Origin of the sequence: Burkholderia sp. AcTa6-5, assembly GCF_017815075.1 — a bacterium.
GTDB classification, from domain to species: domain Bacteria; phylum Pseudomonadota; class Gammaproteobacteria; order Burkholderiales; family Burkholderiaceae; genus Burkholderia; species Burkholderia sola.
The window spans coordinates 112,839-170,509 of record NZ_JAGIQE010000007.1 but is presented as its reverse complement, the minus strand read 5'-3'; the positions used below and the strand labels follow the sequence as shown (position 1 = coordinate 170,509).

Genomic DNA, 57,671 nt, shown 5'->3' with positions numbered 1-57,671 from the left:
CAATACATGTACGCGGTGTTCCGGCGCGAACTCGGCTGCACGCCGCGCGAATATCAGGACCGCGCGGCCGCCACGAACTGACGCCCGCCGCCCATTCGACATCCACTCATGCACATCGATACCGATTCCTCACCTCTGACACCCGGCGTGGCACGCGTGCTGGCCGAGCCGTGGGGCACGTTGCCCGACGGCGAACCCGTGCGGCGCTACACGCTGCGCAACGCGCACGGGATGCGCGTCGTCGTCAGCGATCTCGGCGCGACCGTCGTGTCGTGGCTCGCGCCCGACCGCACGGGGCGCCTGGCCGATATCGTGCTCGCGCACGACACGCCGGCCGAGTACCTCGAATCCGGCGCCTATCTCGGCGCGACGGTCGGCCGCTGGGCGAACCGGATCGCCGGCGCGCGCTTCACGCTCGACGGCGTCGACTACCTGCTCGACCGCAACGAGAACGGCAACCTGCTGCACGGCGGCGCGAACGGCTTTCATCGCGCGCGGTGGGACGTGGTCGACGATAGCGGCGGGCTGACGCTGCGGCTCGATTCGCCGGAAGGCGATGCGGGATTCCCCGGCAACGTGAGCGTGCAGGTACGCTACACGCTCGACGACGACGGCACGCTGACGATCGACTATTCGGGGTGGACCGATGCGCCGACGCCGCTGAACCTGACGAACCACAGCTACTTCAACCTGAACGGGCGCGCGGGCAGCGACGTGCGCGGCCATCTGCTGCACATCGACGCCGACGCGTTCCTCGAAGTGGACGATGCGCTGATCCCGACCGGCACGGCCGACGTGACGGGCACGGCGTTCGATTTCCGGCACAGCGCGCCGATCGGCGCACGCCTCGACTGGCCGCATGCGCAACTGGCGCGGGCGCGCGGTTTCGATCACTGCTACGTCGTCGGCAACGGCGCGCGCGAGGTCCGGCCCGTCGCACGGATCTACGATCCGGAAAGCGGCCGCGAGTTGATGGTGTCGACCGATCAGCGCGGGCTGCAGCTCTATACGGGCAACTATCTCGACGGCCTGCGCGTGAGCGGCGGCACGCGCTGCGTGCAGCACGCGGCGCTGTGCGTCGAGGCGGGCGGGTTTCCGGACCAGGTCAACATGGACGGCCTGCGCGACGACGTGATCGTTCGTCCGGGCGACGTCTATCGGCAGACCACGCGGTATCGGGTCGCGGTTCACGCATAGCGTGCGGGCGTGAGGCATCGCCGGCAAGCGAGCCGCGCCGGCGTCGCCCGTAAGCGGAACATCGGCTGACGCGAATTACCGCTGCCTGTCAACCGAGGCCGCCCTCGACCCGCATTCCCGCCGCAGTGATTCAGATCAAGGGGGCGCGCGGCAATCGTCGGATATAAGTGAACCCGAAGCGGCGTCGCCACGAGCGCGGCGCCATCCCGTGTTCGTGTAGCCGATGAGGAACCCCATGCGCGCCGTCGCGCTTCCGCCGCTGTTTCAGCCTGCCGCCGCGCGGCGCGTTCGTCTCGTTGCGCTGGCAGCCTGTGCGGGCCTGCTGTCGGGATGCCTGTCGCTCGCGCCACCCGACGAACGTCCCGCCGCGCCGATCCCCGCCGCGTTCCCCGATCCTGCCGCCCGCAGCGCCGCCATTGCGCAGGCGCCGCCCGCCTGGCAAGACTACTTCGTCGACGGACGTCTGCGTGCGTTGATCGAGCAGGCGCTCGCCGACAACCGGGATCTGCGCGCAGCGGTTGCACGCGTCGAACAGGCGCGCGCCGTCTATGGCATCCGCAGCGCGGATCAGTGGCCGACGATCGGCGCCGGCGCGGCCTACGCGCGGTTTCGCACAGCGGGCGGCTTCCTGACGCCGACGCCGGTCATCGGCCAGGTCTACGAGATCCAGCTGGCGGAGACGCAATGGGAGATCGATTTCTGGGGCCGCGTGCGCAACCTGAAAGCGTCGGCGCTGCAGCGCTATCTCGCGAGCGATGCGGCCCGGCAAGCGGTGACGCTGAGCGTGATCACCGGCGTGGCGGACGCCTATCTGACCCTGTGCGAGATCGATGAACGGATCGCGCTGACGCGCGCGACGATCGACACGCGACGCGAATCGCTGCGGATTTTCCGGCTGCGTCACGCGGCCGGCGCGATCTCGCGGCTGGACCTGACGCAATCGGAAATCCTGCTGCAGCAGGCCGAGTCGCTTGGCGTCCAGTTGCAGCAGGCGCGGGCATCGGCGGCCGATGCGCTGGCATTGCTCGTCGGTGCGACGCCGGCGCTGGCCGACGCGCCGCTGACGCTCGACGATGGCGCCGTGATGCCGTCGCTCGCGCCGGGCCTGCCGTCGTCGCTGCTCGCCCGGCGTCCGGACGTAATCGCGGCGGAGCACGAATTGCAGGCCACGCGCGCGAACATCGGCGCGGCGCGCGCGGCGTTTTTCCCGCGTATCGCATTGACGAGCGCGATCGGTTCGGGGAGCACCGCACTGCGCGACCTGCTGTCGTCCGGAACGGGCGTGTGGTCGGTGATTCCGAACGTCACGCTGCCGCTCGTCGACGGCGGCCGCAATCGGTCGAATCTCGCCCTCGCGCACGCCCAGCGCGACGAGGCGCTCGCCCAGTACGAGAAGACCGTGCAGCGCGCGTTTCGCGACGTGTCCGATGCACTCGCCGCACGCTACTGGCTCGCCGACCAGGTCGCGATCGAACGGGCGACGCTCGCGTCCCAGGCCGAGCGCGCACGTCTGGCGAAACTGCGCTACGACAGCGGCGCCACCCGCTTCCTGGAAGTACTCGATGCGCAACGGGACCTGATGAACGCCGAGCAGCAATGGGTGATGACGCGTCGTGCGCTGCTATCGAGCCGCGTCGCGCTGTACGGCGCGCTCGGCGGCGGGACCACCGATACCGACAGCGCCGCCGCGGCATCGAACCACCTTTCCATCGATTCGGGTTCCAGACCATGAAGACCATCAAGCGCCCTCTTCTGATCGGTGCCGGTGCGGCCGTGCTCGCGATCGGCCTCCTTTACTACGGCTGGACGCGCTGGCGCGACGCACAGACGGACGCCGGGCTCGTCAGCGGCAACGGCCGCATCGAGGCGACCGAGATCGACGTCGCGACCAAGCTGCCGGGGCGCGTCACCGCCATGCTCGTCGACGAAGGCGATTTCGTGAGTGCCGGTCAGCCGCTCGCCCGCATGGACGTCGTCGTCCTGCGGGCGCAGCTCGACGAGGCGCAGGCCCGGGAACAACAGGCGGTGAACACCGCGGCGAGCATCGACGCGCAGGTGGCCCAGCGTCGCAGCGACAAGGCCGCGGCGGCCGCGCTCGTCGTGCAGCGGGAAAGCGAGCTCGACGCGGCCACGCGCCGGCTGGCACGCTCCGAAACGCTGTCGCGGGACGGCGCGTCGTCGCTGCAGGAACTCGACGACGATCGCGCGCGCGCCGGCAGCCTGCGGGCGACCGTCAACGCCGCGCGCGCCCAGGTCGAAGCCGCGCAGGCCGGGATCGACGCCACCCGCGCCCAGCTCGTCGCCGCCCGCTCGGCGGTGACGGCCGCGCAAGCGACCGTCGCGCGCGTGCAGGCCGATATCTCGGACAGCGAGCTGACGTCGCCGCGCGACGGGCGGGTCCAGTATCGCATCGCCGAATCGGGCGAAGTCCTGCCGGCAGGCGGCAAGGTGCTCAATGTCGTCGATCTGTCCGACGTCTACATGACGTTCTTCCTGCCCGAAACGGTTGTCGGCAGAGTCCCGCTCGGCGCCGACGTGCGGATCGTGCTCGATGCGGCGCCGGAATACGTGATTCCGGCACGCGTGTCCTACGTGTCGAGCACGGCGCAATTCACGCCGAAAACGGTCGAGACGGCCACCGAACGGCAGAAACTGATGTTTCGGGTCAAGGCGCGCATCGACCGCGATCTGCTGCAGCGCCATCTGAAGCTCGTCAAGACCGGCCTGCCGGGTGTCGCGTGGCTGAAGACCGATCCGAACGCGGGCTGGCCGGCGCGCCTCGCGATCAAGGTGCCGCAATGAACGCGACGTTGCCCGTCGCTAGCGGTGCCGGTGCGGGCGAAGGTCCGCCCGCATCCGTTGAATCGGGCGTGGTCGCCCGGCTGTCGGGCGTCTCGTTGCGCTACGGCGATACCTGCGCGCTCGACGACGTGACGCTCGATATCCCGGCCGGCCGCATGGTCGGGCTGATCGGACCGGACGGCGTCGGCAAGTCGAGCCTGCTCGCGCTCGTGTCCGGCGCACGGGCGATCCAGCAGGGCCGCGTATGGGCCCTCGGCGGCGACCTGTCGTCGCGCGGCCACCGCGCACGCGTATGCCGGCGCATCGCCTATATGCCGCAAGGGTTGGGTCGGAACCTGTACGCGACGCTGTCGGTCGAGGAAAACCTGCAGTTCTTCGCCCGACTGTTCGGCCACGATGCGGCCGAGCGACGCCGCCGCATCGACGCGCTCACGCACAGCACCGGGCTGCATGCGTTTCTCGACCGCCCCGCCGGCAAACTGTCCGGCGGGATGAAGCAGAAACTCGGCCTGTGCTGCGCATTGATCCACGATCCCGACCTGCTGATCCTGGACGAACCGACGACCGGCGTGGATCCGCTGTCGCGCGCCCAGTTCTGGGAACTGATCGACCGTATTCGCACCGCGCGTCCGGCGATGAGCGTGCTCGTTGCGACCGCGTACATGGACGAGGCCCGGCGTTTCGACTGGCTGATCGCGATGGACGCCGGCCGCGTGCTCGCGACGGGCAGCCCCGGCGACCTGCTCGCCCGCACCGGCTGCGACACGCTGGAAGCCGCGTTCATCGCGTTGCTGCCGGAAGCGCGCCGGCACGGGCACCAGCCGATCCGGATCGCGCCGTTCCAGCCCGACGCGACCGACGGCTACGCGATCGAGGCCGACGGCCTGACGATGCGGTTCGGCGATTTCATCGCGGTCGACCACGTGAGCCTGAAGATTCGCCGCGGCGAAATCTTCGGCTTTCTCGGCTCCAACGGCTGCGGCAAATCGACGACCATGAAGATGCTCACGGGCCTGCTCGCCGCGTCCGAAGGCACGGCGACGCTGTTCGGCCGGCCGGTCGCCGCGAACGACATCGATACGCGCAGGCGCGTCGGCTACATGTCGCAAGGGTTTTCGCTGTACGGCGAACTGACCGTCCGGCAGAACCTCGTGCTGCATGCGCGCCTGTTCGGCGTGCCGGAAGCGGACCTGCCCGCGCGCATCGACGAAATGGTCGGGCGCTTCGGTCTCGCGGACGTACTCGATGCGCTGCCCGAACGCCTGCCGCTCGGCATGCGGCAGCGGCTGTCCCTTGCCGTCGCGATGGTGCACAAGCCCGAACTGCTGATCCTCGACGAACCGACGTCGGGCGTGGACCCGGTTGCGCGCGACGACTTCTGGCGATTGATGATCGAGCTCGCGCGCAACGACCGCGTCACGATTTTCATTTCGACGCACTTCATGAACGAGGCCGCCCGCTGCGACCGCATCTCGCTGATGCATGCGGGCCGCGTGCTGGCGAGCGCCGCGCCGGACGAACTGGTTCGCCTGCGCGGCGCCGCCACGCTCGAGGACGCGTTCATCGGCTACCTGACCGACGCGCAACGCGGCGACAGCGCACCGACGGACACGTCACCGGGCGCCGACTGGCTCGCCGCGTCGCCCGACGCGAGCGACGCCGGCCGCGGCGCCGCCTGGTTCAGCCCGGCGCGCGCCGGCAGCTACCTGTGGCGCGAAGTGCTGGAGCTGCGCCGCGACCCGCTGCGCGCGACGCTGGCGCTGTTCGGTTCGCTCGTGTTGATGTGCGTGATCAGCATCGGCATCAGTCTGGACGTGGACAACCTGACGTTCGCCGTGCTCGATCGCGATCAATCGATGCTGAGCCAGGACTACGCGCAGCATCTCGCGGGCTCCCGCTACTTCGTGCCGCGCGCCCAGCTTGCCGATGACCGCGATATCGATCGCCGCATGCGCAACGGCCAGCTGTCGCTCGCGATCGAGATCCCGCCCGGCTTCGCACGCGACGTCGCCCGCGGCCGGCACGTGGAAATCGGCGCGTGGGTCGACGGCGCGATGCCGATGCGCGCGGAAACGATTCGCGGCTACGTGGCCGGCATGCACGAGAACTGGCTGCGCGATCAGGCGAAGCGCCGGCTCGGCGTGTCGCTCGTCCCGGCAGTCGACGTCGCGATCCGCTATCGGTACAACCCGGACGTCAAGAGCCTGCCCGCGATGATTCCCGCGATCATGCCGATGCTGCTGCTGATGCTGCCCGCGATGCTGACGGCGCTCGCCGTCGTCCGGGAACGCGAGCTCGGATCGATCGTCAACCTGTACGTGACGCCCGTGACCCGCGCCGAATTCCTGCTCGGCAAGCAGGCGCCGTACGTGATGCTGGCCATGCTGAATTTCCTGCTGATGGTCGTGCTGGCCGACGTCGTGTTCGGCGTGCGGATCAAGGGCAGCTTCGCGACGCTGGCCGCCGCGGTGCTGATCTTCAATGTCGTCGCCACCGGCATCGGGTTGTTTGCGTCGACGTTCACGCGCAGCCAGATCGCCGCGATCTTCATGACGATCGTCGGCACGCTGATCCCCGTCGTGCAGTTCTCGGGCCTGCTCACGCCGCTGTCGTCGCTCGAAGGCAGCGGCAAGTGGATCGGTACGATCTATCCGGCCACCTACATGCTCGCGATCAGCCGCGGCGTCTACAACAAGGCGCTCGGGCTCGCCGACCTGTCGTCCCAGTTCTGGCCGCTGCTCGCCGCCGTGCCGGTCATCATGGTGACGACCGGCGTCCTGCTGCGCAAACAGGAGCGCTGACCATGTCGCGCGTGCTCGCCATCTACCGGCTCGGGATCAAGGAACTGTGGAGCCTCGCCCGCGACCCGATCCTGCTCGCGCTCATCGTGTATACGTTCAGCGCGTCGATCTACGTCGCCGCGACCGCACGCCCCGAAACGCTGCACAAGGTGCCGATCGCGCTCGTCGACGAAGACGCGTCGCCGCTGTCGGCACGGATCGCGGCGGCGTTCTTTCCGCCGCAGTTCGCGCCGCCCCCGGTCGTCGACGCCGGCGCGGCCGATCGCGGGCTCGACAACGGCGACTACACGTTCTCGCTCGACATTCCGCCGAGCTTCCAGCGCGACGTGCTGGCCGGCCGTCATGCGACGATCCAGCTCAACGTCGATGCGACACGCATGACGCAAGCCTTCACCGGCAGCACCTACATCCAGCAGATCGTGTCGGGCGAGATCGACGCGTTCGTGCGGCGCTATCGCGGCACGCCGCCACCGCCGGTCGATCTCGCGCTGCGGATGCGCTTCAACCCGAATCTCGACGAAGTCTGGTTCGGCGCGCTGATGGAACTGATCAACAACGTGACGATGCTGTCGATGATCCTCACCGGCGCCGCGCTGATTCGCGAGCGCGAACACGGCACGATCGAGCATCTGCTCGTGATGCCGGTGACCGCAGCGGAGATCATGCTCGCGAAGGTCTGGTCGATGGGGCTCGTCGTCACGGTGGCGGCCGTCGCGTCGCTGACGTGCGTCGTGGGCGGCGCGCTGCACGTGCCGATTCCCGGCTCCATCCCGCTGTTCGTGGCCGGGATGGCGTTGCACCTGTTCGCCACGACGTCGATGGGGATCTTTCTCGCGACGCTCGTGCGCAGCATGCCGCAGTTCGGCATGTTGCTCGTGCTCGTGCTGCTGCCGCTGCAACTGCTGTCGGGCGGACTGACGCCGCGCGAAAGCATGCCGCCGGCCGTGCGGGACATCATGCTGGCCGCGCCGACGACTCATTTCGTCGAACTCGCGCAACGCATCCTGTACCGGGGCGCCGGCTTCGATGCGGTGTGGCCGCAGTTCGCGGCGCTGTTCGCGATCGGGGGCGCGCTGTTCCTGCTGTCGCTGATGCGATTCCGCAAGACCATTGGTCAGATGACTTGATCGCCCCACGGCCTGATTGCCCGATTGCGCGCGAGGCCGGGATTCGCCGGTTGATACAGATCAACCGCGCCGGAAGCCGGTACGCGATCATGACGCCATAGCTTGCGAAATCGCAAACTGCCGCTGCGTGCCAACGCGGACGAACACCGGCCGCTCCACGGGAGAACGTCATGATTCGCCATTCGTACCGGACCACGCTCGCCACGCTGGGCGTGTTCGTCGCGCTCGCGTCGCTACTGGGCGTCGTGCACGCGATGCTGGTCGACGCGCACGTGCTGCCGTACGCGATCGTCGCGCTGGTGTCGGGCGGCGTCGCGTTCGTCGCGCAGCTCGATCCCGCGCCGCGCGAGCGCTAGCGAAACCGCCGGACGCGCCGCATTCGACATCATGCTTGATGCGGGAATCGCTGATTTCCGTCAATCGCCGCGCGCCGCTTCGCGATGTAATCGACGCACCGAACCCCTCGACTTCCAGTGAGACGAGCGATGAAACTGACTTTTCTCGGTGCCACCGAAACCGTGACCGGCTCGAAGTATCTGGTCGAGCAAGGCGGCCGGCGCGTGCTGATCGATTGCGGCCTGTTCCAGGGCACGAAAAACCTGCGCTTGCGCAACTGGAGCCCGCTGCCGCTCGCACCCGACTCGCTCGACGCGGTCGTGCTCACGCATGCGCATCTCGACCATACCGGCTATCTGTCGGTGCTGGCGCGCGAAGGCTATCGCGGCCCGGTGTACTGCACGGCGGCCACGGCCGAACTCTGCGACATCATGCTGCGCGACAGCGCACGGCTGCAGGAGGAAGAAGCCGACTTCGCGAACCGGCACGGCTACTCGAAGCATCATCCGGCGCAACCGCTCTATACGCTCGACGATGCGCAGCGCGCGCTGCGGCTGCTGAAGCCCGTCGCCTTCGACGAATGCACGGCGCTCGGCGATGGCCTCGCGTTCCGCCTGCTGCCGGCCGGGCACATCCTCGGCGCGGCGAGCGTCGTGATGCACTGGGATCACAAGGTGCTCGCGTTCTCGGGCGACCTCGGCCGCTATCACGACCCGATCATGCAGCCGCCGCGGCCGCCGGCGCATGCCGACTATCTCGTCGTCGAATCGACCTACGGCGACCGGCTGCATCCGGATTCCGATCCCGAGAACGAGTTGGCCACGTTGTTCGACACGACGTTCGCGCGCGGCGGAGTGGTCGTGATGCCCTGCTTCACCGTCGGCCGCGCGCAGGAGATCCTGCACTACATCGCGCGGCTGAAGGCGTCCGGCCGCATGGCGCGCGTCCCCGTGTTCGTCGACAGCCCGATGGCGACCGACGTGACCGACATCTATCGCCACCACATCCTCGAACATCGGCTGACGCTTTCCGAAGCGAACGCGCTCGGCCACGCGGCGACGATGATCCGGACGGTCGAGCAGTCGAAGGCGATTGCGGAACACCACGGCCCGATGGTCATCATCGCCGGCAGCGGCATGGCCACGGGTGGCCGCGTGCTCCATCACCTGAGCCGCTACGCGCCCGACGTGCGCAACACGATCGCGCTGGTCGGCTATCAGGCGGCCGGTACACGCGGCGCGGCGCTGGCCGCGCACGAACCGACGGTCAAGATTCACGGCGAATACGTGCGCGTGCGCGCGCAGGTCGAGTCGATCGCCGCGCTGTCCGCGCATGCCGACTACGAGGAGATTCTCCGGTGGCTCGGCACGATGCAGCCCGCGCCCGCACGGACCTTCATCACGCATGGCGAACCCGCATCGGCGGACGCACTGCGGCGGCGCATTTCGGAGCGATTGCACTGGCCGTGCGAAGTCCCGACCTACGCGCAGACCGTCGATCTCGACGCAGTCGAATCGGACGATGCGCGCGAGCCGGCCGGCGTTTCGTCCTGACTACGGCGCCGGCGAAACGCCGGTAGACACCGGTCGGGCGCGGCAAGAACCGGGCGACGTTGCGTACCGGCCTCCGTCACGCGCCACCGGCCCGTCAGCCGACTTCGATGATGACCTTCAGCGCATGGGTCTGCGCCGCGCGACCGAACGTGTCGTACGCACGCTCGACGTCGTCGAGCGAAAACCGGTGCGTGATCAGGCGTGTCGGATCGAGACGCCCGGCGCGCACGGTCTTCAGCAGCATCGGCGTGCTGACCGTGTCGACGAGCCGCGTCGTGATCGAGATGTTGCGATCCCACAGCTTCTCGAGGTGCAGGTCGGCCTTCACGCCATGCACGCCGACGTTCGCGACGACACCGCCCGGCGCCACGAGCGCCGTGCACATCTCGAACGTCGCCGGAATGCCGACCGCCTCGATCGCGCAATCGACGCCGATGCCGTCGGTCAGCTTCATCACTTCCGCGACCGGATCGCCGGTGCGGCCGTCGATGCTATCGGTCGCGCCGAAGTGCCGCGCGATCTCGAGCCGGTTGCTGTCCGGGTCGATCATGATGATCTGCGCGGGCGAGTAGAACTGCGCGGTCAGCAACGCGGCCAACCCGATCGGCCCCGCGCCGACGATCGCGACCGAGCACCCGGGCTGCACCTTGCCGTTCAATACCCCGCATTCGAACCCGGTCGGCAGGATATCGGACAGCATCACGAGCGCGTCCTCGTCGGCGCCGCCCGGAATCCGGTACAGGCTGGTCGCCGCATGCGGGATACGCACGTACTCGGCCTGCGTGCCGTCGATCCGGTTGCCGAGAATCCAGCCGCCGGTCGTGCAATGCGAATACAGGCCGCGGCGGCAGTATTCGCAGCGGCCGCACGACGAGATGCACGAAATGAGCACGCGATCGCCCGGCTTCAGCGAATCGACCGCGGCGCCGACCTGCTCGACGACGCCGACGCCCTCGTGGCCGAGAATGCGGCCCGGTTCGCAGGTCGGTACGTCGCCCTTGAGGATATGCAGATCGGTGCCGCAGATCGTCGTGCGCGTCACGCGGACGATCGCGTCGGTGGGCGACTGCAGTTCCGGCCTGGGCCGTTCCTCGAGCGCCTTGCGCCCCGGCCCGTGGTAGACGAGTGCTTTCATTGTGGTTTCTCCATTCATGTTTCGAGTACGTAGGCGCCGGGCGCCGCCGCGAAGCCGGCGGGCGGCGTACGGGCCGGCACGTCGCCCGACGAGCGCGCGTGCAACCAGTCGCGCCAGCCTGTCCACCACGATCCGTCGACCGCCGGCGTATCGCGCACGAAGTCGTGCGGGCTGCGGTAAGCCACGCCCGGTTCGCGCGTCGCGCACCGATAGTGGCGTCCCGGATGGCCCGGTTCGGACACGATGCCCGCGTTGTGCCCGCCCGACGTCAGCACGAAGGTCAGCGCATGGTGCGTGAGCAGATGGAGCTTGTAGACGGACCGCCAGGGCGACACGTGATCGCGCTCGGTGCCGACCACGAACGTCGGCACGTCGATATCCGACAGCGCGACAGGCCGCTCGTCGACGCAGTAGCGGCCGGCCGCCAGATCGTTGTCGAGAAAAAGCCGCGTCAGGTATTCCGAATGCATGCGGTACGGCATGCGCGTGGTATCCGCATTCCACGACATCAGGTCGTTGGGCTTCGTGCGCGTGCCGAGCAGGTATTCGCTCATCATCCGCGACCAGATCAGGTCGCGCGCGTTCAGCAGTTCGAACGCGGCGGACATTTGCGCACCGTCCAGGTAGCCTTGCCGCCACATCAGCGCGTCGAGCGCGGACAGCTCGCTCGCATCGATGAACAGGCCGAGTTCGCCGGGTTCGCTGAAATCGGTCTGGGCCGCGAGCAACGTGACCGAGCGCAGCGCGTCGTACTGCTTGCCGTCGCGCGCCAGCGCCGCCGCGGCGATCGCCAGCAGCGTGCCGCCCAGACAATAGCCGACCGCGTGGACCGCTTCGCCGCCGATCGACCGCGCGGCGTCGAGCGCCGCGATGCAGCCGTCGCGCAGATAGTCGTCGAGCCCGAGGTCGCGCGATTCCGCGCCGGGGTTGCGCCACGACACGGCGAACACCGTATAGCCCGCGTCGACCAGGAAGCGGATCAGCGAATTGTGCGGCTGCAGATCGAGGATGTAGTACTTCATGATCCACGACGGCACGATCAGGATCGGCTCGCGCGCCACGCGGGCCGTCGTCGGCGCGTATTGCAGCAGCTCGCACAACGCGTTGCGCCAGACGACGCGACCCGGCGTGATCGCCACGTCGCGACCCGGCAGATACGCGCGCGCATCGTGGGCCTGCGTGCCGCTCGCACGCTCGACGAACGCGTTCGCGTCGTCCAGCCAATGCCGCAAGCCCGCCGCGAGGTTCGCGCCGCCGCTGCGCATCGTCGCGTCGAACACGACCGGATTGGTCGCCAGGAAATTGCCCGGCGAACAGGCGTCGAGCCACTGGCGGGCGGCGAATCCGACCAGTTCCTCATGATGGCGTTCGACGCCCGGCACACCGCGGGTCGCGTCGTGCCACCAGCGCTGGATCGACAGGAAGCCGTCTCGATACGCGCGAAACGGCCAGCCGCCCCATGCGGGCGCGGCGAAGCGCGGATCGGCGCCCCCGGCGTGCACGGCCAGGCCGCTCGACTCCGCATCGTCGGCCTCGCCGTCGCGCCCGCTTGCCGTCGGCGCCACGGCGCCCAGCCACGCCTGTGCGGCGAGCTCGAAGCCTTTGCCCGGCGCCACCGCCAGATGCGCGCCCCAGTCGAGCATCGCCAGCGCCAGCGACACCGGCGACAGCCCGAACGTCAGCGCGGCCACGTTCGCGTGCGCGGCACGGTTCCACTGTTCGGCAGCGCTCATCGGGGAAGGCGCGCATCGCGTCGCCGCCGGCGCATGCCCGTCGTCGCCCGGCGTCGGCAGCGATGCCGGCGCGAGCGCCGCGCGCAGCACGGACGCGTTCATCGCAGGTACATTCCGCCGTTGACGTCGAATTCCGCGCCGGTGGCGAACGCACCGGCGTCGGAGCACAGGAGCGCGACGAACGCGGCGATCTCGTCGGGGTCGCCGAGCCGCCCGGCCGGAATCTGCGGCAGGATCTTCGCGTCGAGCACCGCCTTCGGCACCGACTCGAGCATCGCGGTCGCCAGATAGCCGGGCGACACCGTGTTGACCGTCACGCCATGCCGCGCGAGTTCGAGCGCGAGCGTTTTCGTGAAGCCGTGGATGCCGGCCTTCGCGGCCGCGTAGTTGGCTTGCCCGTACGCGCCTCTCGAACCGTTGACGGAGCCGATGTTCACGATCCGCCCGAAACCGGCGTCGATCATGCCCGGCACGAACGGCTTCGTCATGTTGAACATGCTGTCGAGATTAGTGCGCAGCACCGCGTCCCACATGCTCTTCGTCATCTTCACGAAGGTGGCGTCGTGCGTGATGCCGGCGTTGTTCACGAGCACGTCGACGCGCCCGAATTCGGCGAGCACGCGTGCCGCGCAGTGCTGGCACGAATCGTAGTCGGCCACGTCCACTTCGAACGCATGAAACGTGCGGCCCGCGTCGCGCTCGTGCGCGAGCCACGTCGCGACGTGGTCGTTGTGTTCCGTGTACGACACCGCCACCGTCATGCCGGCGTCGTGCAGGCGACGGCCGATCGCGGCGCCGAGCCCGCCCATCCCGCCGGTGACGAACGCGACGCGCTTAGCGGACATGATCGTGCTCCCGTTCGCCTGCGATGCCGTTCAGGCGGCGCGCCGCAAGCGCCCCGTTCGTCGCGCCGCCCGCTTCCTCGATCCCGCGCTCCAGCGCGGCCATCCAGTCGGCCCACGGCATGCTGGCTTCGTTGACCACCGCGAGTCGCTCGAGGTCAGGCAACCAGTCGGTCTGATAACGCGTCAGCGCGCCCGAGCCGTATTCGCGCAACCAGGTACGCCACGCACTGGCATGCTCGAATTGCGCACGCATGCACAGCTCGGCGGCGTCCTGCCAGATCTCGACGCTCGCGATCGCGTAGTCGCTCGTCACCTGCCGGCCGGCCTCGGCGAAGGCCGTCCACTCGTTCGTTTCCGCCAGCGCCTGCTGCAGGCGCCGCACCGCGGTGCGGTCGCGCTCGATGCGCCGCCCTGCCAGCGCATGCCATTCGTGTTGCCAGTCGCGGTTCAGCGCGACCATGCGCAACGCGAGATCGCAGCTCGCGCGCCAAGCGCCGTTCGGTGTCGTCAAAGCATCGCTACTCATCGGCTTCCCCTTTCGATCGGATCAATGGGTTCGCATCCGCGTCGCGCCGCCTGCCCGGCCTCGGCGTCTCGACCGCTTCACTGTGCGGGTATCGCGCACGGCCCCCGTTGATCTGAGTCAAGCGCGTGGAAACCCTGCTTCGTAGACTGGATTGCACTGGCGGATCACCCGTCGATGGAGCGATTCCGATGAGCTACAAAAGCATGGTCGTGCACCTCGATACGAGCGCCCGCGCGCATTCGCGTCTCGAGTTCGCGTTGCGTCTCGCCCGGCGCTTCGGTGCGCATCTCACCGGGCTGTTCGCGATCTACACGCCCGAGCCGCATTCGTTCTACGTGATGGCCGGTTCCGCCGACTATTTCCGCGCGCACCGCGAACGGCGCGACGAACGGATGGCCGCGCTGGAGCGTCTGTTCCATGCGGAAACGGCGCGCGCCAAGGTGCCGGCAACCTGGATTCGCACCGACGAGCGCGCGAACGTGGCCGTCCCGCGCGCCGCCCGTCTCGCCGATCTGGTGATTGCCGGCCAGAGCGACCCGAACGATCCCGAGACCTATATCGACGACCAGTTTCCGGAAAATCTCGTGTTGACCGCCGGCCGCCCGGTGCTGTTCTGGCCGTACACCGGAGAATTCCCGTCGGTCGGCGAACGGGTCTTCGTCGCATGGGACGGCAGCCGCGAAGCGTCCCGCGCCGCGCACGACGCGCTGCCCTTTCTCGAACACGCGAAACGCACGACGGTCGTCGCCGTGGTCGACGGCAAGTCGGAGGCCGCGGCCACGCGGATTCCGGCCGCCGATGCCGCGCTGATGCTGGCGCGCCATGCGCACGACGTGAACGTGCTCGACATCGACGCCGGCGCCGGCTCGTCCGTCGGCGACACGCTGCTGTCGCGCACGTATGACACGGGTTCCGACCTGCTCGTCATGGGCGCGTACGGCCATCCGCGCTGGCGCGAGCTGTTGATGGGCGGGGCCACGCGCACGGTGCTCGCGTCGATGACGCTGCCGGTGCTGATGTCGCACTGAGCCGCCCGACGCGCATCGACCAACGACGCGTGAATCGCACCGCGGCGGGCGGGCTGCGCGGCAACCGGGACGCTTGATCCAGATCAGCGCCATCGGCGTGCACGCGCCGATGATGGTTTCATCCACATCCGTTCAAGGGAAATGCCATGTACTCGAACATTCTGGTGGCACTCGACGGCAGCGACACGTCGTCCCGTGCACTCGACGCCGCGCTGGCGCTCGCGGCGGAAACGGGTGCGCGGCTGACACCCGTCTACGTCGTCGATTTCCTGGCGCCGGCCTACGACATGGTCGGATACGATCCGTCGATCCTGGTCGATTCGTTCCGTGAAGAAGGATTGCGCGTGACCGAGGACGCCGCGCGACGCATGAAGGCGCGCGACGTGGCCGGCACGCCGCAGATCTCCAACGTCGCGCCGGCAGGCGAAGACATCCCGCAACGGATCGTCGGCGTCGCGGGCGAGATCGACGCCGATCTGATCGTGATGGGCACGCATGGCCGGCGCGGCTTTCGGCGCCTGTTCCTCGGCAGCGTGGCCGAACGCGTGCTGCGCCTGGCCAGATGCCCGGTCCTGATGATTCCGGCGAGCTGCGCAGCGAAGGCATCCGCCGACGTCACGGCCGCTTCCACCGAAAAGGAACCGTCATGAGCTACAAGACCCTGCTTGTTCATCTCGACGACAGCGATCGCTGCGCGACGCGCGTCGACCTCGCGCTCCAGCTCGCGGGACGCTGGAACGCGCATTTGATCGGCCTCTACCTGGTCTGCCAGGATCTCTTCGAACCGTTGCGCCGCCCCGACGAACCGCTGAAGCTGGCCGTCTACGAGCGCCTGTGCGACCAGCGGCGCAAGGACGCGGAAGAACGCTTCCTGACGGCCGCCGAACGCGCCGGACGCAGCGTCGAATGGCAGGCGCCGGCCGGCAATGCGATCGATGCCGCGATCCTGCACGCCCGTCACGCCGATCTGCTGGTGCTCGGCCAGGAGGATCCCGACGACCGCATGACCTACGTGGCGCGCCATTTCGTCGAGGATGTCGTGATCGGCAGCGGCCGTCCGGCGATCGTCGTGCCGTATGCCGGCGACGTGCGCACGTTCGGCGAGAACGTGCTGATCGGCTGGGACGGCGGGCGCGAGGCCGCGCGCGCGATGGCCGACGCGCTGCCGCTGCTCGCCCGCGCACGCTTCGTCAACGTCGAGACGGTCGTCCGCGGGCAACCCGATCCGGACCGGACGCCGGCCGGCGTCGACGTCGCCGCGTATCTCGAACGACACGGCGTTCGCGCGTCGTTCTCGACGACGCCGCGCGAGCGGTCGGTCGGCGTGGGCGGGACGCTGCTGAACCGGGTGACCGACGTGCATGCGGACCTGCTCGTCATGGGCCTGTACAGCCATACCCGCGCCCACGAGCGCGTGCTGGGCGGCGCGACGCGCACGATCCTCGAGACGATGACGGTGCCGGTGCTGCTGTCTCACTGAACCGGCGAGGTTCGGGCTGCCTGGTTACGGCTGCCCGCCTCGTCACGAGACGGCCGCATCAGCGTTCTGCGCGCAGGCCCGACGCATATCGTCCGGCCGACGCCAGTCAAGCCTGCGATGCAGCACGCGTACGCATCCGGCCCGATTGGCGAATACCGGCGAAACGCGCACAATTGCGGCGCATCGGAGACGCTTTTGATGCGACCCTTTGAAGAGACATCGTCCGTTCATCGACGGCGGTCATCATGTCCACCGTTCAGAATCGGGCGATTGCAACATTCCGGTCGGAGCCGGATCGACGAACGCCGGCGGGCGCCTGCCCCGCGCGAGCCGGCAAAGGATGCACGCCATGATCCGGGTACTCATTGCTGACGATCACACGCTCGTCAGGGACGGCCTGCGGCACATCCTGCAGAACGCCCACGATTTCGTCGTGGCGGGAGAAGCCAGCGACAGTGCATCGACGATCGCGCTGACGCGCGGCACCGAGGCCGAGGTGCTGGTGCTCGACCTGTCGATGCCCGGCCGCAACGGCATCGAACTCATCAAGCAGATCAAGGACGAGAAACCGGCCCTGCACATCCTGGTGTTGACGATGCACGCCGAGCAGCAATATGCGGTGCGCGCGTTCCGCGCCGGCGCATCGGGCTACATGACCAAGGAAAGCGCGAGCGCGGAGCTGGTGGCCGCGCTGACGAAAATTGCCGGCGGCGGCGTGTATGTCAGCCTGTCGATGGCGGAGCAATTCGCGCAAAGCCTCAACGAGCCGACCGACCTGTTGCCGCATCAACGCTTGTCCGACCGCGAGTTCGACGTGTTCCGGCGCGTGACGTCCGGCGAGTCCATTTCCGAGATCGCGCAGGCGTTGTGCGTCAGCGTCAAGACCGTGAGCACCTACAAGACGCGAATCCTCGAGAAGATGCAGATGGCCAACGATACGGCGCTCGTCCGGTACGCGATGCGCCACCGGCTGTTCGACGACCCGGACGAACTCTGACCGCGACAACCTGCCGCACCCTTGTAGGAATCGTCCTACAAACCTTCCCTAACACCTACCGCATCTTCAATTTCCGCTGATTTCAATCAAGCGTCCGGCTGTCCATACTCCGATCAAGAACAACACACCGGCGTGCCTTCCGGAGCTGCCCGGCCTTGCCGTCCCGTCGCGACGGCTGCCGGCCCGCCGATCCGATGGGCGCCGATTCGACCAACCAGGCGGCGACGTTCGTGTCCGCCTGTATGACGGCCAGCGCAACCGCGACGATGCGACCCGCTGCCGCCCCAACCGGAGCAGATCATGCAGAGCCATGCCGACATCCCGACGACGGCGCCGTCGCGCCCGTTCATTCCGCTGCATCCCGTCACGCGGACGGACCAGCCGAAGCGCACGTCGTCGCGCTGCTCGTCCTGCACGTTGCGCACCGTTTGCATGCCGCGGGAAATGACGCCCGACGAGTTCGCCCGGGTGGACGCGATGATCTGCACGACGCGCCACGTCAAACGCGGTGAAACGCTGTTTCGCGCGGACGACACGTTCCACAGCATCTATGCGGTCAGAACCGGGTCGTTCAAGACCGTGATGATGCATCGCGACGGCAACGAGCAGATCACCGGCTTCCAGATCGTCGGCGAATCGCTCGGGCTGGACGGCGTGCACACCGGGCGGCACAACGGCGACGCGATCGCGCTCGAGGACAGCACGGTCTGCATCATCCCGTTCGGCCAGCTCGAGCAGATGTGTCGCGAAGTGCGGCCGATGCAGCATCATGTCTATCAGATGATGAGCGGCGAAATCGTCCGCGAATCCGCGCAGATGGTGCTGCTCGGCACGATGACCGCCGAGCAGCGCGTGGCCGCCTTCCTGCTGAACCTTTCCACCCGCTTCAAGGCGCGCGGTTACTCGGCCGCCGAATTCGTGCTGCGGATGACGCGCGACGAGATCGGCGAATATCTCGGGATGAAGCTCGAAACGGTCAGCCGGATGCTGTCGAAGTTCCAACGCAACGGGCTCGTCGCCGCGCAAGGCAAGCAGATCCGCATCGTGGATCCGGAAGGCCTCGGGCGCATCTGAGCAGAACGCGCGGATACCGGGCGGGATCAATCGCGCATGCCGAGCACGGCGGCGCCGGAGACGCGCCCGCTGCGCAGATCGTCGAGTGCGCGATTCGCATCGGTCAGCGCGTAGCGCACGGCTTCGACCCGCAGCGGCATCGCGGCGGCGATCCGCATGAATTCGGCCGCATCCGCACGCGTCAGGTTGGCGACCGACGCGATCCGGCGCTCGCCCCACAGCCACGCGTACGGAAAGCTCGGGATATCGCTCATGTGAATGCCGCCGCATACGACGATCCCGCCTTTGCCCACGGCGCGCAGCGCGGCCGGCACCAGCGCGCCCGCCGGCGCGAAGATGAGCGCGGCGTCGAGCGTTTCCGGCGGCGTTTCGTCGCTGCCGCCGGCCCACGCGGCGCCGAGCGACAGCGCGAGCTGCTGTGCCGCGGTATCGCCGGGTTTCGTCAGCGCGAACACCTTGCGCCCCTCGAAACGCGCGACCTGCGCGACGAGATGAGCAGCTGCGCCGAAACCGTAGATGCCGATGCGACGCGCATCGCCGGCCATGCGCAAGGTTCGATAGCCGATCAGGCCGGCGCACAGCAGCGGCGCGGCCTCGAGATCTGAATAGCGTTGCGGCAGGTGCACGCAATACCGGTGGTCGGCGACCGCGCACTCGGCGTAGCCGCCGTCGATCGTATAGCCCGTGAAACCCGGGCTGTCGCACAGGTTCTCGCGGCCCGACGTGCAATACGCGCAATGCCCGCATGTCGAACCGAGCCAGGGAACCCCCACCCGGTCGCCGACGGAGAACCCCGTCACGCCATCGCCGAGCACGCGCACCGTTCCGACGATTTCGTGCCCCGGCACCAGCGGCAGCGTCGGGTGCGCGAGCTCGCCGTCGACGACGTGCAGATCGGTTCGACAGACACCGCATGCATGCACGTCGATCAACAACTGGCCCGGCGCCGGCCGCGGATCCGGCACGCGCGCCTCGCGCAAATGCGGTGTCGTGCCGTCAAACATCATCGCAAGCATGCTCGCCTCCCGGCCGATCGTCTTCGTGCTTCGCTGTCCAAGACTAACCCCGGCGCATCGCGCGTGCATGGCCCGGTGACGGGCGCTTGATGTGGGTCAACGGCTGCCGGACGGTTGCTGACACGATGAGATGGCATGACGTCGCCCGCGCGGCGTGCCAGGAGATGATCAATGATGTCCGTTCCCCCGCTTGCCGCAAGCGCCCATGTCGACGATCAATTGAAGTCGCTGTTGGCGTACGCGGTGCTGGCCCCGTCCAGCCACAATTCCCAGCCGTGGCGGTTCATCGTCAACGGCGCCACGATCGCCGTCTGCGCGGACCGGGTCCGCGCATTGCCCGTGGTCGATCCGTTCGACCGCGAACTGATCATCAGTTGCGGCGCGGCATTGCTCAATCTGCGCGTCGCGCTCGATCACGCCGGCCTCGCCCACACGATCAGCACGTTTCCGTCCGAGGTCGACCCCGATCTCCTCGCGCTGGTCCGGGTCTGCGACGACGGCTATTCCGATCGGTCTCTCGGCGGGCTGTTCGACGCAATCCAGGCGCGCGTCACCACGCGCGCGCCGTTCGAATCCACCGCGGTGCCCGACGAGATTCAGCGCGAGCTGATCGCGGCCGGCGTCGCGGAAGGCGCCGAGGTCGCGTGCATCGACTCGATCGCGCATCGCGCACGGGTCGCCGAACTGGTTGCGCAGGCCGACCAGCAGCAGTTCGCGGATCCGCGCTTCCGGCGCGAACTGGCGAGCTGGATCGATCCGCGCCGGCGCGTCGACGGCATGCCGGCATTCGCGGCCGGCGTACCGACGCTGCTGGACTTCGCGGCGCCTGTCGTGACGATGGCGGTGCGGACGTTCGATCTCGGCAACGGGCTGGCCGCGCTCCATCACCAGCTCGTCGGCGCGTCGCCGTTGATCGTCTGCCTGTCGACCGTGCGCGAGGATCGCGAAGCGTGGCTGGCCGCGGGCCAGGCGCTGGAGCGAATCCTGCTCGTCGCGGCGCGCGCGGGCTATACGGCGTCGTACCTGAACCAGCCGATCGAGACGGCCGCGCTGCGTGCCGACCTCGGCCGGACGCTCGGGCTGCGCGGCGAGCCGCAGTTGCTGCTGCGAGTCGGCCGCGGCCCGCACACGCCGCATTCGCCCCGTCGCCCGCTCGGCGAAGTGATCTCGTGAGTGATCGCCTGAGCGCAACCGGCGGCGCGCTGCGCGCCTGCCGATCCGGACGAGAAAAACCATGAACATCACGCGTTGCTTCGCTTTCCTTCTGATCGCGGCCATTGCCGGCACGGCGGCCGCGCAAACGACCGTGCCCGAACCGACCGAGCTCGTCAACGCGCAGCACTGCATGTTCTGCCACACGCCCGACATGACGTTCCTCGGGCCGTCGTTCCACGATATCGCCACGCGCTACCGCGGCGATCCGCACGCGGCCGCCGAGCTGGAGCGCAAGTTGCGCGTCGGCGGCCCCACGCATTGGGGCGACACGCCGATGCCGTCCGCCATCGATCGCGGCGGGCCGCTCTCTGCCGACGACGCCCATCAGCTCGTCCAATGGGTGCTGAGTCAGTGACCGTGCCACTGCCTTCCCGCTCATGCCCACGATAGTCAAACGCGTTCCCGCCGGCACCGCGCGCGGCGGCGCGCACGGCAAGCGGATACGCGCCCGGCCCGAAGCGACCGCCGGCCTCGACGACATCCAGCGGCCGTCGCGTCGGGCGCGGCATCTCGCCGGCCATCCGAACTGCACGCCCGGCGACGCGGACACGACGTTGCTGCAACGCGCGACCATGCGCGGGATCCGGCTGCAACTCGACTACTGGAAAGCCGAGGCGCGTTTGCAACATGAGCGCATCGGCCATGCCGTCGTGATCTACGGCAGCACGCGCATCGTCGCCCCCGCTGTCGCGAACGCTCGGCTCGACGAAGCGAACCGCCTGCTCGCGCTGCGCCCGCGTGACCCGGGCCGGCGTCGGGCCGTCGCTCTCGCCAGCCGTCTTGTCGAGCACAGCGCGTACTACCGGGTCGCACGCGAATTCGGCCGTATCGTCGGCCATGCCGACCGGCGCACGCGTACCGCGCGCCTCGCGATCGTCACGGGCGGCGGCCCCGGCATCATGGAGGCCGCCAATCGCGGCGCCTATGAGCGCGGCGCGCCGAGCATCGGCTTCAATATCGAGCTGCCGCGCGAACAGGCGCCGAATCCGTACATCACGCCGGATCTGTGCTTCCGGTTCCACTACTTCGCGATTCGCAAGCTTCACCTGCTCGAGCGCGCCAAGGCCGCCGTGTTTTTCCCCGGCGGATACGGCACGTTCGACGAACTGTTCGAAGTACTGACGCTGCTGCAGACACGCAAGATCGCGCCGCTGCCGGTCGTCCTGGTCGGCGAAGCGTACTGGCGGCGCGCCGTCGATCTGGCGTTTCTCGCGGACGAAGGGATGATCGACCGCCGCGACCTCGAACTGTTCACCTACTGCGAATCGGCCGCCGACATCTGGCATGCGATCGGATCGTGGTACGCACGGTGCCGCGCCAGGCGGCCGGCCCGACGAAGCCCTTCGCCGAAGCCGTCCGCCGTGTAGGAATCCGCCGACGGCCGCCGCTCGATTCCTACTACAACTTCGGGACACGCCGATTGAATCGCGCATGCGCGCCGACGATACTGAAATCACGGATCACGGCTCCCGGCACACCGATCGCGGGCCATCAGGAGAGACGTCATGTCACACGCTACCCAGCTTGCCGATTCAGGCAATCCGTCCGGTCGGTCCGATGCAGCCGCGCTCGACACGCTGGCATTGGTCGCCCTCGCCCGCGACGCCGGCATGCTCGTGATCCTCGACGGCCAGATCGGACGGGAGCGGTACGAAAGCGTGACGGGATCGATCGCCACGCTGGCCCGTTTCGCGCAGGCGCTGCAACTTTCGGCGCTCAAGGCGGCATGAAGCCAGGCGCGGTCGTTTCCGTGCCGCGCGCTGCACCCATGCCGATGAACCTGCACCTGCCGGATCGATCAGTTCCTTTTTACCGGATATCCGCTGGATGAAGCGGCGATGAACCTGCCCCGTTCCGGACGCATCGCACGCATGTTCCCGGGTGTGGCGCTGCTCGCGAACTACCGGCGTGCATGGTTACCGCGCGATCTCTATGCGGGCATCGCGCTTTCCGCCGTGCTGGTTCCGGTCGGCATGAGCTACGCGCAGGCGGCCGGCCTGCCGGCCGTCACCGGGCTGTATGCGTCGATCGCGGCATTGCTCGCCTATGCGGTACTCGGCCCGAGCCGCATCCTCGTCCTGGGCCCCGATTCGGCATTGGCCGCGCTGATCGCCGGCGCGATCGCGCCGCTCGCCGGCCATGATCCGCAGCGGGCCATCGCGCTTGCCGGCGCATTGGCGCTGTTGGCCGGTACGATCTGCATCCTGCTCGGGACGCTCGGCCTCGGCTTCGTCACCGACCTGCTGTCGCGCCCGATCCAGTACGGGTATCTGAACGGCATTGCGATCACGCTCGCGATCGGCCGCCTGCCCGAGCTGTTCGGCATGACCGCATCGGGCGGCGACGTGTTCGCCAGCGTCCCGCACATCGTGCATGCCCTCGTCGACCGCCGGTTTTCACCCGCTGCCTGCCTGCTCGGTGTCGGTGTTCTGGCGGCCATTTTCCTGATGAAGCGCGTGATACCTCGCTGGCCCGGCGTATTGATCGCCGTGCTCGCGGCGACCCTGGCCGCACGCGTGTTGCCGTTGCACGGCATCGCGACGGTCGGCGCCTTGCCGGCCGGTGCGCCCACCCCGCACCTTCCGGCTGTCTCGCTCGCCGACCTGAGCGCGCTCGCGTCCGGTGCGATCGCCGTGGCGCTGGTGTCGTTCGCCGACATCAGCATGCTGTCGCGTGCGCTTTCCGTGCGTGCGGGCGACACGCCGGACCGCAACCAGGAACTGATCGCATTGGGCGCGGCGAATCTGCTGGCGGGCGTGACGCAGGGCTGCGCGGTCAGCAGCAGCGCGTCCCGCACGCCGGTGGCGATCGCCGCCGGCGCGCAGAGCCAGGTCGCCCATCTCGTCGCGGCCGCATGCATCGCGATACTGCTCATTGCCGCGCCGACGCTGCTGACGGTCGTCCCGCGCGCGGCGCTGGCCGGAGTCGTGATCTACGCGGCGTTCGGCATCGCCGACGTCCGCAGCGTCGTCCGGCTGTACCGGATGCGCCGCGGCGAATGCCTGATTTCGGTCCTGTGCCTTGCCGGCGTGATCGGCGTGGGTGTCGTTCCCGGCATCCTGCTCGCCAGCGCGCTGTCGCTGCTGTCGTTCGTGTGGCGTGCCTGGCACCCGTACGATGCCGTGCTTGGTCGGCTGTCAGGCGTGCGCGGCTATCACGACATCACACGCCATCCGGACGCCGTGCAAATCCCGGGCCTCGTGCTGTTCCGCTGGGACGCACCGCTCTTCTATGCGAACGTCGAGATCTTCTGCGAGCATCTGCACGCGGCAATCGCGCGCTCGGCATGCCCGGTCGCGCGTATCGTCGTCGCCGCGGAGCCCGTCACCGATATCGACGTCAGCGCGGCAGACCGGCTCGTCGCGCTGTGCGAAGAACTCCGCGAGCAACGCATCGCGCTGAACTTCGCGGAAATGAAGGGGCCTGTGAAGGATCGCCTGCGCGCCTACGGGCTGTTCGATGTGTTCGGCGCGGCCAGCTTCTTTCCGACCGTGACCGATGCCGTGGCGCATCACGTCCAGCGGAAAGGCGAGCACGCGGGCGCGGGCGAACACCGCATGCGCCCGGCGTCATCGCCGCCCGCGCGGAAAAGGAAGGGCGGCTAGACGCTTGAAGACGGGCGGCCGCCGCGCGTATCGCATCCGGCCGGGAGGAGCGGCCGGCTTCAGTCCGCCAGCCTTACTCGACGACCAGGTCGTCGACGACGGCGCGCACGCCACGCGCCGACCACGCCGCGCCGCGCACGGCCTTGCGCTCGGAGAACGAGCCGACCTTGCCGGACAACCGGACGGTGCCGTCGCGCACCTCGACCGCGATGTGTTTCGCCTCGCGCTCCGCGTGGCGCATGATCGCGCGCTTGATGTTGCCGCCGATGTCGGCCGAGCCGACCGTCCCCTGCACGACGATGTGGTCGGTCACGCCGGTCACGCTGCGCATCTGCGAGATCGCGCGCACGGCCAGATGGCTCTGGTATGCCCATTCGACCTTGCCGGACAGTGTGATCCAGCCGTGCTCGACCTGCACCTTGACCGCGTCGTCATGCAGACCGACCGTCCAGTGCAGCACCGAGCGCACGGCATTCGCGATGTCCTCGTCGGTACGGATGTCGTCGTTCGGCAGATGCACGGTCATGTCGACGACGAGCGCCTTGACGCCGGCCACGCGGTTCGCCGCGCGCTCGATCGCGAGTTTCTCCGCATAGCTCGGCGGGTGACCCGAAAGCGTCACGATCCGGTCGGAGACCTCGACACCGATTCGTGTCGCATCGATTGCCGGGTCGGATTCCAGTTCGTCCTGAACGTCCTGCTTCAACTGCTTGTCGGTTTTCATCGTCTGTACTCCCGAGAGCCGCGGCGCGCTTGTCCGCCATACACGACCAGATTTGCACACACGCGGCCGCCCGTTGCTGATGCAGGTCAACGGATGTGTTGCAGTCGCCGCCGGGTTCGCACTTCGTCGAATGGCGGGCACGCGGCCCGCGCTTTCGTCCCGCCAGCGCGGCGCCCCGATGCGGATCGGACTCGCGCGACATCGCGTGTCGCACAACGGACGAAGGACGAAGGACGCTTCAGAAATCGGCGTATCCGCTCGCACCGTCACGCGCTTGATACGCGTCGACGACCCGGCGCGATCACGTACAGAACCGGAAAAATCCGCTGTGAAGCAGGATCGGCTTGCCGTCCATCTCCTCGAGCAGGCAGCGCGCCGCGCGCTCGATCGCGGGGCGATGGCGTGCGAATGCATCGACGAGATCCTGTTCGCGCGACGATGCCGCCCGGAAGTGGTCTTCCAGCGCTTCCGCGGTGATCACGCAGCGCACGCGGCGGCCTTCGACCACGGCCGGAAAGGCCAGCGCCGGGTCCTGGCCGCAATACGTCGGCGGTTCGGAAAGAAAAGTTATCGGCATGACGATCCCTTGGGCAGATGGCGGGCCGCCCCGGATCCGGGCGCGGCGACCCTAGGCTGCCGCGACGGCAGCAGGCGCGGCATCGTCGCCGCGTACGAGCAGGACCGGGCAACGCGATCCGCGCAGAAAGCGTTCGGCCACGCTGCCGAGGAACAACCGACGGATGCCGCGCCGCCCGTGCGTGCCGACCACCGCGAGATCGATCGACCGGTCGACGACATAGCGTTGCAGCCGTTCGGCGATATCCTGGCCGGGTTCGGTCTCGACGATTTCGGTATCGCCGTTGACGGCCGCATGCGAGATGGCCCGTTCCGCGCTTCGCAGCACCGCCGCACCATCGCGCCGGACTTCGTCGAGCAGCGCATCCGGGTTCATGCGTCCGGCGTACGTGATCAGAAGCGATTGGTCGACGACGAAAACGGCGAACACGCGCGCGCCGCAGGACCGGGCAACCTTCAGGCCCTCTTCAAGCGCCTGACTCGACGAAGGACTGCCGTCCACGGCGACCATGATGTTCGTGTACATACCTACCTCGCTGGATGACTGGACGCGCCGGTGACGTTCGGCGTTGTTTCATCATCAGCGCTCGCCGGAAACCCGCGTTGACCGAAGTCAACGGTTCGAAGCGGTATGCGCCGGCGCGGACGGCGCCGATTAGCGAGGGTCGACCGGCAGCGCCGGCGTGTCCGGCGGGCGCTCGTACGCCGCGAAGCCCCGCTCGATTTCAAGAATCTTCGACACGCATGCATCGTATTGCCAGCCGGGGCCGCCATCGGTGCCGTACATGCCCTTGCACATCGCCTTGAGCCGAATCACCGCGCCGCCGTCGCCCGATGCCGTGCGCGACGCCCACAGATAGACTTCTCCGGCGAAATGCGGTTGCGCGGTTTCGATCCGGTCCTCACTGAATCGCGTGATACGGGTCGACGAACGTGCGTCGACGTAGCGCCGTGCGAGCTGCCATGCACGGTCGCATTCGGGTGCCGCCGAACAGTGCAGCGCTGCAGCCTCTCGTGCCGCCAGCAATTGCGTCTCGGTCGACCGGAACGCCGCCTCCTGGCTCATACCGGCGCAAGCGCCCAGCGCGAGCGCGGCCCCGATCGCCCACGTCGGATGTTTCATTGCCCATGCCTCATCACGCGGCGACTTGCGCGCGCCATCGGGCGCCGCGTCATGCGAGCGCCGGAGTCCACTGTATTGCCGGCGGCGCGAATGCGGTTGACCTGCGTCAATCGCCGTCGTGCGGTGCACATCGCGGACGTCGCCTTCGTCGCCACGAGAACATACTTTTGACGATCCGCTGGCTTGAGCGGCGCGGCGCAGCCCGTGGCATGGTCGCGTCACCGATCCTCGGCGCCCGCCTCGCTTGCCGCGGACTGTTCAATTCCACGCATGCCGCGCCGGGCGTGCGCCGTTCAGATAGTAGTTGCCGACGAGGTGATATTTCCAGCGCACCGGATCGTGCAACGTATGCGTGCGCGCATTGCGCCAATGCCGGTCGAGGTTGTGCTCGGCGAGCGTCGACTGCGTGCCGGCCAGCTCGAACAGCTTCTCGCCGGCGAGCAACGCGACCTCGGTCGTCAGCACCTTCGCTTCGCCGACCGCGACGGACGCCCGCGCGACGTCGTCTTCGGTCACATCACCCTTTGCCGCGATCTCGTCGAGCGTGCGCGCCGCGCGTTCGAGCAACGCGTCGGCCGCATGCAGCTGGATGTGCAGCCGGCCGATTTCGCGGATCGTCAGCGGATCGTCCACCGCCCGCTCGACGCCGCTGTCGACCCACGGCCGCGTGCGGGTCCGTACGAACGCGAGCGTATCGTCGATCGCCGCCTTCGCGATGCCCGAGTCGATCGCCGCCTGGATGATCTGCGACAGCGGGCCGTTGAGCGTCGGCACATCCGACACGCGCTGCGCGGGCAGCACGTGCGACGCGGGGATGCGCACCGCGTCGAGCACGACCGTGCCGCTCGCGGTCGTGCGCTGCCCGAATCCCGACCAGTCGTCGATCACGGTCAGCCCCGGCGTCGGTTGCGGCACGTACGCGAGCCAGGCCTGCTGCGCGTCGTCGAGCCCGAGCACCGGCACGTAGTGCGCGAACAGCGCGCCGGTCGAATAGAACTTCGTGCCGTCGATCACATAGTCGTCGCCGTCGCGCCGCACGCGCGTCTTCAGGTCGAGCACGTGCTTCGTGCCCTTCTCCGAGAATCCGTTGCCGAACCGCTTGCCGCTCAGCACTTCGGCGAAGAAATGACGCTTCTGCGCGTCGGTGCCGACGAGCGTGATCACGTCGATCAGCCCGAAGTGATTCTGCGGAAGCTGCCCGAGCGACGCATCGGCCGCGGCGACGATCTTGATCACCTCGGTGAGCGTCACGTGCGACACGCCTGCGCCGCCGTACGCCTTCGGCACCGTGATCGCCCACAGCCCCGACTGCGAGAACCATTCGATTTCCTCACGCGGCAGCCGGCGTTCTCGATCGCGCTCGGCGGCCCCTTGCGCGAGACGTTGCGCCAGCGCATGCGCGACCGCGATCGCTTCCGCATCATCCGCAATCACACGGGCCAGCTGTGGTTGTGCTTCGGCCGGCCGATCCTGAATCGTCGCGCTCGTGTCTGACATCGGGTTCTCCTGTCGAATGGCGAAAGCATTCAATCTAGCAGCGCCGCGCGGACCGGAAAACCGAGCGATTCTCGAAACGATATTCCTTTGGAGAACAAACGACGTCGCAATGGATGCAGGTGAATCGGCGCTTCGACGTCGCAATGGACGCGAGAACGTCGATACGTCCCCGCGCGGGTCTCGGTAATACGCAGCGACGATAACGATCCGAGAATCCGTTATTGGAACGCTCGCGTCGCGCTTCCTATACTGGGCTCCCGGCGCACACGGCCCCGCCCTTCGAGGAAATCCGCATGACTTCGTCGCACGCAGCTCCCGACCTTTCCACCGGTACCGATTACGACGCGCTCGCGAGCCGGTTCCGGCCGATCTTCGAGCGTATCGCCGCCGGCACCGCCGAGCGCGAACGCAACCGCGAACTACCCCACGAGGCGATCGGCTGGCTGAAGTCGGCAGGCTTTGGCGCGATCCGGCTGCCGGCAAGCGCCGGCGGCGCAGGCGCATCGCTGCCGCAGTTGTTCCGGCTGCTGACCGAGCTCGCCGCCGCCGATTCCAATTTGCCGCAGGCGTTACGCGGGCATTTCGCGTTCGTCGAGGACTGGCTGAACGCGCCGGACAGCCCGCAGCGCACGACCTGGTTCGACCGCTTCGCAAGCGGCCAGCTCGTCGGCAATGCATGGTCGGAAGCCGGCGACGTACCGCTCGGCCAGACCGTCACGAAGGTGTCGGAGCAGAACGGCCGGCTCGTGCTGAACGGCCGGAAGTTCTACAGCACCGGCAGCCTGTTCGCCGACTGGATCGACGTGTTCGCGCAGCGCGCGCACGACGGCAGCGACGTGATCGTCGCCGTCGCGACCGCGCAGCCCGGCGTGATCCGCGACGACGACTGGGACGGCTTCGGCCAGACCACCACCGGCAGCGGCACGACACGTTTCGAGAATGCGGCGGTCGATGCCGACAACGTGATCGATTTCGCACGCCGCTTCAAATACCAGACCGCGTTCTACCAGTTGTTCCACGTCGCGACGCTGGCCGGCATCGGCCACGCGATCGTGCGCGATGCGGGCGAGCTCGTGCGCAACCGCACGCGCGTGTACAGCCACGGCAACGCGCAGCGTGCCGGCGACGACGCCCAGCTGCAGCAGGTGATCGGCGAGATCGCGTCATGGGCATACGCGGCCGACGCGCTCGCGCTGCGCGCCGCGCAACCGCTTCAGCACGCGTACGAAGCGCGCTTCGGCGGCGACGAAGCGGCCGAGCAGGCCGCAAACGTCGCGGCCGAAATCGAATCCGCGCAAAGCCAGCTCGTCGTGTCCGAACTCGTGCTGCGCGCGGCGACGCGCCTGTTCGACGCGCTCGGCGCATCCGCGACCCGCAGCACGACCGCGCTCGATCGCCACTGGCGCAACGCGCGCACGGTGTCGTCGCACAACCCGCTCGTGTACAAGGCGCGCATCGTCGGCGACTGGATCATCAACGGCCGTACGCCGCCGTTCGTCTGGCGCGTGGGCAGCGGTGCGGGCGCCAATACCGACGCCGCAGCGGAAACGAGGGTCGCGCAATGAGCAAGACCATTCGCTTCAACGCATTCGAGATGAATTGCGTGGGCCATCAATCGCCGGGCCTGTGGGCGCATCCGCGCGACCGCTCGTGGCAGTACAAGGATCTCGACTACTGGACCGACCTCGCGCGCGTGCTCGAACGCGGGATCTTCGATGCCATCTTCATCGCGGACGTGATCGGCTATTACGACGTATACAAGGGCAGCAACTATCACGCGCTGCACCAGGCCGCGCAGATCCCGGTCAACGATCCGCTGCAACTGGCCGCGCCGATCGCGATGGCGACCGAGCATCTCGGCATCGGCATCACCGCGTCGACGACGTTCGAGCATCCATACACGTTCGCGCGCCGGCTGTCGACCGCCGACCATCACACGAAGGGCCGGCTCGCGTGGAATATCGTCACGTCGTACCTGGAGAGCGGCGCGAAGAACGTCGGCGATCACGGGCTGCGCACGCACGACGACCGCTATGCGGTCGCGGCCGAATACGTCGAGGTGCTGTACAAGCTGTTCGAGGGCAGCTGGGAAGATGGCGCGGTGGTGCGCGATCGCGACGGCCGTGTGTTCACGCATCCGGAGAAAGTGCACGAGATCGGCCACAAGGGCCGCTTCTTCGACGTGCCCGGCTATCACCTGTGCGAGCCGTCGCCGCAGCGCACGCCGGTGCTGTTCCAGGCCGGCGCGTCGGGCCCCGGCAAGGCGTTCGCCGCGCAGCACGCCGAATGCGTGTTCGTCGCCGCGCCGACCCGCGACCAGCTCGCGCGCTACGTGGCCGACGTGCGTGCACAGGCCGCGGCCGCCGGGCGCGATCCGGCGAAGGTACTGATCTACAACCTCGTCACGGTGATCGTCGACGAGACCGACGAGAAGGCGCAGGCCAAGTTCGACGAGTATCGCCGCTATGTGTCGTACGACGGCTCGCTGGTGTTCATGTCGGGCTGGACCGGCATCGACTTCGGCCAGTACGCGCCGACCGATCCCGTCAGGCGCGTCGAAACGAATGCAATCGTGTCCGCGGTCGAACACCTGTCGGGCGGCGACACCGCGTGGACGATCGAGGCGCTGGCGGCGTGGGGCGGCATCGGCGGGATGGGCCCGGTGTTCGTCGGGTCGGCGGCGACCGTCGCGGACATCCTGCAGGAATGGGTCGCCGCGACCGACGTGGACGGCTTCAATCTCGCGTATGCGGTCGCGCATGAAACCTTCGAGGACGTCGTGCGCTATCTCGTGCCCGAACTGCAGCGCCGTGGCGCGTATCCGACCGCGTATGCGCCGGGCACGCTGCGCGAAAAACTGTTCGGCGGCTCGGCGCGGTTGCCGGACGAACATCCGGCCGCGCAGTTTCGCGATATCGAACAGGTCAAGCGCGCGGCCGAGCGGGAAGCGGTCAGCGCTTGACGCGTCATATATCGAAACCGGTCTGTCCGCATTCGCGCGGCGACCGGCTTCAGTACAAACGGCTTCGTGCGATTCGACGAAGCCGTTCGTGTTTTCCGAGGGGGCGGTAAACGCCCCCTCGGCGCTTACGCCACGCTTTCGTCGTCGACGTCATGCGCCGTCGGTTCGTACCGCACGATCAGCAGAAACACGATCGGCGTGACCGCACTGATCGCGACGACCCAGAACATGTCGGTGCCGAGACGGACCTGCAGGATCGGCAGCACGAACAGCGCCAGCGCCTGTCCGATGCCGCACAACGACCGCCCGAAGCCGACGCCGGTGCCGCGAATCGCGGCCGGATACGACAGCGTCGGATAGATCATCATCTGTGCGCCGGGGCCGAAGCCTTCGGCGAACAACCACGTACCGAGCATCAGCAACACGACGCCGACCGCGATCGCCCCGTGCGGATGGCCTGCGAGCGCCAGCGCGACGAGCGCGACCGTTTGGAGCGCGAACCCCGCGATCGCGACATGACGCGACGCATACCGATATGCGAGACGCATGCCGAGCAAGCCGCCGGTGAACGCGAACAGCACGTTCAATGCGAGCGATGCCGCGATCGTCTCGAACACGCCCGCACCGAGGAATTGCGACAGGATCGACGGCAGGAAGAACGCGATCGCCGTGTATTCGAACGGGATGCACAGGTTCATCACGCTGGCGACGATCGTGCGCCCCAGATACGGACGCTGGAACAGCACGCGAATCCGCACGGGCGGCGGGCTCGGCTCGCGTCGCGCATCGTCCGCTTCATGCGCGTGGATGCCATACGACTCGCGCAGGATGCGCGCGGCATTGGCCAGGTCGCCCTGATTCGCGGCCCACAGCGGCGATTCGTTCATGAAGCGGTTGCGGAACAGGATGATGACGAGCGCCGGCACCGCGCCGAAAATCAGCGATGCGCGCCACAGCCAGCCCGCATGCTCGGCCGGCAGCAGGAAATACAGGCCGAAGATCAACAGGAAGCACACCGACGACGCGACGTACCACATCGGGCACCACGCAGCGAGCCGCGACGCCTTGTTGCCGCGGCCGTTGAACTTCGAGAATTCCGCGAGAAACGCCATCGCGACGGGCAGGTCGATGCCGACGCCGAGCCCCATCACGAAGCGCGCGGCGATCAGCACCCAGACATTCGGCGCGAGCCCGGCCGCGATCGCCGCGACCACGAAGAACAGCATGTCGGCCATGAACACCTGATAGCGGCCGATCCGGTCGGTCAGCCAGCCGCCGATCAGGCTGCCGAAGATCGTGCCGATCATGATCGCCGACCCGACCAGCCCGGTCAGCGCGGGCGTCAGCCCGAATTCGCGCGCGACGTCGTCGATGCCGTAGGACAGCGTCGTCAGGTCGTACGCGTCGAGAAACACGCCGCCGAGCGCCAGCAGCACGATCATCCGTGCGTGGCTGACCGAACTGTCCACCGTATTGATCAGGCGCGCGACGTCGCTGGCCGAGCGGATGGGAGAAGAAACCGGCGTGACCGGGCTCAGATCGATCGAACTCATCGGATTCCTTAGTTTGATGCCGAATGCATGGCAAGGTCGTCGTGAAGCCGGGAACCGGGCAAGTGCCTGCGCGACCATCGCGGCGTCGAACGAACGCGGCGCCGCTGTCGCCGGGTTCCGGCAGCGGAAATTCTGTTCCTCCGGTCCGGCAATCCCAAGCGATATAAACCGATAAATTAATCGGCGTGCGTCATAAAGTTGCGCGGGCGGCGCTTGGCAGCGGCACGCATGTTCAATCGAGAATGCCTTCGTTAACGAATCGCCTGCGCTTCATTACATTAGCCGGTCACGCCGGCCCGACCTCTCCGGGCCGCGCGGCACACGACTTCATTGCGCAGACGCCGACCGTACGAACGCGGCCAGATCGCGATTGAACCGCTCGGCTTCCTCGATGAACGGCGCGTGCCCCGACTCCGCGTACACCTTGCTGGCAATGCGCGGATTCAACTCGGCCGCGCGAGCCAGCGTCGCGTGCGTATCGACCAGCGCGTCGCGGCCGCCGTAGATGAAGAGCAGCGGCACACGCGCATTGCCGAGCCCCGCGGCGGCGAACACCGACATCGTCGGAATCGCCTTTTGCATGTCCCACGACGCCATCGCGGCGTTCGCGAGCAAGCGCTCGAACGTCACGGCATCCGGCCGACGGTTGAAGCACAGACCGACGAACGTACGCTCGCCGTCGAGATGCGTTTTCAGGTCCGGCGCATTCATGTCCCGGTACACGTCCGGATGATCGACGATCTGGCCCGGCGCAAGCTCGACCACGCCATCGACATACACGGCGCCCGCGATCGCGCGATCGCCGTATTTGGCGAGGTAGTTCGAGATCACCACGCCGCCGAGCGACCAGCCGACCACGACGGGTTTGCGCGCATGCGCACCGTCGATGACCGCGGCGAGATCGTCGCCCCAGCGGGTTCCGTCGCGATACGGTTGCGCGCCGAGCGGCTTGTCCGACAGCCCGTGGCCGCGCAGGTCGTACGTGATGATCCGGAATCCGCGCAGGTCGGGGCTCCGGACCTGCGCGTCCCAGTTCAGCCGGCTGCCGAGCAGGCCGTGGATCAGGATGACCGGCACGCCGTCGGGGTCGCCGCTTTCCTGCACGGCCAGCTTCACGCCGTCCGTCGACGTCACGGTATAGCTCAGCGGCGCGGCGGCCGCGTCGTACGCCAACGCGAACGGCGTCGCCCACCAGATCACGGCCATCAGCCAGCGGATCAGCACTCGGGTCGTCACGATTTTTCCTCCAGGCATGAACGGACGCCCAGTCTCAACCCTCACACTGGCGTGAGAGTCAAGCGGATCGTGCTAACCTGCTTTCCATGAAAAACCCGCCTACCCAGCCCCTGCTGACCATCGGCAAACTCGCGCAGCTCACCGGCGCGAGCGTGCGCTCGATCCGGCACTACGACGAGCACGGCCTGCTCGCGTCGGTGCGCGCGGCCAACGGCTATCGCCTGTTCGCCGACAACGCGGTGACGCAGGTCAAGCAGATTCAGCGCATGATCGCGACCGGCTTCACCCTCGACGACATTCGCGGCTTTCCGGACTGCATGCTGCTGATCGACGGCGCGCGGTCGTGCGACCAGATCACCGACGTCCAGCGCGAACGCCTCGAAGCGATCGACCGCCAGATCGCCGATCTCGAAAAGCGGCGCGCGCGGCTCGTCAAGATGTTGCGCGATGGCGCGGTGCCGCCGCTCGATTGACGCGCGGTTCGCCAGCCCGGCTCGGGCGCCGCCTCACCCGTCGGCCCCCTCCATACCGGGATCGCGCGAGGATACGCGGCCGCCGCACCACCACAAAAACGCGCCTATTCAATGACGGTCGATTACAAACGCTTTTTATAAGCGCATCCTTGACATGCCGAATCGCGTGGTATTTACTCCCATTGCACTCGACGCAATACGCAATCGCAGCACGACAAAACAACAGGACTGAGAGTTGCATTTGCATCGGCATGCAAGAAATGCGCGTCGGCGAAATGCAAGACGAAGAAGTAAAACAGACGTGATCCGAACGGGGGCCACATCCATGTCCGCTACCAGCAAACCGCCGCCTGGCGGTTGATTCCCGTCATTCAGCCATCCGACCACGCAGGTTCCCCGCCGGTTTTTCGATAGAACCGGGGCGGCATCGTCACGTGCGTCGTCCACCCGCATCGCGTCGCGCATGCGTCGGGTTTCAATGCGAGACGGCATGTTCGCGGAATACTCATTTCAAAAATCCGGTGAGTCCCGAATTTCACCGGTCGCGCAATATAAATTCGGGATTTCTTTAAAAAAGACGTGCCTCGATATTTCACATATTGATGAAGGAATGAAAATGAGTACCACGACGATCGAAAATGCCGGTTACGGGGTCTACAACTCGACCATCGATGTCACGACCCAGGTGGCGGCGGCCTACAAGAACGGCCAGCGCGTATTCACCGCCAGCAATCAATGGGGCGATCCGGCGCCGGGCGAGCGCAAGTACCTGTACATCTTCTGGACCCGCAACAGCGAATGGCAGTCGGGCGTGACCGGCGAGAACGATTCTCACGGCGTGACGCTGCCCTGAACCGTATTCCGCGCGCGGGACGGGTCGCCGCGTCGCGGCAGCGTGCAGTCGCCGTACGGCCCGTGCGCGTCATCCCGCGCGCAGCGTGTTTCCCCACCCTACCGATCGACAGGAGTCTTTCATGCCGTCCATCTACGTGCAGAACATCTCGATTCCCGTGAGCACCGCCACGCCGTCCGACTCGGGCGTCATCACGGCCCAGACCACCTACAGCTTCCCGACCAACGTGATTGCGGCCGGCGCGTCGGTGGCCAGTTACTCGGCCTCGTTCGGCAGCACCGACCACCACCTGCGCACGGTAGGCGCGAGCGTGCAGGTCCAGACGCAGAACAATTCGCCGACGGTGACCATCACGGGCTCGCTCCAACTGATCGACAACAGCAATAACGAACTCAACCCGAGCAGTTGCTCGTTGACCGCGTCGGTCATTGCCTGGGCGCAATAAGCGACGTTCGCCGCCGCATCGCCGCGATGCGCGGCGTCGTTCCATTGTCCGGTTTGCAGTCGTGCCTTTCGTGGTCCTCCGCCCGCCGTTCGGGCCGAGGACCATTTTCTCGAGGAGTCGCCATGTCCACCAGCGCCAGCCAGCAAGCCGACATCCCCGCCCTGGGCGTGCTCCAGTTCGACGCCGGCAGCTTCGGTTCCGCCGTGAACCTGTTCCGCGGCAATCTCGCCTTTCCGCTCAAGCTGCTGACGCTGCCGGCACGTGGCGGGCTGGCGTTCGACCTGACCCTGCTGTACCAGAGCAACGTCGCGGACCAGGTCTCGCAATGGAACCTCACGAACCCGAGCGGCGCGCTCGGCGTGGGCTGGAGCATGCCGCTCGAACGCATCGTCGCGGAAACGCAGGGTACGGGCAGCCCGCTCGACGTCCAGTATTACCTGATGAGCCAGGGCCAGGCGATGCAGCTCGTGCCGATCCCGACGGCGTGGAGCCGCGGCACGCTGCCCGCCGACGCGTTCGACGACGCCGCGACCGCGGCGCTGTTCGCGAGCGACCGCGTGCCGGCGCCGCTCGCGTCCGCGCTGGAACGACACGGCTGGCGCCCGTCCGGCGACGCGCGGATCGCGTCCACCGGCCGCCCCGACGAGTGGCGTCTCGACGATGCGCCGCTGCGCCGCTCGCACCTGTTGCGCCGGCAACCGGACGGCATGATCACCGTGACCACCGACGGCCAGTCCTATGAAACGGCGCCCTACCAGTTCTGGCAGATCACGCACTACCCGGCTTGGGACAGCTGGGAAGTCGTCCGCCCGGACGGCACGGTCGCCACTTACGGCGGCTCGGATGCGGCCGCCGCCGCGCGCAACCTGATCCAGTGGGGCATCCGCTGGGGCAACTGGGTCGGCCCGAGCCGCCGCGCGGAAAACCAGCAGCGCTACGCGCTCGCGTGGAATCTCGCGCAGTTGCGCAATACGCTCGGGCACTGGATCGAATTTTCGTACAGCACGATCGAGCAGGCGGTCGGCGACGGCACGTTGACTTACACGCGCGAATGCCAGATCGCGAGCATGGAAAACGATCTCGGCTGGTCGTGCCGGTTCGCGTGGCAGCCGATGACCTACGACACCCGCTCGCTCGACGCGCCGAAGGAATACCTGGCCGCGCACGGCGACCCTGCCCAGGCGCCGGGCGACCAGCCGAACGCATGGCAGGACCGTTACGAGACGCGCTATCTCGACCACGTCGACGTGATCGACGGCTCGGGCGCGCAGCAGACCCGGCTCGATTTCGACTGGTACGACCTGACCCTGCTCGCGCCGCGCGACGCAGCCAATCCGCTCGCCACCGGCGCCTGCTACAAACGCTATCTGAAAGGGGTGACCGATACCTTCAGCGGCGGCGCGGCCCGCCCCGGCATCGCATTCGACTACAACTTCGATGCCGACGGCGCGCCGAACCCGGGCGCGATGACGTCGATGACGCTGCCCACCGGCGGCGTGCTGCGCTACACGTACGCCGAGATCGACGTGGGCGCGGACGAGAACGTCGATCCGGGCTCGCGCAACCTCACCGTCGACAATCCGTTCGGCGCCAGCCGGCCGGGCGCGCCGCGCATCTGGTACGGCGCCGACTACGTGGTCGTCGCCTGGTACGAGGCCAGCGAGAACGCGCTGCTGGTGAACGTCTACACGTGGCTGGGCCGCTGGATTTCGGCCTGGACGGACTGGCAGCGCTTCGACGGCGCGCTCGATCTCGATCGGACGGTAGCCACGACCAGCGCCGACAGCTTCATGCTGCTGCTGGCCAACCTCGACGACACGCAATCGACGCTCTATCTCGCGTCGCGCCGGCCGGTCGCGAACGCGGACTGGCATTTCGCGGGCGAGCCCGGCTCGCCCACGCCGTACCGCTACGACAGCACGCAACTGCGGATCGCCAACGGCGCCGACTTCTTCGTCGTGATCGACGACGACGATCGCCGCGTCGACCGCTACGCGCTGAACTGGCAGACGCGCGACTGGGACGTCGCGCCCGCGCTCGCGAGCGGCACGTGCTGCCCGTCCGGCAGCGTCAACACGCAATCGTACGTGGCGGCGACCACCAATCACTATCTGGTGTTCTGCTATGACGAGGACACGGCGCGCGGCCGCTTCAGCCTGATGGTCCGCGATGCGGCGACGCTGGCGTGGCGGCTCGGCAGCACGCTGGACACCGACGCGATCACGATTCCGGCGGTCGGCGCCACGTCGTATTTCCAGCTGTCGATGGGCCAGGGCTTCGCGGCCGCCGCGTGGATCGACCGCTATGCGTCGTCGGGCGGCGTGGTGCAGGCTTTCGACTACCGCCTGGCCGTGCTCGCGTGGGACGACGACTACGGCAACCTCGCGTTGCGCCCGCTGCCCGACGTATTCGACGGCCCGGGCTTCACGAACCTGTCGCCGGCCTTCATGCAGACGCTCGGCCCGGTGATCACCGGCAACAGCCTGATCGGCTCGGGCCCGAACGTGCTGGTGTTCGACGGCGTGAGCTGGTCCTACCACTTCGCCGGCATCCAGTACGCGCCCGGCAGCGACGCGAACCGCCAGTTCTACTGGTACGCGTGGGATCAGCTCGGCGTGCTGAAGACGGAGAACACGACGTCGGCGCTCTACGCCGCGCTCGACAGTTTCGATCCCGACGCCGACACGCCGTGGGTCACCCAGGTGCTGCAGGACGAGGACCCGGCGCCCGCGGACCGCGAGACGCAGGGCTTCCCGACGCTGGCCGGCACGTTCCTGTCGCAGAACCGCGACCTCTACGGCCGGTCGGTCTGGCCCGCGTGGAACCCGCTCGCCGGCTTCCGGCTGGGCGAGATCACCGTCGATCGCTTCGACAGCACGACCGTCATCAACCAGGCGCCGGACTTCCTCGCGTTCATGACGCTCGACGCCGACGGTGCGCCGCTCGACACGCAGGTGCGCTTCTTCTGCAACGGCGGGCTGCTGCGCGACGCGCAAGGCGAGCCGGTGGTCGAGCGTTTTCCCGGGCAGCAGATGTTCCGCCTGCTCAACAGCACGCTGCACTACGAGACGGCCATTTCGGGCAAGCTGCCGGCGATTCCGTCGGGGTTCGTGACCTTCCCGTCGGGCAACGAGATCGACGCATCGACCCACATCACGCTGCACCGCTATGCGAATCACTCGCTGCATGCGCCGCTCGCGGCCTTCGTCGTGACCGCGCTCGCGATGGACAGCGGCTACGACACGATGCTGCGCTGCTACGCGTACGCGGACGTGTCGGCCAACACCGATCCGTCGGGCAGCATCGTGCAATTCTCGACGGTGTCCGAATACCAGGCGTGCGCGACGCCGCAGGCGCAGCGCTACGGCTGGACCACGAGCCATTTCTACAACGGCCTGCCCGCGCGGACGCTGCAGTTGCCGGACGATTGCCGCATCCGCGCCGGCGTACGCGGGACGGCCGCGCCCGTCGACGACGCGTACTCGCTGGCGGCCGGCCTGCTGCTGTCGAGTTCGGTGTACGAGCGCGACGGCACGCTGCTGTCGTCCACCACCAGCGACTGGACCTACACCGACCAGGTCGCGAGCGACGCGAACGGCGCCACGCTGCGCAATCTCTACGACGCCGTGCCGCAGATCGCGACGTCGGTCGAGAGCCTGCAGGGCGTCGCGCGCACCATGACCTATGCGTACAACCCGGCGTCGGGCTATCCGGCCACGGTGCAGACCGCCTATTACGACAGCCGGGGCGAGCTCAACGTCACGCAGCGCACGTCGCTGTTCGGTTTCGAGGTCTACCCGGCGATGTGGAGCGCGCACATCCTCGCGCCGGTGGCCAGCGCATCGACGCGGGTGCAGGCGGACGGCGGCTGGCTGTTGCAGGCCGCGAAGGCGCAGACCTTCCGCAGCTGGGCGCACGACGACGGCACCACCTATCTCGCGGAAGCCGACAGCTGGGTCGCGGTCGACGAGAACGCGCCGCCGTTCGCCGCGTGGAACGGCGGTCAGCCCGGCGCGGGCTGGCTGCTGGAGGAGCGTATCGACACGCGCGACGGCGAGGGCAACGTGCTGCTCTCACACGACGTCACCGGCCGGCCGATGGCTTCGCTGTTCGACGATGCAGCGCGCTTTCGCATCGCCGGCTTCGTCAATTCGGCGGGCGGCAATGCGTACGACAGTTTCGAGGATTACCAGCGGCCGACCTGGAGCCTGCCGGCCGGCGCCGCCGTCTATCGCGACGACGCGGCCAGCGGCACCGCCTGCCTGCAGATCACCGCGTCGGCGACGCTCACCCGTGCCGTGACGCTGACCGACGGCCGCGCGCGGCAGTTGTTCGGCCTCTGGTTCAAGAGCCCGCCCGGCGCGACCGCGAGCGACTTCACCGTGACGTTGACGCTCACCGCGCCGGGCGGCGCGCAGTTGAGCCGGCGCCTCGCGCCCACCGCCGGCCAGTGGCAACCGCAGCAATGGACCGTCGATCCGTCGTCGCTCGGCCTCGGCGCGAACGCCACCGTCACGCTCGGCATTCGGGCCGAACTGCCGGCGGGCGGCGCGGCGTGGCTGCGGCTCGACGACGTGTTCTTCACGCCGCTCGACTGCCAGTTCCAGTCGATCGCCTACGACGGCGCACGGCTGCGCACGCTCGGCACCACCGCGCCGAACGGCGTGCGTTCGCGCACGCTCTACAACCCGTTCGCCGAGCCGTCCGTGACGGTCGGCCCCTGGGACAATCCGAGCTTGATCAGCATGACCTGGTTCGCCGCGCAGGACACGACGATCGGCCCGGCCGCGCCGTTTCCGCGCGCCACGCCGAACGCGGCGATCAACGTCAACGGCCAGGGGATCGGCATATACGACGGCTTCTGCAACGGCGCGCTGGCGTTCTACACGGCCGCGTCGGGCAATGCGGCCGACTGGAGCGCGGGCGGCGGGCTGCTCAGCTATCACGGCGAAGCGGCCGGGCCGCTCGGCGCGCGGCTCGAACGCACCGGTTTCGCGGCGGCGAGCATCGCCGCGCGCGTGCTGGTCGACCGCGCCAGCCTCGGCGACGCGGTGCTCGGCACCGGCACCTGGTTCGTCGGCTTCAGCCCGGCGCAGGGCTGGCGTCTGTGGCGGCTCGACGGCGCGAACCCCGTGCTGCTGCAATCCGACAGCGGCGCGCCGGCCGCACGGGAATGGCTGCTGGTGGCCGTGACGGGCCGCGTGCTGTTCTTCGCCGACGGGCTCAAGGTGTTCGAATATGCGGACGCCGCGGTCGCCGCCCCGTTCGGCATCCAGCTCGGCATGACGCAGCCCGGCAGCTTCTCGGCGCTGGCCGTGGCCGAGGACGTCGGCCTGAGCGTCGAGTATCGGGATGGCCTCGCGCGCAGCCTGCAGACGCTGAAGCTCGAATCGGCCGATAGCGCGGTGCTCGACACCGGCGTGTACGACGATCGCGGCAACACCGCGATCCGGGCACTCACGAGCCGTGTCACGGTGTCCGGCGCACAGGCGTTGTTCGTCTACCAGGACGGGCTGGTGACCAACGGCGGCGCCGACGGCAGCCTCTGGCAAGGCGCGCCGCTCGAGGGCGCGCTCGCCGCGTGGCATCCCGACGCCGGCGGCTATCCGTTCGCGCGCACGGTCTACGAAAACGCCCCGCTCGGCCGACCGGTGGCGTTCGGTCAGCCCGGCTACGACTATGCGATCCGGCCCGGCAGCACGCATTACGCGACGCGCGGCTACGGCGTCAACGCCGACGCGGGGCGCTTCGCCTATCCGCTGCCGATCGGCGAGTATCACCTGACCACGGACGTCGATCCCAACGGCGCGGTCACGCAAAGCTGGTCGGACACGGCCGAACACCTGATCGGCCGCGTCGTGCAGAACGCGCTCACCGACGACAGCCTCGACTGGCGCATGAGCCAGATTTACGACGCGCAGGGCCGCACCATCGCGTCGGTGCCGCCCGCGTCGTACGCGGCAGGCGGCGCCGGCACGAAAGCCGTGCCGGCCGGCAGCAGCACCGCCGACTACGACTTCGCCGGGCACCGGCTCAGCTCGACCGATCCCGACAGCGGCACCACGCAGATCGTCTACAGCAGCGCCGGGCTGATGCGCTTCCTCGCCGACGGCAATGCATTGAACGGCGGCTACATCGCCTACCGGAAATACGACACGCTGAGCCGCGTGATCGAGGAAGGCACCTGTGCCGTCGCGTGGGACCGCGCGCAGCTTCAGCAGCATGCCGACGACCCGGAGTGGCCGCCGTCGCCGCCCACCTGGAGCGTGCGCCGCCACTACGACGGCGACGGATCGGATGCGACCCAGGACGACCACCTCGCCGGCCGGCTCTGGAAGGTGGAGGTCAACCAGGGCGACGCCGGGCAGGCCGGCTTGACCGAGACGGTCGCGTACGACCGGGCCGGGCGCGTGCTCGCGCGGCGCCGGCAATTCGCCGGGACGCCCGCGGGCGACTGCGTCATCGCGAATACGTGGTCGGCCGGCGGCAATCTGCTGTCGAGCACGGATTCGACCACGGGGCTCGTCAGCCTGCGCCGTTACGACGCGCTCGGCCGCGTGCTCGAGGTCGCGGCCGACACCGGCGGCACGACGACGGTGCTGATCGCGCACGAGTACGAGCCGAACGGCAAACCGGCGCTCACCCGCCTGTTGCCCGACGGCAAAGGCGCGTCGATGCTGTCCCGACGCTTCGCGTACACGCCGCCCGGCTGGCCCACAGTCAGCGATGCCGGGGGCGTGCTCAGGGAAACGCTCGCCTACGACACCGGCGCCTGTGAGGGCGGCGGCTATTACAACGGCGAAATCGCACGACAGACCGTCACGTCGGACGTGCCCGGCGGGTCGGTCGGGCCGGCCTGCACCACGATGGATTCGCTCGGCCAGCTGACCGCGTTCGGTTCCGGCGCCGACGCGCAACGCTGGGAGATCGACCTGAACGGCAACTTCGAGCGGCACACGCGCGGCGCCGATTCGGCCGGCTACACGTATGCGGCCGGCACCAACCGCCTGACCGGCTACACGGCCGCGCAGGACACCACCACGTTCGCGTACGACCATGCGGGCGGCATCGTCGGCGCGAGCGACGGCGCGGGTGCGACGTGCTGGCAGATCGGCTATGACGCCGGCACCGGACGGCCCGTCAGCTACGCCGGGCCGGGTGCGTCGCTATCGATCCTGCGCGACGCGGACGGCAATCGCGCGGCGCTGACCCGGACGAGCGGCGGCGCGACGTCGCAGCGCTTCCAGACGTCGATGCCCGACGGCGAACTCATGATCGACGCGGCGAATGGCGCGAGCGCGCCGACCCGCTTCATCGCCGCGCTCGACGTCCAGGTCGCGTGGCACGACGGGCGCTTCTACTTCGCGCTGCTCGACCATCTCGGCAGCGTGCGCGTGCTACTCGACGCGAGCGGCGAGACCGTCGGCGCGTGGCAGTACGACGTGTACGGCCAGCCCACCGTGCTGATGGCCGCGCCGTTCGCGTGGCCGCGCCTGTTCACCGGCCACAACTACGACGCGGATTCCGGTTTCTACGACTGCAACGCGCGCTTCTACCACCCGGGCTACGGCCGCTACCTCAGCGTCGATCCGATGCTGGAAACGCCGTCGCCGTACGTCTATGTCGGCAACAACCCGCTCGTCTTCACCGATCCGAGCGGCATGAACGTGTGGGGCATCATCGTCGGCGCGCTGGTCACGCTGGCGGTGGGTGTGGCCGGCGTGCTGCTGCTCGGCACCGGCATCGGCGCGGCGATCCTGGTGGGCGTCGTGGCCGGCGCGGTCGGGTCGATGGCCGGCGACCTCATGAGCATGGCCACCGGCGACCAGATCAGCTGGAAACAGTTCGGCATCGATGCGCTGGCCGGTGCGGCGGCCGGCGCGGCCGGCGCGCTCGCGGGCGGCGGCGCCGGCGCACTGACCGCGCGCGCGGCGCTCGGCCTGAGCGCGGGCAAGGTAGCCACCACGCTGTCGGTGTCGCTCGTCTCCGGCATCGCGGGCGGCGTGGCCGGCGGCGCGGCCGGGGCCGGCGTGACGGCCGGCATGACCGGGCAGCCGTTCTTCAGCCGCGCGACCGCGCTGAACATCGCGATCGGCGCGGTGGCGGGCGGCGGCGCCGGGCTGATGGCGGCGGGCGCGCACCTCACCTTCTTCACCGGCAAGGCGTCGGTCGGCGTGAACCCGACGCCCCTGGAGAACGCCGGCGAAATCCCGAACTATCCGCCGCCGAACGCGCCCGGCTTGCCGAGCGAACCCGGCCAGAGCGGCCTGGTCGGCAAGGTGCGGATCCTGATGCCGAACGATCCGGTCACGGCCAGCGTGAAAGCCCGGTGGGATGCGTTCACCACCGATCTGCAGCGGCAGCAGTTCGCGCAGAATCTCACGCGGGTCGGCAACCTCGACGTCGACGTCGTCGCGACGCACGGTATTTCGCGCAGCGCGATGGTCGAGTGGACGGCCAAGAACGGCGTGCCGATCAACCGGCCGACCTCCGCGTCCACGCTGGCGCGGTTCCTGCGCGCGCAGGGCTATGGCGCGGCCGATACGAACTTTCCCGCCGCGTCGGGCAGGCCGATCAAGCTCGTTACCTGCTTCGCCGGGATGGCCGGCCGCTTCAGTTTCGCGCAGGCGCTGGCCAACGAGCTGCAAGTCGACGTGTACGCGCACTGGTGGGTCGTCTATCCGACCAACAATGCGACGCCATGGATCCGCTTTCAGCCGCGCTGACGGCGCGGCGCATCGCGACAGGCGACGACGGCCGCGCGGCGGCCGTCGCGGATCGGGCACGCTACGCGGCTCTATTTTTATGCCCGTGGGGCGGATTTCCCCGATCCGCTTGTTCCGACGTCAATCGTCGAAGGTGCCCCGATATTCCGGCGCGGCGTCCGCGCGCGTGTTCAGTTCGAACATCACGCCACCCGGCGCGCGGCAAAAGAAGCGGGAGCCGCGCCCGTTGTTGAAGACGTCCGTCTCCATCGCGACGCCCTCCTCCTTGAAGCGCGCGAACAACGCTTGCACGGCCTCGAGGCTCGGCAGTTCGAAGCCGACGTGGAAATGGGTCGGCCACGCGGGCACGCCGTCGCCGACGTGATCGATCACGACGTCGAAGCCCGGGCGTTTGAGAATCCACGATTTGTCCCAGCTTCCCGCGATCGTGAAGCCGAGGTATCGCTCGAAGAATCGGGCCGTCGCCAGCGTGTCGGCAGAGGGGAAGCTCAGGTGGTTGAGTTTCATCGTGTGGGTCGTGTCGGTCATGGTCGCGCGCTCTGATGCGGTGAAGGGCGAAGGCTCCATGCCATGCCGCCCGAGGACTTCAGAATACGAGCGCGGGCTCGCATTCCACAACTCGCATTGGACGTTCCGCCGGATGCGCGTGGAACCCTTGCCGCGCCGTCGGTTGCGGGATGGCGACGATCGCGGCGGATAGTGTGACTCGCATTCGCGACGGCATCGTCGATGCGCGGTGCCCGATCGACTGGCGACATCAAACGACGACGGCCCGGGATTCGCGAACGAACCCCGGGCCTTCGATCGACAGCGGATGGTGCCGGGCTGAGTATCCATTGCCCGGCACCGCGCGTCGCTCAACGCGACGCGGCCTGCATCAGAACTGATAACCCGCGCCGACCACCGCACCGAAGTCCGACCGCGTGTTGCCCGTCACCGATGCCTTGACGACCCAGCGGTTGCTCTCCGTCACATACGAGTAGCCGGCCGCGAAGCCCTGCTGGCCGTGATAGTTCGACGTCGCCGCCGACACCATCGAACGCCCCGCGCCGGTCGGCTGCGGCAAGCCCGCCACCGCCATCGCCGACGCGACGCCGCCGTACATGTCCTTCTTCAGGTCGTTGAACGAGTTGTACACCTGCCCGATGCGCTGGTCGGTATAGCCCTTCGCCTGCGTCGACGCGGTCGCGAGGTTGTCGTTCAGCTGCTGCACGTTCACCGCGTCGGTCGGCGCCGTGCCGGCCGCGACGTTCGTGACCTGGCGCTCGCTGCCCTTCGCGCCGACCGAGAACGAATTGTCGCGATCGGCGACCGAGCCCTGGCCGACCGCCACCGCGTTCTTGCCGGTTGCGGTCGCCGTCGACCCGATCGCACCCGCATCGGCGCGCGCGATCCACGTGGTGTTCGCATCGGTCGCGGTCGCACGGATCCGGTCGTTGACCGCGACATTCTGCAGCGCGGCGTTGAACTGGCCCATGTTGACCGCGTCGTTGGCGTTCACGCCCGCCGCCACGCCGGTCAGCACGCGATCGCCCGCCGTGCCGGAGAAGTTCACGCTCGTGCCGCCCGACTCCTTGCCGACCGTGATCGCGCCGTTCGGGTCCTGCTGCTGCACGAGGCCGGCCTTGCCGTTCGCGATGTTGGTCACGCTCCCTTGCAGGCTCGAGATGTCGGTGGTGTTCTTCGACACCTGCTGGTTGGTCGCGTAGAGCTGCGAGCCGTTCACCGCGTCGGTGCTGGTCGCGCCGAGCGTGCCGGCCTGCACGTTGGTGATGCGCGTGCCGCCCGCGCCGCCGAGCGTGATCGTGCTCTTCGAGCTGTCGTCGTACTGCACCGCGAGCGCGCCGAGCTGGTTCAGGTTCGACTGCACGTCCTTCAGCTGCTTCACGTTCACCGCGTCGGTATCGCTGGTGCCGGCCGCGACGTTCTTCAGCACGACCGCCGACGTGGCGTCGCCGCCGACGAGCGACACCGAATTCAGCCGGTTGCCGCTCGGGTCGACGTCGTACTTGACGACGTTCTTCACCGCTTCGCCGGCCTGGTTCGACACGTTCGTGATCTGCTGTTCGAGCGCGGTCTTCACGCCCGACAACTGGCCGCCGTTGACCGCGTCCGTGCTGCCCGCGGCGAGGTTGCCGTCGGCCACGTTCGTCAGCTTCGTCGGCGCACCGCCGCGCGCGGCGTTGAACGCGCCGAGCGTCGGGTCGAATTGCAGCGCATCCTGCTGCAGCCCGGCAATCGCGGCCGTGTTGTTCGTGATATTGGTTTCGGCGTTGCCGAGGCGCGTTTCGTGATTCGCGAGCGTCGTCGTGTTGCTGCCGACGCGGCCGTCGAGGTTCGTCAGCGCGTCGCCGACGTTGTTGAACGCGCTGCCGCCGATCTTGTAGTTCGGTGCGCCGATCGAGCCGTCCGGGTTCGCCGTCGCGCCGCCGCCGAGTGCGGCCGCGGCGCCGTCGGTCGCGCGACGCAGTTGCGCGCCGTTCACCGCATCGGTGCTGCCGGCCGCCACGTTGCCTTCCGCGACGTTGGTCACGCGCACCGGATTCCCGCCGTTGCCCGCGCCGAGCGATACCTGCTGCTTGCTCGCATCGTCGTATTTGACGGCGAGCGCGTCGAGCTGGCTCGTCCCGTCGTGAATCGCCGCGGTCAGCTGATCGACGTTGACCGCGTCCGTGCCGCGCTTGCCGGCCGCGACGTTGCTGATCAGCTGCGGGCCGTGGCCGCCGTGGCTTGCATCGTATGCACCGAGGCCCGGGTTCCACTGCAGCGCGTCCTGCTGAAGCGCCGCGATGTTGCCGGTGTTCGTCGTCACCTGGTTGCCGACGGCCGTGATCGACTGGTTCAGCGTGTCGGTCGCCTTGCCGAGCTGGCCGACGTTCACCGCGTCGTTTGCGGCCACGCCGTCCGCGACGTTGTGCAGCGTCGTGCCGTTGGGGCCGGCGAACGTCACCGAGTCGAAGCCGCTCGCGCCGTCGTACTTGACGTTGCGCGTATCGGCCGCCTGCAGGTTGACGATGTTCGACGCCGCGGTGCTCAGCGATCCGTTGATGCCGGTCACGCTGTTCTGCAGGTTCGTGATGTTCGACGCCGCCGTCGACAGGGACGTCTGCAACGGCGCGACGCTGCCCTTCAACTGGCCGACGTTGACCGCGTCGGTGTCGGCGACGCCCGCAGCCACGCCGCCGATCGTCGTGCCGGTCGCGCCGTCGAGCGCGATCGCCGCATGCGAGTCGTCGGTGTATTTGACGACGTTCTGCGTCGCCGTGACGATGCTCGTGCTCAAGCTGTTGCCGACGCTGGTCACGCGCTGGTCGACGTTCGAGATCGTGGTCGACAGCGAATTGCCGACCGACGTCACGCGTGCGTCGACATTGCCGATGCCCGTGCTCAGCGTGTTGTTCACGTTCTTCAGCTGCTGGACGTTGACGGCGTCGGTATCGGCCGCGCCCGCCGCGACATTCTTGAGCTGGCGTTCGCTGCCGAGCGCGCCGAACGACACCGCGCCGCCGACCGGCGCGGCCGTGCCGCCGAATACCGGCGTACCGCCGTTGTTCGCGCCGACGCTGCCCGAGCCGATCGCCACCTGGTTGTTGTCGTTCGTCTGCGCGCCGGCGCCGATCGCCACCGACTGGGTGCCGGCGGCACGCGTCTGCGTGGCTGCGTCGTACGATGCGCCTGCCGATACGCCGTCGCTCGACGTCGGGTTCGCGCCGCCGATCGCGACCGAGCGGTCGCCGCTGGCGAGCGCCGAGTGGCCGAGCGCAATCGAGCTCGTGCCGTGCGCGTCCGCGACGTTGCCGAGCGCCATCGAGAAATCGCCGACCGCCGCCGACTGGCGGCCGATCGCCAGCGCGGTGTTGCCCTGTGCGACCGCGACCGTGCCGATCGCCATCGCCGAATTCGCCAGCGCCTGCGAGCCGACGCCGATCGCAATCGCACCGCCGCTGCTGGAACCGCCCTTGCTGCTCGCGTTCGACTGGTCGCCGATCGCGATACCGCTGGTGCCGGCCTTCGCGTTGGTGCCTTGCGTCACGTTGGTGGTGCTGACTGCCACGTAGCTGCCGTTCTTGGTCGCCACGCACAGCGGGTTGGTCCCGTCGATGCACTGGCCGTTCAGCGCGTTGTCCGGGTTGCCGCGGTCGACGAAATTGTCCGCGTGGGCGCCGCCGGCGATCAGCACACCCGCGCCCGTGAACATCGCGGCGGCGAGCGCCGAAATCTGCTTCCTCTTCATGGTCTTCTGCTCCGTTGTGTAGCGTCTGGTTTGAATACGGACTACTTACTTTTATTGACAGCTTCGACTTCGATTGCGACTTCGTTTCGGAAGCGGATTCCGCTACCGGGCCACCATATCGACACGACACGCATCGAGCACCCGTTTCGGCAGGGCGTTCGAAAGCCGCGGGCATGTCGTCGTCCCGACGTCCCGTTCCGTTAATTCGACAATTGCATTAGGAATACGTATTGTTTCTCATGGACGAGTTTTCCCCCGACTGAATCCGGAGATTCAACCCGTCGTCATGTACATCCCCGATTTGTCGTCGCGCCGACCGCGACCCACCACGCTTCTTTTATTTCATCCCGGGCAACAACCGGGGTTTCGTTTCCGTGCAGCAAGCACGGGCCTGGACAGTCATCAATTGATGCGCCGGCCCCGGGTCAGGCAACGTCCGTCACCGCTTGCGGCGCTTCCGCTGCTCTGCTCGACCCGTCGTTCAAAGTTCGGACGAATTATGAGACACGAGCCCGAGTTATTAAAGACGGCATTCTTTATAGATTGTAAAATTCCAAATATTCAACGGCTTAGGTAAAACATATCCATTTCGCAAACGATTTCGCGCCGACGCCGTTATTAAAAATCTTTTACCGAGCGGATAAATACTTTGCCAAAGCGGATTCCAATAACATCTTTCTTCAAAAAGACAATCGCGAAACTGCCCGGCTGTGCGATTTCTCACTGGATATACGCGTAAACCATGAATATTGACGCACGTCGACGCCTTACATTCCTGTCGCAAACCGCCATTTTCGATAATCGAGAAGATTGAATGGTGCGAATAGCGTCGTCATGGCTGGCCGGATTCGAAATATGCTCCTACAATTCCGCTCGCATCGATTCCGGCAGTCGTGATCGTTCTCCACGCGCTCACGGCAATCCGTCGCGTGTCGACCGGCTCCGTGATTAAAACGACGAACGCCGTGCGATGCGTCGTCACAGAGCGGCTTCCGACGTTTCCACCGCACCGGGCAGGCCACCCGCGGAAACGCAGCCAACCGCCTTTTCACCACAGGTGCACGATGTCTTCACCGATCTCCGCGTTGAGCGACGCGCATATCCTGATCGTCGACGATCAACCCGACCAGCTCCGTTTGCTGATCGAGATCCTGCGCAGCACGGGATGCCGGATCAGCATCGCATTCGACGGCACGCAAGCGTGCCAGCGCGCGCAGGCGCTGATGCCCGACCTGATCCTGATGGACGTGCGCATGCCGCACATGGACGGCTTCACCGCATGCCGCCTGCTGGCCGCCGATCCGCTGACGAGCGCGATCCCGGTCATCTTCCTGACCGTGGCCGACGCGTTGCACGAACGGCTCGAGGGGCTCGAGATCGGCGGCGTCGACTATGTGGTGAAGCCATTCGAGCCGGCGGAGGTGATCGCGCGGATTCGCGTGCAGCTGTCCCGGACGAAGCGCGAACGGCCCGCCGTGACGGAGCACGCGGAACGCCCGCCCGCGGGCGGCAAGGAAGACGACATCATCGTGCGCGCGGCCATCCGCCACCTGTCGCGCACGCTGAACGATCCGCCGACGGTGGAGGAACTGGCGCGCGCGGTCGGCACGCACGAAAAGCGCCTGTCGCGCGCGTTTCGCGACAATCTCGGCCAGACCGTGTTCGAGTATCTGCGCTACGAACGGCTGCGGATCGCGCAGGATCTGCTGGATTCCACGTCGCTCAGCATCGCCAGCATCGCGAAGGAAATCGGCTTTTCCACGCCGGCCAATTTCGCGACCGCCTTTCGCGAACGGTTCGGCATCACGCCGACCGAATGGCGGCGCCAGGGCCATGCGGGCGCGCGCACCGCCGCCCGGGAGCCGCAACGCCGCGCGTAGGCCGCATGCGACGCGCTCGCGCCTACCAGTTGTATTTCGCGCTGGCCAGCACGGTCCGCTCGTTGCCGAACACGCACACCGCGTACGATTGGCAGCCGCTCACGTAGCGCCGGTCGAACAGGTTCGCGACGTTCACCGCGAAACGCCAGCGCGGCAGTTCGTAATGGATCGCGAGGTCGTAAAGCGTCGCGCTCGGCACCGTCAGCGAGTTGTCCGGCGCGCCCGCCGATGCGCTCTGGTAGCGCACGCCGCCGCCGACGCCGAGGCCCGCCAGCGCGCCCGTATGCCAGGTCCAGTCGGCCCACATCGACGCGATCTGCCGCGGCAGCGGCACGGACACCGGCCAGTGGTTCAACGACGCGTCGTTCGCCTGCACGTTCTTGACGTCCTGATACGCATACGACGCGACGATCGACAGCTCGCGCGTCAGCTTGCCGACCGCGCTCAACTCGATGCCGCGCGAGCGCACCTTGCCGGTCTGCACCGACGTCGTGCCGGTCGGGTCGAGATTGACCGGCGTCGGCGTCACGACGTTGGTCTGGTCGATCCGATACACGGCCGCGTTCAGCATCAGGTTCCGGCCGGGCGGCTCCCAGCGCAGCCCGGCCTCCGTCTGCGCGCCGCGAGTCGGTTTCGGCAGGCCGCCGCCGAACATCCGCACGCCGATGACCGGATCGAACGACGTCGAATAGCCGACGTACGGCGACAGCCCGGCGTCGCCGCGATAGGTGAGCCCGACGCGCCCGGAGAACGCACTGACGTCCTGCTGCGCGTGCGTGCCGGCGGCGCGGTCGTCGAACCGCGCATTCACGACATCCTCGCGGCCGCCGAGCGTCAGCGTCCAGCGCTGCCAGCGGATCTGGTCCTGCGCGTACACGCCGACCCCGTTCATCGCCGTGTACTGATCGACGTGGCCGAGCGACGTCGGGCCGGAGAAGATCGCGGCCGTCACCGGCCGATAGACGGGGTGGTACAGGTCGAGCGACGGCGCGAGCGCAAGGTACACGCTGTTGGTCGTCGTCTGCCGGTCGAACTGCACGCCGAACAGCAGCGTGTGTTCGAGCGGCCCCGTGCCGAAGCGCGCCTGCGCGTGGTTGTCGATGTCGAGCCGGCTGTAGTTGAGCTGGAACAGCCCCGCGAAACGCATCATGTTCGTCGTGCTGCGCGGCGCGAGGCCGTTGCCGAACACCGTCGCATCGTCGAGCGACAGGTGCGACCAGCGCACGTCCTGATGCAGCGTCCAGATCGCGTTCACGCGGTGTTCCAGCGCATAGCCGAGCGACCATTGCTTCTTGCGGTAGTCGTTGAACGACGGGTCGCCCATGTAGCGGTCCTGCGACAGGCGGCCGTTCGGGTTCGGCAGCACCGTGCCAGACGCGGGCAGGAAGTTCGACGAGATGTCGCCGCTGTCCTGCAGGAACGTCGCGGAAACCGTCAGCGACGTGTCCGCGTTCGGCCGCCAGCGGAACGACGGCGCGAGCGCGACGCGCCGGTCGCCGTTCGGGCCGGTCACCGCATTGCCGTCACGCGCGACGCCGACGAAGCGGTACGCATACTTGCGGTCGGGGTCGAGCGTGTCGCCGACATCGAGCATCGCCTGCTTGCGCGCATCGTTGCCGATCTGCACGCCGGCTTCGCGCACGCGCTCGCCGTCGGCCAGCTTCGTGTGCGCGTCGACGATCGCGCCCGGCTCGCCCGCGCCGTACAGCACCGACGTGGGCCCGCGCAGCACCGCGATCGAATCGATCGTGTACGGATCGACGCGCCAGTTCGCGATCACGGCCGTATCCGGCGCCGGCAGGCCGTCGACGTAGAGCGTCGGCGTAAAGCCGCGCAGCGCCGCATACCAGTCGGTGCGGCTGTCCGCGCCGAACGTCGCGAAACCGGGCACGTAGCGCAACGCCTGGTTCAGGTCGGTCGCGCCGGTCATGTCGATCTGTTGCGCGGTCACGAGGTTGACCGTTTGCGGAATCTCGTCGATCGGCGTGTCGGTCTTGGTGCCGGTGGCGCTGCGCCGCCCGACGAGCCCGACCGACGATGCGTCGGCCGGCCCCCGCACGTCGATGGCCGGCAGCACGGCCGCTGTCGCCGCCGGCACCGATGCCTGCGCGTACGCGCCGCCCGCGGCGGCCACGCACAACGCTCCGCCGGCCGCGATCGCTGTCGCGCGCCGCCCCGCCCCTGTCTCCGTCCACATCGTGTCGATACTCCGTCGTGCTGGGTTGGCCCGTTCGGCCGGATCGGCAGGCCGCGTGTCGCCGCGGCCCGTCCGGTGGTGTCGTGATTGCCGTGCCGGCGAAGGCTGCGACGCGTGGATCGCCGGGATGCATCGGCCGATTGCGTCGTTCGCGAGCGCAGCGATCATACCGGCCGAACGTGGCGCGGTCTTTAAAAAAATCGGCTCGGCGACGGCGGCGGCACGCGGATTGCTCGTCGCCCGGACCGCATCAGGAACCCGGCGCAGCCGGGCATCGACGTGACACGCACATCCGGCAGGATTCACATCGGCATTTCGGGCTGGCGCTACCCCGGCTGGCGGGGAACCTTCTACCCGCCCGACCTGAAGCAGGCCAAGGAGCTGAGGTATGCCTCGGGCCACATGCAGACGATCGAAATCAACGGCACGCACTACAGCTTGCAAGCACCTGACAGCTGGCGGCGCTGGTACGCCGACACGCCGCCCGGGTTCGTGTTCAGCGTGAAAGGGTCGCGCTACCTGACGCACATGCTGCGCTTTCGCGACGAAACGGCCACGATCGCATGCGCGAATTTTTTCGCGCAGGGGCTGTTCGCGCTGAAGGACAAGCTCGGGCCGCTGCTGTGGCAATTCCCGCCGTCGCTGCGGTTCGACCCGGCGCACATGGAGCGCTTCCTGAGCCTGCTGCCGCACGACACGGAAGCCGCGCTCGCGCTCGCCCGACGGCACGATGCGCGCGTGCGCGAGCCCTATCTGCAGATCGACCGCAAGCGCGCGTTGCGTCATGCGGTGGAAGTACGGCACGACAGCTTCGTGGATCCGGCGTTCGTGAAGCTGCTGCGCCGCCACAAGGTCGCGCTCGTCGTGTCGGATTCGACCGAGGCGTGGCCGCAGTTCGAGGATCTGAGCGCGCGGTTCGTCTATATCCGGCTGCACGGCACCGAAACGAAGTATTCGGGCGAATACGCCGATGCGGCGCTCGAACGATGGGCGCGCAGAATCGAAGCGTGGAGCCGGGGCGCGCAGCCTGACGATGCGCGTCTCGCCGCACCGACGCTGAAACCGCCGCGTGCGGCGACGCGCGACGTGTACTGCTATTTCGACAACGACACGAAAACGCAGGCGCCGTTCGATGCCGGGCGGCTCATGGCGCGGCTCGGGCTGCAGGCGCACGATGCGGCGCCGGAATGAAACGTGCGGCCAAATGCGACCATCGGGACGCCGGTCCGGCCCCGCATGCCCGGGCCCGGAATATGCTCGTCCACTCGCGAATCGCGCCTCCATCGCGCCCCCGCGCGGCCGGTAAATTTTGCACGGCCGGTCACCCGCGCCATGGGCCAGTACTGCAAGGAGAAAAACGATGACCCTGCTTATCTACCTGGTCGGATGGATCATCTTCATCGGCGGCGTCGCGTGGGGTTTGATGACGCTGCACGTCGCGCAATACGTCATCGAGATCGTGGCCGTCATCCTGTTCGGGATCGCGGTCATCACGGGCGCGACGCGCGCGAGGAATCGCGACCGGTCGTAGCGCGGCGCGGATGCCGCGATCCCTGCCGACAGCAGTGTGGGCCGCGCAAAAGCGCCGGCCGCTTCTCGCGCACACGTTGCAGCTGCAATTGCCGCATGAAGCCCATCGACACGGTCAATCGAGGTGTGCCGAATCGCCTGCGAGCCGCTCGTTCAGCACGCGCGCGTCGGCCTGCCGGTCCAGCGACAGGCACATGTCGCTCAACGCGTCGACGCGCGCACCGTCGAACGCCGTGCTTGCCAGCGCACGATATTTGGCCAGCAGCGCCGCATCCGGTAGCGGATTGCGCGGATCGCCGAGGGCGATCGGCACGTGCCGCGATTCCCGTGTCCCGTCCGCGCGTTGCAGGATCACCGTCGGCTCGTCGAGATCGCCGAGCGCCGGATCGACATCGACCGTGATGCGCGCGAGCAGCGCAGTCACGCTCGGGTCGGTGCGCCGGTCCGCACGATAAGCGTCGATCCCGGTGTCGCCGAACACGAGCGCCGCCGCAACCGCGTACGGCAAGCTCATCTGCGCGGACGCCAGCGTCGACAGGTCGCGGCCGCCGCACATCCGCGCGACGAACGCGCTCGCGCGCACCGTCACCCGTTCGATCTCGCCCGCCGCGAACGTGCGGCCGTCCGCGAGTTGCAGCGCCGCGTCGACCGCCGCATGCGCGCTGCGGCACGACGCGTGCGGCTTGATCGAGCAGCGCATCAGCTTCCAGTGCGTGCCGAGGCCGTCGGTCAACGCGTCGGTCAACGCGTCGGTCAACGCGTCGGGCGCATGCGACGGCGCGGCGAACGTGTTGAAGAAGCCGCCCCACACGTCGTCGAACACGCGGGCGGGGCCGCTCACGCCCTCCCGGGCAAGCAAGGCCGCCAGCACGCCGCCTTCCGCCGCACGCCCGGCGTGCAGCCGCTTGGTCTGCGATCCGTCGTGAATGAAGCTCCACAGGCCGCCGGCGAAGCTCGCCGCATGGCCCAATGCGTCACGCGTGCGCACGGCGTCGAGTCCGAGCACGCGCGCGCTCGCGGCGGCCGCGCCGAACACGCCGCAACTGAGCGTCGAATGCCAGCCCGCGCCGTTATGGGCCGAGTAGCCGCCCGCCGCCTCAAGCACGCGCCGACCGACGTCGTATCCGAGCACGATCGCCATCACGCATTCTCGGCCCGCGACCGGTTGGCTGGCGCACGACAGCGCGGCCAGCACGGCTGGCAGCACGACCGCGCCCGAATGATCGCAGCCGCCCGAATCGTCGAGCTCGAGTGCGTGCGCGGCAATGCCGTTGACGAACGCCGCGTCGCGCGCACTCGCGCGCCGCCGCGTGCCCCATAGCGACGCACCGCCGCATCCAACGGCGCCGGTCAGCGCACGGGCGCTGCGCGTCTCGACAGCCGACGCGCCCGCCAGCGCGGCGCCGAACGTGTCGAGAACATGACGCGTGGCTTTCGCGACGACGTCGTCCGGCAATACATCGACGGAAGTCCGTGCGACGAATGCCGCGAGTCGCGTCGCGCGCGCTTGCGTGTCCGTCGTCATCGTGCCGCCTCGTCTGCCACGCAGCGTGCGAACACGTCGACCGGATGGCCCGGGTCGTTGACGGGTGCCTGTGCATGCCACCAGCGCGCGATGTCGTGCCCCGTCGCGAACCACGCATCGCCGGTGCCGCGCAAGTGCGCGAGCAACGCGTGCAGCAAAGCGATCCGGCCGGCCGTGCCGATGATCTCGGGATGCAGGCGCAACACGCAGCACAGCCCGAAACGCCTGAACCCGTCGACGTCGCGCCGCCAGTTGTCGAGCACGTCGCGGTACGCGGCGATGCGCGGCTGGCCTGCCGGCACGGGCGGCGACAGGTTGAACTCGAAATACGGTTCGTCCTCGAGCTCGTAGTGCAGCGGCAGTTCGACGAGCCGTGCGCCCTTCACGTCGCCGCCGCTACGCGGATGCACGTAAGGCAGATCGTCGCCGCGCCAGGACGACGACCACGTGAAACCTTCCGCGACGAGAAATTCGGCGAAGCCGTCGGCCCAGTTGCCGGTGAACGAGCGAAAGCCGTGTGCGTCGCGACCGGTCGCGTCCGCGAGCGCCGCACGCCCCGCGCGGCACGCGTCGATCTGGGCAGCGAGCGGCAATGCATCGAAATCCTCGCAGCGATAGCCGCTCACGCCGAGCTCGTGGCCGGCCGCGGCAATCTCGCATACCGTGCCCCGATGCGTTTCGGCGACGGCACCGGGCACGAACCAGCTCGTCGGTACGCCGAACGCATCGAACGCCGCAAGCAGCCGGTCGACACCGCGCGTCGCGCCGTAACGCCAGACCGACAGCGATTTCTCGCGGCCGACGATACGCGGTTCGCGCGTCTGGATGCCATGAATGTCGTTGAAGTCGACCGTGATCGCGACCGCGTATCGCGCGCCGCCCGGCCATGCAGGAAGGTGGGTCACGTGCCGCTCCGTTGCGTGGGCGCCGCCTCCCGCGCGGCCTGCCCGAGCCACCAGTCGGCGACATCGCGGCAGCGCGCGAACCATACGCCGTCCTGCGCGCACATGTGGTCGAGCCAGGCCTCCAGCAGCGCGATGCGTCCCGGCTTGCCGCACACCTTGGGATGAAGAAGCGTCGTCAGGCACAGCCCTTCACGGTATACGCCGTCGAATTCGCGCGTCCAGTTGTCGAGCGTCGCGCCGTAGCCCGCGATCCGGTCGAGCCCGGCCGGGTAGTCGGGATTGCGGTGATACGCGAGCGACGCGTAGTCGTCGGTCTCCCAGCGGCCGGGAATCTCGACGAGCGGCGGCTCGCCGTCCTCGCCGTGCAGCAGGTACGGCCGGTCGTCGCCGCGCATCGAGCTCGAATAGCGCACGCCCGCTTCGCGCAGCACGGCCACCGTCGCGGCGCTCCAGTCGCCGGACGGCGTGCGGAACCCGACCGGCCGCACGCCGAGCGTGCGCGCGAAGATCTCGGCCGATTGCGCCATGATCTCGCGCTGCCGATCGGGTTCGAGTGTCCAGAACGCTTCGTGCCGGTAGCCGTGATAGCCGATCTCGTGGCCGCGCTCGACGATCGCCGCGCATTGCGCGGGCCACGTTCGCGCGACCCAGGCGGGCACGAAGAACGTCGCGGGCAACGCGAAAGACGCGAGCAGGTCGAGCAGCCGGCCGAGCGCGCGCCACGGCCCGTAGCTGCCGAGCGTGAAATACGCGGGGTTGCGC

At 68.1% G+C, this 57,671-nt stretch carries 45 protein-coding genes (2 of these 45 cut by a window edge); 27 read left to right on the top strand and 18 right to left on the bottom strand.

All coding sequences use genetic code 11. The features are described from left to right. From J8I33_RS12185 to J8I33_RS12150, 8 genes are all read left to right on the top strand, one after another. Positions 1-81: the 3' end of a DNA-binding transcriptional regulator gene (locus tag J8I33_RS12185; RefSeq protein WP_124652464.1), read on the top strand. The gene continues 1,113 nt to the left of window position 1, outside the view; 81 of the gene's 1,194 nt are visible here — the last part of the coding sequence; its start codon lies off the left edge, out of view; the stop codon is at positions 79-81. Positions 82-108: 27 nt separating this feature from the next. Continuing rightward, positions 109-1,197, top strand: a complete 1,089-nt coding sequence (locus J8I33_RS12180) for an aldose epimerase family protein (RefSeq protein ID WP_209935935.1) — start codon at positions 109-111, stop codon at positions 1,195-1,197. A gap of 235 nt (positions 1,198-1,432) precedes the next feature. Beyond that, positions 1,433-2,929 carry an efflux transporter outer membrane subunit gene (locus J8I33_RS12175; RefSeq protein ID WP_209935928.1) on the top strand — a complete coding sequence of 499 codons (1,497 nt, stop codon included), beginning with the start codon at positions 1,433-1,435 and terminating at the stop codon, positions 2,927-2,929. Continuing rightward, a complete protein-coding gene (locus J8I33_RS12170; RefSeq protein ID WP_050016742.1) occupies positions 2,926-3,999 on the top strand; it encodes an HlyD family efflux transporter periplasmic adaptor subunit in 1,074 nt (357 codons plus the stop codon). Before J8I33_RS12175 ends, J8I33_RS12170 begins: the two co-directional genes overlap by 4 nt. Beyond that, positions 3,996-6,800, top strand: coding sequence for a ribosome-associated ATPase/putative transporter RbbA (rbbA, locus tag J8I33_RS12165; RefSeq protein WP_245171908.1), 2,805 nt, complete (start codon positions 3,996-3,998; stop codon positions 6,798-6,800). The genes J8I33_RS12170 and rbbA overlap by 4 nt, the downstream gene beginning before the upstream one ends. Positions 6,801-6,802: 2 nt before the next feature. Next, positions 6,803-7,927, top strand: a complete 1,125-nt coding sequence (locus tag J8I33_RS12160; RefSeq protein WP_209935922.1) for an ABC transporter permease — start codon at positions 6,803-6,805, stop codon at positions 7,925-7,927. 170 nt (positions 7,928-8,097) lie between these two features. Then, entirely contained in the window at positions 8,098-8,283 is a 186-nt protein-coding gene (locus tag J8I33_RS12155; protein ID WP_176015933.1) for a DUF2964 family protein, read from the top strand. A gap of 129 nt (positions 8,284-8,412) precedes the next feature. Further along, on the top strand, positions 8,413-9,816 hold the full coding sequence (locus J8I33_RS12150) for an MBL fold metallo-hydrolase (protein WP_209935917.1): 1,404 nt from the start codon (positions 8,413-8,415) through the stop codon (positions 9,814-9,816). Between the two features lie 94 nt (positions 9,817-9,910). Here J8I33_RS12150 and J8I33_RS12145 read toward each other — a convergent pair whose 3' ends face one another. The 4 genes from J8I33_RS12145 to J8I33_RS12130 are packed head-to-tail and all read right to left on the bottom strand — an operon-like array spanning position 9,911 to position 14,055. Continuing rightward, positions 9,911-10,951 carry a zinc-dependent alcohol dehydrogenase family protein gene (locus tag J8I33_RS12145; RefSeq protein WP_209924302.1) on the bottom strand — a complete coding sequence of 347 codons (1,041 nt, stop codon included), beginning with the start codon at positions 10,949-10,951 and terminating at the stop codon, positions 9,911-9,913. A 14-nt stretch (positions 10,952-10,965) separates the two neighbouring features. After that, entirely contained in the window at positions 10,966-12,786 is a 1,821-nt protein-coding gene (locus J8I33_RS12140; protein WP_209935911.1) for an alpha/beta fold hydrolase, read from the bottom strand. Continuing rightward, positions 12,783-13,529: a beta-ketoacyl-ACP reductase gene (locus J8I33_RS12135; protein ID WP_050016729.1), complete on the bottom strand. Its 747-nt coding sequence runs from the start codon at positions 13,527-13,529 to the stop codon at positions 12,783-12,785. Before J8I33_RS12135 ends, J8I33_RS12140 begins: the two co-directional genes overlap by 4 nt. Further along, complete coding sequence (locus J8I33_RS12130) at positions 13,519-14,055, bottom strand: hypothetical protein (RefSeq protein WP_050016727.1); 537 nt, start codon at positions 14,053-14,055, stop codon at positions 13,519-13,521. The genes J8I33_RS12135 and J8I33_RS12130 overlap by 11 nt, the downstream gene beginning before the upstream one ends. Before the next feature lie 188 nt (positions 14,056-14,243). Between J8I33_RS12130 and J8I33_RS12125 the strand changes: the two genes are divergently transcribed. From J8I33_RS12125 to J8I33_RS12105, 5 genes are all read left to right on the top strand, one after another. Then, on the top strand, positions 14,244-15,083 hold the full coding sequence (locus J8I33_RS12125) for a universal stress protein (RefSeq protein ID WP_209935905.1): 840 nt from the start codon (positions 14,244-14,246) through the stop codon (positions 15,081-15,083). Between the two features lie 146 nt (positions 15,084-15,229). Further along, entirely contained in the window at positions 15,230-15,733 is a 504-nt protein-coding gene (locus J8I33_RS12120) for a universal stress protein (protein WP_209935899.1), read from the top strand. Then, the gene (locus J8I33_RS12115) at positions 15,730-16,563 is read left to right on the top strand and encodes a universal stress protein (protein WP_209935893.1); all 834 of its coding nucleotides are present in this window, start codon (positions 15,730-15,732) and stop codon (positions 16,561-16,563) included. The genes J8I33_RS12120 and J8I33_RS12115 overlap by 4 nt, the downstream gene beginning before the upstream one ends. A gap of 349 nt (positions 16,564-16,912) precedes the next feature. Then, positions 16,913-17,560, top strand: a complete 648-nt coding sequence (locus J8I33_RS12110; protein WP_089490178.1) for a response regulator transcription factor — start codon at positions 16,913-16,915, stop codon at positions 17,558-17,560. 300 nt (positions 17,561-17,860) lie between these two features. Further along, the gene (locus tag J8I33_RS12105; protein WP_124652432.1) at positions 17,861-18,634 is read left to right on the top strand and encodes a helix-turn-helix domain-containing protein; all 774 of its coding nucleotides are present in this window, start codon (positions 17,861-17,863) and stop codon (positions 18,632-18,634) included. A gap of 26 nt (positions 18,635-18,660) precedes the next feature. Here the strand turns inward: J8I33_RS12105 and J8I33_RS12100 are convergent, their stop codons facing one another. Continuing rightward, positions 18,661-19,650 carry a zinc-dependent alcohol dehydrogenase family protein gene (locus J8I33_RS12100; protein ID WP_209936189.1) on the bottom strand — a complete coding sequence of 330 codons (990 nt, stop codon included), beginning with the start codon at positions 19,648-19,650 and terminating at the stop codon, positions 18,661-18,663. Between the two features lie 171 nt (positions 19,651-19,821). On the opposite strand from J8I33_RS12100, the gene J8I33_RS12095 reads away from it, so the two are divergent. From J8I33_RS12095 to J8I33_RS12075, 5 genes are all read left to right on the top strand, one after another. Further along, the gene (locus J8I33_RS12095; protein ID WP_209935887.1) at positions 19,822-20,823 is read left to right on the top strand and encodes a nitroreductase family protein; all 1,002 of its coding nucleotides are present in this window, start codon (positions 19,822-19,824) and stop codon (positions 20,821-20,823) included. A 61-nt stretch (positions 20,824-20,884) separates the two neighbouring features. Then, positions 20,885-21,220, top strand: a complete 336-nt coding sequence (locus J8I33_RS12090; RefSeq protein ID WP_050015257.1) for a c-type cytochrome — start codon at positions 20,885-20,887, stop codon at positions 21,218-21,220. Between the two features lie 22 nt (positions 21,221-21,242). After that, entirely contained in the window at positions 21,243-22,232 is a 990-nt protein-coding gene (locus J8I33_RS12085) for a TIGR00730 family Rossman fold protein (protein WP_209924296.1), read from the top strand. A 138-nt stretch (positions 22,233-22,370) separates the two neighbouring features. Then, positions 22,371-22,595, top strand: coding sequence for a hypothetical protein (locus tag J8I33_RS12080; protein ID WP_050015261.1), 225 nt, complete (start codon positions 22,371-22,373; stop codon positions 22,593-22,595). 108 nt (positions 22,596-22,703) lie between these two features. After that, complete coding sequence (locus tag J8I33_RS12075) at positions 22,704-24,470, top strand: SulP family inorganic anion transporter (RefSeq protein WP_209935881.1); 1,767 nt, start codon at positions 22,704-22,706, stop codon at positions 24,468-24,470. A 73-nt stretch (positions 24,471-24,543) separates the two neighbouring features. Here the strand turns inward: J8I33_RS12075 and J8I33_RS12070 are convergent, their stop codons facing one another. The 5 genes from J8I33_RS12070 to J8I33_RS12050 all read right to left on the bottom strand — a co-directional run bounded on the left by J8I33_RS12070 (position 24,544) and on the right by J8I33_RS12050 (position 28,390). Further along, positions 24,544-25,194 (bottom strand): BON domain-containing protein, encoded by a 651-nt coding sequence (locus tag J8I33_RS12070; RefSeq protein ID WP_209935876.1) that lies wholly within the window; start codon positions 25,192-25,194, stop codon positions 24,544-24,546. A gap of 301 nt (positions 25,195-25,495) precedes the next feature. Then, the gene (locus J8I33_RS12065) at positions 25,496-25,771 is read right to left on the bottom strand and encodes a DUF1488 domain-containing protein (protein ID WP_209935869.1); all 276 of its coding nucleotides are present in this window, start codon (positions 25,769-25,771) and stop codon (positions 25,496-25,498) included. Positions 25,772-25,822: 51 nt separating this feature from the next. After that, positions 25,823-26,296, bottom strand: coding sequence for a universal stress protein (locus J8I33_RS12060; protein WP_124592699.1), 474 nt, complete (start codon positions 26,294-26,296; stop codon positions 25,823-25,825). Positions 26,297-26,425: 129 nt separating this feature from the next. After that, positions 26,426-27,115 (bottom strand): hypothetical protein, encoded by a 690-nt coding sequence (locus J8I33_RS12055; RefSeq protein ID WP_245171890.1) that lies wholly within the window; start codon positions 27,113-27,115, stop codon positions 26,426-26,428. A gap of 36 nt (positions 27,116-27,151) precedes the next feature. Further along, a complete protein-coding gene (locus tag J8I33_RS12050; RefSeq protein WP_209935863.1) occupies positions 27,152-28,390 on the bottom strand; it encodes an SfnB family sulfur acquisition oxidoreductase in 1,239 nt (412 codons plus the stop codon). Between the two features lie 293 nt (positions 28,391-28,683). Here J8I33_RS12050 and J8I33_RS12045 point away from each other — a divergent pair, with 293 nt between their 5' ends. Next, positions 28,684-29,955 (top strand): acyl-CoA dehydrogenase family protein, encoded by a 1,272-nt coding sequence (locus J8I33_RS12045; protein WP_209924292.1) that lies wholly within the window; start codon positions 28,684-28,686, stop codon positions 29,953-29,955. Then, positions 29,952-31,352 carry an LLM class flavin-dependent oxidoreductase gene (locus tag J8I33_RS12040; protein ID WP_089490034.1) on the top strand — a complete coding sequence of 467 codons (1,401 nt, stop codon included), beginning with the start codon at positions 29,952-29,954 and terminating at the stop codon, positions 31,350-31,352. Before J8I33_RS12045 ends, J8I33_RS12040 begins: the two co-directional genes overlap by 4 nt. 125 nt (positions 31,353-31,477) lie before the next feature. Here the strand turns inward: J8I33_RS12040 and J8I33_RS12035 are convergent, their stop codons facing one another. Further along, entirely contained in the window at positions 31,478-32,905 is a 1,428-nt protein-coding gene (locus J8I33_RS12035) for an MFS transporter (protein ID WP_209924291.1), read from the bottom strand. Between the two features lie 327 nt (positions 32,906-33,232). Next, complete coding sequence (locus tag J8I33_RS12030) at positions 33,233-34,141, bottom strand: alpha/beta hydrolase (protein WP_209935858.1); 909 nt, start codon at positions 34,139-34,141, stop codon at positions 33,233-33,235. Positions 34,142-34,227: 86 nt separating this feature from the next. Between J8I33_RS12030 and J8I33_RS12025 the strand changes: the two genes are divergently transcribed. The 4 genes from J8I33_RS12025 to J8I33_RS12010 all read left to right on the top strand — a co-directional run bounded on the left by J8I33_RS12025 (position 34,228) and on the right by J8I33_RS12010 (position 44,638). Continuing rightward, entirely contained in the window at positions 34,228-34,614 is a 387-nt protein-coding gene (locus J8I33_RS12025; protein WP_124630136.1) for a MerR family transcriptional regulator, read from the top strand. 490 nt (positions 34,615-35,104) lie between these two features. After that, entirely contained in the window at positions 35,105-35,467 is a 363-nt protein-coding gene (locus tag J8I33_RS12020; protein WP_124592691.1) for a hypothetical protein, read from the top strand. A 121-nt stretch (positions 35,468-35,588) separates the two neighbouring features. Continuing rightward, complete coding sequence (locus J8I33_RS12015; protein WP_050015283.1) at positions 35,589-35,912, top strand: hypothetical protein; 324 nt, start codon at positions 35,589-35,591, stop codon at positions 35,910-35,912. Between the two features lie 122 nt (positions 35,913-36,034). After that, complete coding sequence (locus tag J8I33_RS12010; RefSeq protein WP_209935854.1) at positions 36,035-44,638, top strand: RHS repeat-associated core domain-containing protein; 8,604 nt, start codon at positions 36,035-36,037, stop codon at positions 44,636-44,638. A gap of 120 nt (positions 44,639-44,758) precedes the next feature. Here J8I33_RS12010 and J8I33_RS12005 read toward each other — a convergent pair whose 3' ends face one another. Then, positions 44,759-45,166 (bottom strand): VOC family protein, encoded by a 408-nt coding sequence (locus J8I33_RS12005; RefSeq protein WP_185731848.1) that lies wholly within the window; start codon positions 45,164-45,166, stop codon positions 44,759-44,761. Positions 45,167-45,515: 349 nt separating this feature from the next. Beyond that, positions 45,516-48,872, bottom strand: coding sequence for a YadA-like family protein (locus tag J8I33_RS12000; RefSeq protein WP_209935848.1), 3,357 nt, complete (start codon positions 48,870-48,872; stop codon positions 45,516-45,518). Positions 48,873-49,936: 1,064 nt separating this feature from the next. Here J8I33_RS12000 and J8I33_RS11995 point away from each other — a divergent pair. After that, positions 49,937-50,752: a response regulator gene (locus tag J8I33_RS11995; RefSeq protein ID WP_050015289.1), complete on the top strand. Its 816-nt coding sequence runs from the start codon at positions 49,937-49,939 to the stop codon at positions 50,750-50,752. Positions 50,753-50,774: 22 nt separating this feature from the next. Here J8I33_RS11995 and J8I33_RS11990 read toward each other — a convergent pair whose 3' ends face one another. Continuing rightward, positions 50,775-52,949 carry a TonB-dependent siderophore receptor gene (locus tag J8I33_RS11990; protein WP_209935841.1) on the bottom strand — a complete coding sequence of 725 codons (2,175 nt, stop codon included), beginning with the start codon at positions 52,947-52,949 and terminating at the stop codon, positions 50,775-50,777. 279 nt (positions 52,950-53,228) lie between these two features. Here J8I33_RS11990 and J8I33_RS11985 point away from each other — a divergent pair, with 279 nt between their 5' ends. Continuing rightward, positions 53,229-54,140 (top strand): DUF72 domain-containing protein, encoded by a 912-nt coding sequence (locus J8I33_RS11985; protein WP_209935834.1) that lies wholly within the window; start codon positions 53,229-53,231, stop codon positions 54,138-54,140. Positions 54,141-54,309: 169 nt separating this feature from the next. Beyond that, on the top strand, positions 54,310-54,480 hold the full coding sequence (locus J8I33_RS11980; RefSeq protein WP_167351632.1) for a hypothetical protein: 171 nt from the start codon (positions 54,310-54,312) through the stop codon (positions 54,478-54,480). A gap of 114 nt (positions 54,481-54,594) precedes the next feature. On the opposite strand, the gene J8I33_RS11975 is transcribed toward J8I33_RS11980, so the two are convergent. The 3 genes in view from J8I33_RS11975 to J8I33_RS11965 are tightly spaced (each overlapping or abutting the next) and all read right to left on the bottom strand, a layout consistent with a single transcriptional unit that may run on beyond the window. Beyond that, the gene (locus tag J8I33_RS11975; RefSeq protein ID WP_209935826.1) at positions 54,595-56,004 is read right to left on the bottom strand and encodes an MmgE/PrpD family protein; all 1,410 of its coding nucleotides are present in this window, start codon (positions 56,002-56,004) and stop codon (positions 54,595-54,597) included. After that, the gene (locus J8I33_RS11970) at positions 56,001-56,909 is read right to left on the bottom strand and encodes a polysaccharide deacetylase (protein ID WP_252996705.1); all 909 of its coding nucleotides are present in this window, start codon (positions 56,907-56,909) and stop codon (positions 56,001-56,003) included. Before J8I33_RS11970 ends, J8I33_RS11975 begins: the two co-directional genes overlap by 4 nt. Beyond that, a protein-coding gene (locus tag J8I33_RS11965) for a polysaccharide deacetylase (RefSeq protein WP_209924283.1) crosses the window boundary here: on the bottom strand, positions 56,906-57,671 show its 3' portion. The gene runs 107 nt beyond the window's last position; 766 of the gene's 873 nt are visible here — the last part of the coding sequence; its start codon lies off the right edge, out of view; it ends in the stop codon at positions 56,906-56,908. The genes J8I33_RS11970 and J8I33_RS11965 overlap by 4 nt, the downstream gene beginning before the upstream one ends.

What these genes read in the sequence shown, in the direction of transcription:
- J8I33_RS11980 (WP_167351632.1), top strand. Translation starts at nt 54,310, where the DNA reads ATGACCCTGCTTATCTACCTGGTCGGATGGATCATCTTCATCGGCGGC.
- J8I33_RS12105 (WP_124652432.1), top strand. Translation starts at nt 17,861, where the DNA reads ATGCAGAGCCATGCCGACATCCCGACGACGGCGCCGTCGCGCCCGTTC.
- rbbA (WP_245171908.1), top strand. Translation starts at nt 3,996, where the DNA reads ATGAACGCGACGTTGCCCGTCGCTAGCGGTGCCGGTGCGGGCGAAGGT.
- J8I33_RS12170 (WP_050016742.1), top strand. Translation starts at nt 2,926, where the DNA reads ATGAAGACCATCAAGCGCCCTCTTCTGATCGGTGCCGGTGCGGCCGTG.
- J8I33_RS12120 (WP_209935899.1), top strand. Translation starts at nt 15,230, where the DNA reads ATGTACTCGAACATTCTGGTGGCACTCGACGGCAGCGACACGTCGTCC.
- J8I33_RS12110 (WP_089490178.1), top strand. Translation starts at nt 16,913, where the DNA reads ATGATCCGGGTACTCATTGCTGACGATCACACGCTCGTCAGGGACGGC.
- J8I33_RS12020 (WP_124592691.1), top strand. Translation starts at nt 35,105, where the DNA reads ATGTTCGCGGAATACTCATTTCAAAAATCCGGTGAGTCCCGAATTTCA.
- J8I33_RS12150 (WP_209935917.1), top strand. Translation starts at nt 8,413, where the DNA reads ATGAAACTGACTTTTCTCGGTGCCACCGAAACCGTGACCGGCTCGAAG.
- J8I33_RS12130 (WP_050016727.1), bottom strand. Translation starts at nt 14,055, where the DNA reads ATGAGTAGCGATGCTTTGACGACACCGAACGGCGCTTGGCGCGCGAGC.
- J8I33_RS12005 (WP_185731848.1), bottom strand. Translation starts at nt 45,166, where the DNA reads ATGACCGACACGACCCACACGATGAAACTCAACCACCTGAGCTTCCCC.
- J8I33_RS12040 (WP_089490034.1), top strand. Translation starts at nt 29,952, where the DNA reads ATGAGCAAGACCATTCGCTTCAACGCATTCGAGATGAATTGCGTGGGC.
- J8I33_RS12085 (WP_209924296.1), top strand. Translation starts at nt 21,243, where the DNA reads ATGCCCACGATAGTCAAACGCGTTCCCGCCGGCACCGCGCGCGGCGGC.
- J8I33_RS12160 (WP_209935922.1), top strand. Translation starts at nt 6,803, where the DNA reads ATGTCGCGCGTGCTCGCCATCTACCGGCTCGGGATCAAGGAACTGTGG.
- J8I33_RS12075 (WP_209935881.1), top strand. Translation starts at nt 22,704, where the DNA reads ATGAACCTGCCCCGTTCCGGACGCATCGCACGCATGTTCCCGGGTGTG.
- J8I33_RS12070 (WP_209935876.1), bottom strand. Translation starts at nt 25,194, where the DNA reads ATGAAAACCGACAAGCAGTTGAAGCAGGACGTTCAGGACGAACTGGAA.
- J8I33_RS12065 (WP_209935869.1), bottom strand. Translation starts at nt 25,771, where the DNA reads ATGCCGATAACTTTTCTTTCCGAACCGCCGACGTATTGCGGCCAGGAC.
- J8I33_RS12100 (WP_209936189.1), bottom strand. Translation starts at nt 19,650, where the DNA reads ATGCTTGCGATGATGTTTGACGGCACGACACCGCATTTGCGCGAGGCG.
- J8I33_RS12000 (WP_209935848.1), bottom strand. Translation starts at nt 48,872, where the DNA reads ATGAAGAGGAAGCAGATTTCGGCGCTCGCCGCCGCGATGTTCACGGGC.
- J8I33_RS12025 (WP_124630136.1), top strand. Translation starts at nt 34,228, where the DNA reads ATGAAAAACCCGCCTACCCAGCCCCTGCTGACCATCGGCAAACTCGCG.
- J8I33_RS12080 (WP_050015261.1), top strand. Translation starts at nt 22,371, where the DNA reads ATGTCACACGCTACCCAGCTTGCCGATTCAGGCAATCCGTCCGGTCGG.
- J8I33_RS11990 (WP_209935841.1), bottom strand. Translation starts at nt 52,949, where the DNA reads ATGTGGACGGAGACAGGGGCGGGGCGGCGCGCGACAGCGATCGCGGCC.
- J8I33_RS12060 (WP_124592699.1), bottom strand. Translation starts at nt 26,296, where the DNA reads ATGTACACGAACATCATGGTCGCCGTGGACGGCAGTCCTTCGTCGAGT.
- J8I33_RS12045 (WP_209924292.1), top strand. Translation starts at nt 28,684, where the DNA reads ATGACTTCGTCGCACGCAGCTCCCGACCTTTCCACCGGTACCGATTAC.
- J8I33_RS12010 (WP_209935854.1), top strand. Translation starts at nt 36,035, where the DNA reads ATGTCCACCAGCGCCAGCCAGCAAGCCGACATCCCCGCCCTGGGCGTG.
- J8I33_RS12140 (WP_209935911.1), bottom strand. Translation starts at nt 12,786, where the DNA reads ATGAACGCGTCCGTGCTGCGCGCGGCGCTCGCGCCGGCATCGCTGCCG.
- J8I33_RS12090 (WP_050015257.1), top strand. Translation starts at nt 20,885, where the DNA reads ATGAACATCACGCGTTGCTTCGCTTTCCTTCTGATCGCGGCCATTGCC.
- J8I33_RS12135 (WP_050016729.1), bottom strand. Translation starts at nt 13,529, where the DNA reads ATGTCCGCTAAGCGCGTCGCGTTCGTCACCGGCGGGATGGGCGGGCTC.
- J8I33_RS12115 (WP_209935893.1), top strand. Translation starts at nt 15,730, where the DNA reads ATGAGCTACAAGACCCTGCTTGTTCATCTCGACGACAGCGATCGCTGC.
- J8I33_RS12035 (WP_209924291.1), bottom strand. Translation starts at nt 32,905, where the DNA reads ATGAGTTCGATCGATCTGAGCCCGGTCACGCCGGTTTCTTCTCCCATC.
- J8I33_RS12155 (WP_176015933.1), top strand. Translation starts at nt 8,098, where the DNA reads ATGATTCGCCATTCGTACCGGACCACGCTCGCCACGCTGGGCGTGTTC.
- J8I33_RS11975 (WP_209935826.1), bottom strand. Translation starts at nt 56,004, where the DNA reads ATGACGACGGACACGCAAGCGCGCGCGACGCGACTCGCGGCATTCGTC.
- J8I33_RS12175 (WP_209935928.1), top strand. Translation starts at nt 1,433, where the DNA reads ATGCGCGCCGTCGCGCTTCCGCCGCTGTTTCAGCCTGCCGCCGCGCGG.
- J8I33_RS12125 (WP_209935905.1), top strand. Translation starts at nt 14,244, where the DNA reads ATGAGCTACAAAAGCATGGTCGTGCACCTCGATACGAGCGCCCGCGCG.
- J8I33_RS11995 (WP_050015289.1), top strand. Translation starts at nt 49,937, where the DNA reads ATGTCTTCACCGATCTCCGCGTTGAGCGACGCGCATATCCTGATCGTC.
- J8I33_RS12015 (WP_050015283.1), top strand. Translation starts at nt 35,589, where the DNA reads ATGCCGTCCATCTACGTGCAGAACATCTCGATTCCCGTGAGCACCGCC.
- J8I33_RS12050 (WP_209935863.1), bottom strand. Translation starts at nt 28,390, where the DNA reads ATGTCAGACACGAGCGCGACGATTCAGGATCGGCCGGCCGAAGCACAA.
- J8I33_RS12145 (WP_209924302.1), bottom strand. Translation starts at nt 10,951, where the DNA reads ATGAAAGCACTCGTCTACCACGGGCCGGGGCGCAAGGCGCTCGAGGAA.
- J8I33_RS12180 (WP_209935935.1), top strand. Translation starts at nt 109, where the DNA reads ATGCACATCGATACCGATTCCTCACCTCTGACACCCGGCGTGGCACGC.
- J8I33_RS12095 (WP_209935887.1), top strand. Translation starts at nt 19,822, where the DNA reads ATGATGTCCGTTCCCCCGCTTGCCGCAAGCGCCCATGTCGACGATCAA.